Source organism: Streptococcus infantis, from assembly GCF_047464715.1.
Classification (GTDB): Bacteria; Bacillota; Bacilli; order Lactobacillales; family Streptococcaceae; genus Streptococcus; species Streptococcus infantis_S.
Window position 1 is genome coordinate 1 of the sequence record NZ_JASHBJ010000004.1, and the last position, 56,011, is coordinate 56,011.

The 56,011-nt window shown below is 39.6% G+C and carries 71 protein-coding genes and 1 pseudogene (1 of these 72 cut by a window edge); 11 read left to right on the forward strand and 61 right to left on the reverse strand.

All coding sequences use genetic code 11. The features are described from left to right. Nucleotides 1-30 precede the first annotated feature (30 nt). Both QM419_RS06960 and pbp2a read right to left on the reverse strand, forming a co-directional pair. Nucleotides 31-510, reverse strand: a complete 480-nt coding sequence (locus QM419_RS06960; protein ID WP_414278326.1) for a sigma-70 family RNA polymerase sigma factor — start codon at nt 508-510, stop codon at nt 31-33. A 181-nt stretch (nt 511-691) separates the two neighbouring features. Continuing rightward, nucleotides 692-2,917 (reverse strand): penicillin-binding protein PBP2A, encoded by a 2,226-nt coding sequence (pbp2a, locus tag QM419_RS06965; protein ID WP_414278327.1) that lies wholly within the window; start codon nt 2,915-2,917, stop codon nt 692-694. Nucleotides 2,918-3,005: 88 nt separating this feature from the next. Between pbp2a and QM419_RS06970 the strand changes: the two genes are divergently transcribed. Further along, nucleotides 3,006-3,884 (forward strand): RluA family pseudouridine synthase, encoded by an 879-nt coding sequence (locus QM419_RS06970; RefSeq protein WP_414278328.1) that lies wholly within the window; start codon nt 3,006-3,008, stop codon nt 3,882-3,884. 72 nt (nt 3,885-3,956) lie between these two features. On the opposite strand, the gene gap is transcribed toward QM419_RS06970, so the two are convergent. The 52 genes from gap to mnmA all read right to left on the reverse strand — a co-directional run bounded on the left by gap (nt 3,957) and on the right by mnmA (nt 41,735). Continuing rightward, nucleotides 3,957-4,967, reverse strand: coding sequence for a type I glyceraldehyde-3-phosphate dehydrogenase (gap, locus tag QM419_RS06975; protein ID WP_006154814.1), 1,011 nt, complete (start codon nt 4,965-4,967; stop codon nt 3,957-3,959). A gap of 286 nt (nt 4,968-5,253) precedes the next feature. Further along, nucleotides 5,254-7,905, reverse strand: a complete 2,652-nt coding sequence (gene adhE, locus QM419_RS06980; protein ID WP_414278329.1) for a bifunctional acetaldehyde-CoA/alcohol dehydrogenase — start codon at nt 7,903-7,905, stop codon at nt 5,254-5,256. A 289-nt stretch (nt 7,906-8,194) separates the two neighbouring features. After that, nucleotides 8,195-8,608, reverse strand: a complete 414-nt coding sequence (locus QM419_RS06985; protein ID WP_414254601.1) for a hypothetical protein — start codon at nt 8,606-8,608, stop codon at nt 8,195-8,197. Further along, nucleotides 8,601-9,038 (reverse strand): low molecular weight protein-tyrosine-phosphatase, encoded by a 438-nt coding sequence (locus QM419_RS06990; RefSeq protein ID WP_414278330.1) that lies wholly within the window; start codon nt 9,036-9,038, stop codon nt 8,601-8,603. The genes QM419_RS06985 and QM419_RS06990 overlap by 8 nt, the downstream gene beginning before the upstream one ends. 49 nt (nt 9,039-9,087) lie before the next feature. Beyond that, nucleotides 9,088-9,408 (reverse strand): preprotein translocase subunit YajC, encoded by a 321-nt coding sequence (gene yajC / locus QM419_RS06995; protein ID WP_414259923.1) that lies wholly within the window; start codon nt 9,406-9,408, stop codon nt 9,088-9,090. A gap of 117 nt (nt 9,409-9,525) precedes the next feature. Continuing rightward, complete coding sequence (gene tkt, locus QM419_RS07000; protein ID WP_414278331.1) at nt 9,526-11,502, reverse strand: transketolase; 1,977 nt, start codon at nt 11,500-11,502, stop codon at nt 9,526-9,528. 118 nt (nt 11,503-11,620) lie between these two features. Further along, complete coding sequence (locus QM419_RS07005; RefSeq protein ID WP_414278332.1) at nt 11,621-12,241, reverse strand: ribonuclease P; 621 nt, start codon at nt 12,239-12,241, stop codon at nt 11,621-11,623. Between the two features lie 51 nt (nt 12,242-12,292). Further along, the gene (gene jag / locus QM419_RS07010; RefSeq protein ID WP_414278333.1) at nt 12,293-13,249 is read right to left on the reverse strand and encodes an RNA-binding cell elongation regulator Jag/EloR; all 957 of its coding nucleotides are present in this window, start codon (nt 13,247-13,249) and stop codon (nt 12,293-12,295) included. Between the two features lie 14 nt (nt 13,250-13,263). Beyond that, nucleotides 13,264-14,079, reverse strand: a complete 816-nt coding sequence (locus tag QM419_RS07015) for a YidC/Oxa1 family membrane protein insertase (protein WP_004251132.1) — start codon at nt 14,077-14,079, stop codon at nt 13,264-13,266. Next, nucleotides 14,054-14,425, reverse strand: coding sequence for a ribonuclease P protein component (rnpA, locus tag QM419_RS07020; protein WP_178895568.1), 372 nt, complete (start codon nt 14,423-14,425; stop codon nt 14,054-14,056). Before rnpA ends, QM419_RS07015 begins: the two co-directional genes overlap by 26 nt. Nucleotides 14,426-14,735: 310 nt before the next feature. Then, a complete protein-coding gene (locus tag QM419_RS07025; RefSeq protein WP_414278334.1) occupies nt 14,736-16,073 on the reverse strand; it encodes a PFL family protein in 1,338 nt (445 codons plus the stop codon). A 9-nt stretch (nt 16,074-16,082) separates the two neighbouring features. Beyond that, nucleotides 16,083-16,349 carry an ACT domain-containing protein gene (locus QM419_RS07030; RefSeq protein ID WP_024054117.1) on the reverse strand — a complete coding sequence of 89 codons (267 nt, stop codon included), beginning with the start codon at nt 16,347-16,349 and terminating at the stop codon, nt 16,083-16,085. A gap of 263 nt (nt 16,350-16,612) precedes the next feature. Beyond that, complete coding sequence (gene rplQ, locus QM419_RS07035; protein WP_004251124.1) at nt 16,613-16,999, reverse strand: 50S ribosomal protein L17; 387 nt, start codon at nt 16,997-16,999, stop codon at nt 16,613-16,615. Nucleotides 17,000-17,010: 11 nt separating this feature from the next. Then, nucleotides 17,011-17,946 carry a DNA-directed RNA polymerase subunit alpha gene (locus QM419_RS07040; protein WP_004251121.1) on the reverse strand — a complete coding sequence of 312 codons (936 nt, stop codon included), beginning with the start codon at nt 17,944-17,946 and terminating at the stop codon, nt 17,011-17,013. A gap of 43 nt (nt 17,947-17,989) precedes the next feature. Beyond that, entirely contained in the window at nt 17,990-18,373 is a 384-nt protein-coding gene (rpsK, locus tag QM419_RS07045; RefSeq protein ID WP_001118385.1) for a 30S ribosomal protein S11, read from the reverse strand. 17 nt (nt 18,374-18,390) lie between these two features. After that, nucleotides 18,391-18,756, reverse strand: a complete 366-nt coding sequence (gene rpsM / locus QM419_RS07050; protein WP_004251117.1) for a 30S ribosomal protein S13 — start codon at nt 18,754-18,756, stop codon at nt 18,391-18,393. A 17-nt stretch (nt 18,757-18,773) separates the two neighbouring features. Beyond that, the gene (gene rpmJ, locus QM419_RS07055; RefSeq protein ID WP_001808836.1) at nt 18,774-18,890 is read right to left on the reverse strand and encodes a 50S ribosomal protein L36; all 117 of its coding nucleotides are present in this window, start codon (nt 18,888-18,890) and stop codon (nt 18,774-18,776) included. A gap of 24 nt (nt 18,891-18,914) precedes the next feature. After that, nucleotides 18,915-19,133, reverse strand: coding sequence for a translation initiation factor IF-1 (infA, locus tag QM419_RS07060; RefSeq protein WP_001029883.1), 219 nt, complete (start codon nt 19,131-19,133; stop codon nt 18,915-18,917). 117 nt (nt 19,134-19,250) lie between these two features. Next, a complete protein-coding gene (locus tag QM419_RS07065) occupies nt 19,251-19,889 on the reverse strand; it encodes an adenylate kinase (RefSeq protein WP_004251114.1) in 639 nt (212 codons plus the stop codon). A gap of 155 nt (nt 19,890-20,044) precedes the next feature. Then, complete coding sequence (gene secY, locus QM419_RS07070; protein WP_214262802.1) at nt 20,045-21,355, reverse strand: preprotein translocase subunit SecY; 1,311 nt, start codon at nt 21,353-21,355, stop codon at nt 20,045-20,047. A 12-nt stretch (nt 21,356-21,367) separates the two neighbouring features. Continuing rightward, on the reverse strand, nt 21,368-21,808 hold the full coding sequence (rplO, locus tag QM419_RS07075; RefSeq protein WP_195183501.1) for a 50S ribosomal protein L15: 441 nt from the start codon (nt 21,806-21,808) through the stop codon (nt 21,368-21,370). A 143-nt stretch (nt 21,809-21,951) separates the two neighbouring features. After that, nucleotides 21,952-22,134 carry a 50S ribosomal protein L30 gene (rpmD, locus tag QM419_RS07080; RefSeq protein WP_000057241.1) on the reverse strand — a complete coding sequence of 61 codons (183 nt, stop codon included), beginning with the start codon at nt 22,132-22,134 and terminating at the stop codon, nt 21,952-21,954. A gap of 13 nt (nt 22,135-22,147) precedes the next feature. Next, nucleotides 22,148-22,642 (reverse strand): 30S ribosomal protein S5, encoded by a 495-nt coding sequence (gene rpsE / locus QM419_RS07085; protein WP_004251100.1) that lies wholly within the window; start codon nt 22,640-22,642, stop codon nt 22,148-22,150. Nucleotides 22,643-22,659: 17 nt separating this feature from the next. Further along, nucleotides 22,660-23,016: a 50S ribosomal protein L18 gene (gene rplR / locus QM419_RS07090; RefSeq protein WP_004251098.1), complete on the reverse strand. Its 357-nt coding sequence runs from the start codon at nt 23,014-23,016 to the stop codon at nt 22,660-22,662. 83 nt (nt 23,017-23,099) lie between these two features. After that, nucleotides 23,100-23,636, reverse strand: a complete 537-nt coding sequence (gene rplF / locus QM419_RS07095) for a 50S ribosomal protein L6 (RefSeq protein WP_045613177.1) — start codon at nt 23,634-23,636, stop codon at nt 23,100-23,102. Nucleotides 23,637-23,824: 188 nt separating this feature from the next. Next, on the reverse strand, nt 23,825-24,223 hold the full coding sequence (gene rpsH, locus QM419_RS07100; protein WP_004251095.1) for a 30S ribosomal protein S8: 399 nt from the start codon (nt 24,221-24,223) through the stop codon (nt 23,825-23,827). 212 nt (nt 24,224-24,435) lie between these two features. Continuing rightward, nucleotides 24,436-24,621, reverse strand: a complete 186-nt coding sequence (locus QM419_RS07105; protein ID WP_001085699.1) for a type Z 30S ribosomal protein S14 — start codon at nt 24,619-24,621, stop codon at nt 24,436-24,438. Nucleotides 24,622-24,638: 17 nt separating this feature from the next. Then, nucleotides 24,639-25,181 (reverse strand): 50S ribosomal protein L5, encoded by a 543-nt coding sequence (gene rplE / locus QM419_RS07110; RefSeq protein ID WP_000013542.1) that lies wholly within the window; start codon nt 25,179-25,181, stop codon nt 24,639-24,641. 23 nt (nt 25,182-25,204) lie between these two features. Next, nucleotides 25,205-25,510: a 50S ribosomal protein L24 gene (rplX, locus tag QM419_RS07115; protein ID WP_000497691.1), complete on the reverse strand. Its 306-nt coding sequence runs from the start codon at nt 25,508-25,510 to the stop codon at nt 25,205-25,207. A gap of 74 nt (nt 25,511-25,584) precedes the next feature. Continuing rightward, nucleotides 25,585-25,953 (reverse strand): 50S ribosomal protein L14, encoded by a 369-nt coding sequence (rplN, locus tag QM419_RS07120; protein WP_000616547.1) that lies wholly within the window; start codon nt 25,951-25,953, stop codon nt 25,585-25,587. Nucleotides 25,954-25,978: 25 nt separating this feature from the next. Beyond that, nucleotides 25,979-26,239 carry a 30S ribosomal protein S17 gene (rpsQ, locus tag QM419_RS07125; RefSeq protein WP_000440801.1) on the reverse strand — a complete coding sequence of 87 codons (261 nt, stop codon included), beginning with the start codon at nt 26,237-26,239 and terminating at the stop codon, nt 25,979-25,981. Between the two features lie 24 nt (nt 26,240-26,263). Then, nucleotides 26,264-26,470 (reverse strand): 50S ribosomal protein L29, encoded by a 207-nt coding sequence (gene rpmC, locus QM419_RS07130; protein WP_000772918.1) that lies wholly within the window; start codon nt 26,468-26,470, stop codon nt 26,264-26,266. Nucleotides 26,471-26,479: 9 nt separating this feature from the next. Then, entirely contained in the window at nt 26,480-26,893 is a 414-nt protein-coding gene (gene rplP, locus QM419_RS07135; protein ID WP_000960948.1) for a 50S ribosomal protein L16, read from the reverse strand. A 3-nt stretch (nt 26,894-26,896) separates the two neighbouring features. Further along, nucleotides 26,897-27,550 carry a 30S ribosomal protein S3 gene (gene rpsC, locus QM419_RS07140; RefSeq protein WP_000529936.1) on the reverse strand — a complete coding sequence of 218 codons (654 nt, stop codon included), beginning with the start codon at nt 27,548-27,550 and terminating at the stop codon, nt 26,897-26,899. A 12-nt stretch (nt 27,551-27,562) separates the two neighbouring features. Beyond that, nucleotides 27,563-27,907, reverse strand: a complete 345-nt coding sequence (gene rplV, locus QM419_RS07145) for a 50S ribosomal protein L22 (RefSeq protein ID WP_000818137.1) — start codon at nt 27,905-27,907, stop codon at nt 27,563-27,565. An 11-nt stretch (nt 27,908-27,918) separates the two neighbouring features. Next, nucleotides 27,919-28,200 (reverse strand): 30S ribosomal protein S19, encoded by a 282-nt coding sequence (gene rpsS, locus QM419_RS07150; RefSeq protein ID WP_000533766.1) that lies wholly within the window; start codon nt 28,198-28,200, stop codon nt 27,919-27,921. A 102-nt stretch (nt 28,201-28,302) separates the two neighbouring features. Beyond that, nucleotides 28,303-29,136 carry a 50S ribosomal protein L2 gene (gene rplB / locus QM419_RS07155; RefSeq protein WP_006144707.1) on the reverse strand — a complete coding sequence of 278 codons (834 nt, stop codon included), beginning with the start codon at nt 29,134-29,136 and terminating at the stop codon, nt 28,303-28,305. Nucleotides 29,137-29,153: 17 nt separating this feature from the next. Next, nucleotides 29,154-29,450, reverse strand: a complete 297-nt coding sequence (locus QM419_RS07160; protein ID WP_001055347.1) for a 50S ribosomal protein L23 — start codon at nt 29,448-29,450, stop codon at nt 29,154-29,156. Then, nucleotides 29,450-30,073 (reverse strand): 50S ribosomal protein L4, encoded by a 624-nt coding sequence (gene rplD / locus QM419_RS07165; RefSeq protein WP_000024549.1) that lies wholly within the window; start codon nt 30,071-30,073, stop codon nt 29,450-29,452. Before rplD ends, QM419_RS07160 begins: the two co-directional genes overlap by 1 nt. Nucleotides 30,074-30,097: 24 nt before the next feature. Then, nucleotides 30,098-30,724: a 50S ribosomal protein L3 gene (gene rplC / locus QM419_RS07170; RefSeq protein WP_004251088.1), complete on the reverse strand. Its 627-nt coding sequence runs from the start codon at nt 30,722-30,724 to the stop codon at nt 30,098-30,100. Nucleotides 30,725-30,806: 82 nt separating this feature from the next. After that, the gene (gene rpsJ / locus QM419_RS07175; RefSeq protein WP_003009585.1) at nt 30,807-31,115 is read right to left on the reverse strand and encodes a 30S ribosomal protein S10; all 309 of its coding nucleotides are present in this window, start codon (nt 31,113-31,115) and stop codon (nt 30,807-30,809) included. A 265-nt stretch (nt 31,116-31,380) separates the two neighbouring features. Then, entirely contained in the window at nt 31,381-32,013 is a 633-nt protein-coding gene (locus tag QM419_RS07180) for a uridine kinase family protein (RefSeq protein WP_414278335.1), read from the reverse strand. Next, on the reverse strand, nt 32,010-32,606 hold the full coding sequence (gene nrdG, locus QM419_RS07185) for an anaerobic ribonucleoside-triphosphate reductase activating protein (protein WP_414278336.1): 597 nt from the start codon (nt 32,604-32,606) through the stop codon (nt 32,010-32,012). The genes QM419_RS07180 and nrdG overlap by 4 nt, the downstream gene beginning before the upstream one ends. Nucleotides 32,607-32,611: 5 nt before the next feature. Next, nucleotides 32,612-33,112 carry a GNAT family N-acetyltransferase gene (locus tag QM419_RS07190; RefSeq protein ID WP_414278337.1) on the reverse strand — a complete coding sequence of 167 codons (501 nt, stop codon included), beginning with the start codon at nt 33,110-33,112 and terminating at the stop codon, nt 32,612-32,614. Nucleotides 33,113-33,149: 37 nt separating this feature from the next. After that, nucleotides 33,150-33,290 carry a hypothetical protein gene (locus tag QM419_RS07195; protein WP_000521611.1) on the reverse strand — a complete coding sequence of 47 codons (141 nt, stop codon included), beginning with the start codon at nt 33,288-33,290 and terminating at the stop codon, nt 33,150-33,152. 11 nt (nt 33,291-33,301) lie between these two features. Next, nucleotides 33,302-35,509, reverse strand: a complete 2,208-nt coding sequence (gene nrdD / locus QM419_RS07200) for an anaerobic ribonucleoside-triphosphate reductase (RefSeq protein ID WP_414278389.1) — start codon at nt 35,507-35,509, stop codon at nt 33,302-33,304. Nucleotides 35,510-35,634: 125 nt separating this feature from the next. Beyond that, nucleotides 35,635-37,188 carry a damage-inducible protein CinA gene (locus QM419_RS07205; RefSeq protein WP_414278338.1) on the reverse strand — a complete coding sequence of 518 codons (1,554 nt, stop codon included), beginning with the start codon at nt 37,186-37,188 and terminating at the stop codon, nt 35,635-35,637. 44 nt (nt 37,189-37,232) lie between these two features. Then, complete coding sequence (locus QM419_RS07210; protein ID WP_259274709.1) at nt 37,233-37,367, reverse strand: hypothetical protein; 135 nt, start codon at nt 37,365-37,367, stop codon at nt 37,233-37,235. 87 nt (nt 37,368-37,454) lie between these two features. Beyond that, a complete protein-coding gene (gene mnmG, locus QM419_RS07215) occupies nt 37,455-39,371 on the reverse strand; it encodes a tRNA uridine-5-carboxymethylaminomethyl(34) synthesis enzyme MnmG (protein WP_016466468.1) in 1,917 nt (638 codons plus the stop codon). A gap of 8 nt (nt 39,372-39,379) precedes the next feature. Next, the gene (locus QM419_RS07220; protein WP_254727286.1) at nt 39,380-39,835 is read right to left on the reverse strand and encodes an NUDIX hydrolase; all 456 of its coding nucleotides are present in this window, start codon (nt 39,833-39,835) and stop codon (nt 39,380-39,382) included. Between the two features lie 144 nt (nt 39,836-39,979). Beyond that, nucleotides 39,980-40,594 carry a MarC family protein gene (locus tag QM419_RS07225; protein ID WP_002894248.1) on the reverse strand — a complete coding sequence of 205 codons (615 nt, stop codon included), beginning with the start codon at nt 40,592-40,594 and terminating at the stop codon, nt 39,980-39,982. A gap of 19 nt (nt 40,595-40,613) precedes the next feature. Next, nucleotides 40,614-41,735, reverse strand: coding sequence for a tRNA 2-thiouridine(34) synthase MnmA (mnmA, locus tag QM419_RS07230; RefSeq protein WP_414272964.1), 1,122 nt, complete (start codon nt 41,733-41,735; stop codon nt 40,614-40,616). Between the two features lie 306 nt (nt 41,736-42,041). Here mnmA and QM419_RS07235 point away from each other — a divergent pair, with 306 nt between their 5' ends. Further along, entirely contained in the window at nt 42,042-42,869 is an 828-nt protein-coding gene (locus QM419_RS07235; protein WP_414278339.1) for a hypothetical protein, read from the forward strand. Between the two features lie 161 nt (nt 42,870-43,030). Here QM419_RS07235 and QM419_RS07240 read toward each other — a convergent pair whose 3' ends face one another. Further along, nucleotides 43,031-43,228, reverse strand: a complete 198-nt coding sequence (locus QM419_RS07240; protein ID WP_414278390.1) for a hypothetical protein — start codon at nt 43,226-43,228, stop codon at nt 43,031-43,033. On the opposite strand from QM419_RS07240, the gene QM419_RS07245 reads away from it, so the two are divergent. Beyond that, complete coding sequence (locus tag QM419_RS07245) at nt 43,211-43,483, forward strand: hypothetical protein (protein WP_414278340.1); 273 nt, start codon at nt 43,211-43,213, stop codon at nt 43,481-43,483. The two genes, QM419_RS07240 and QM419_RS07245, sit on opposite strands and share 18 nt — an antisense overlap. Before the next feature lie 21 nt (nt 43,484-43,504). Here the strand turns inward: QM419_RS07245 and QM419_RS07250 are convergent, their stop codons facing one another. After that, nucleotides 43,505-44,125 carry a LysM peptidoglycan-binding domain-containing protein gene (locus QM419_RS07250; protein ID WP_414278341.1) on the reverse strand — a complete coding sequence of 207 codons (621 nt, stop codon included), beginning with the start codon at nt 44,123-44,125 and terminating at the stop codon, nt 43,505-43,507. A 240-nt stretch (nt 44,126-44,365) separates the two neighbouring features. Between QM419_RS07250 and sdaAB the strand changes: the two genes are divergently transcribed. Genes sdaAB through QM419_RS07265 form a run of 3 tightly spaced genes read left to right on the forward strand, consistent with a single transcriptional unit; the run spans nt 44,366 to nt 46,573 of the window. Continuing rightward, on the forward strand, nt 44,366-45,037 hold the full coding sequence (gene sdaAB / locus QM419_RS07255) for an L-serine ammonia-lyase, iron-sulfur-dependent subunit beta (protein WP_414278342.1): 672 nt from the start codon (nt 44,366-44,368) through the stop codon (nt 45,035-45,037). Between the two features lie 8 nt (nt 45,038-45,045). Further along, on the forward strand, nt 45,046-45,918 hold the full coding sequence (sdaAA, locus tag QM419_RS07260) for an L-serine ammonia-lyase, iron-sulfur-dependent, subunit alpha (RefSeq protein WP_414278343.1): 873 nt from the start codon (nt 45,046-45,048) through the stop codon (nt 45,916-45,918). Nucleotides 45,919-45,940: 22 nt separating this feature from the next. Then, complete coding sequence (locus QM419_RS07265; protein ID WP_414278344.1) at nt 45,941-46,573, forward strand: HAD hydrolase-like protein; 633 nt, start codon at nt 45,941-45,943, stop codon at nt 46,571-46,573. A 69-nt stretch (nt 46,574-46,642) separates the two neighbouring features. Here QM419_RS07265 and QM419_RS07270 read toward each other — a convergent pair whose 3' ends face one another. The 5 genes from QM419_RS07270 to QM419_RS07290 form a co-directional block, all read right to left on the reverse strand. Beyond that, nucleotides 46,643-47,002 (reverse strand): DUF805 domain-containing protein, encoded by a 360-nt coding sequence (locus tag QM419_RS07270; protein ID WP_414278345.1) that lies wholly within the window; start codon nt 47,000-47,002, stop codon nt 46,643-46,645. Between the two features lie 73 nt (nt 47,003-47,075). Continuing rightward, complete coding sequence (locus QM419_RS07275; RefSeq protein ID WP_414278346.1) at nt 47,076-47,540, reverse strand: DUF805 domain-containing protein; 465 nt, start codon at nt 47,538-47,540, stop codon at nt 47,076-47,078. Nucleotides 47,541-47,707: 167 nt separating this feature from the next. Continuing rightward, on the reverse strand, nt 47,708-48,064 hold the full coding sequence (locus QM419_RS07280) for a DUF805 domain-containing protein (RefSeq protein ID WP_178895584.1): 357 nt from the start codon (nt 48,062-48,064) through the stop codon (nt 47,708-47,710). Nucleotides 48,065-48,220: 156 nt separating this feature from the next. Further along, on the reverse strand, nt 48,221-50,071 hold the full coding sequence (locus QM419_RS07285) for a polysaccharide biosynthesis protein (RefSeq protein ID WP_414278347.1): 1,851 nt from the start codon (nt 50,069-50,071) through the stop codon (nt 48,221-48,223). Between the two features lie 57 nt (nt 50,072-50,128). Next, nucleotides 50,129-51,163 carry a glycosyltransferase family 2 protein gene (locus QM419_RS07290; protein ID WP_414278348.1) on the reverse strand — a complete coding sequence of 345 codons (1,035 nt, stop codon included), beginning with the start codon at nt 51,161-51,163 and terminating at the stop codon, nt 50,129-50,131. Nucleotides 51,164-51,378: 215 nt separating this feature from the next. Between QM419_RS07290 and QM419_RS07295 the strand changes: the two genes are divergently transcribed. The 5 genes and pseudogenes from QM419_RS07295 to QM419_RS07315 all read left to right on the forward strand — a co-directional run. Continuing rightward, nucleotides 51,379-52,545, forward strand: a complete 1,167-nt coding sequence (locus tag QM419_RS07295) for a CynX/NimT family MFS transporter (RefSeq protein WP_414278349.1) — start codon at nt 51,379-51,381, stop codon at nt 52,543-52,545. Nucleotides 52,546-53,092: 547 nt separating this feature from the next. Next, nucleotides 53,093-54,583, forward strand: coding sequence for a gliding motility protein (locus QM419_RS07300; RefSeq protein WP_414278350.1), 1,491 nt, complete (start codon nt 53,093-53,095; stop codon nt 54,581-54,583). 41 nt (nt 54,584-54,624) lie between these two features. Next, on the forward strand, nt 54,625-55,050 hold the full coding sequence (locus QM419_RS07305) for a hypothetical protein (RefSeq protein ID WP_414278351.1): 426 nt from the start codon (nt 54,625-54,627) through the stop codon (nt 55,048-55,050). A 173-nt stretch (nt 55,051-55,223) separates the two neighbouring features. Then, nucleotides 55,224-55,550, forward strand: coding sequence for a PadR family transcriptional regulator (locus QM419_RS07310; RefSeq protein ID WP_049526196.1), 327 nt, complete (start codon nt 55,224-55,226; stop codon nt 55,548-55,550). Further along, a pseudogene (locus QM419_RS07315) lies at nt 55,537-56,011 on the forward strand (DUF1700 domain-containing protein) (its annotated part continues 110 nt past the right edge of the window); the annotation flags it as partial. The gene QM419_RS07310 and the pseudogene QM419_RS07315, both read left to right, overlap by 14 nt.

The window sequence follows — 56,011 nt, forward strand, 5'->3', positions numbered from 1 at the left end:
CCCCCTTGTCAAGATATTGGGTTTATTTTTTTATCTTTTTGGAGAAAAATCTCTTAGCACATGCTTTAGTTCTTTCAACATTGCTTTTCTTCCTTTGAATCGCTCATCAGCTAACAAGCGTTCAAACAACTCCAACCTTTCTTTTCCTAACCCTGCTCGATACTCTTTAAGCATTTCTTGTAATGCGTAAGACTCATCTATCAACAGCCCCCCTTCGCCTAATCGATGGCTAATTTCGCTCACTTCTTCATAAGCTTGTCGATCCAATCTTCTTTTATAACTTTCTTGTTTTCGAACTGCATCCAAAATTCGATTCCGAAATTTTGTTTTAAAGTAAATATAGAATTGTTTATCTTTTTTCTCTTCAAATTCTGGGTAACTTTCTAATAGTTCATGAAGGCAAATCATTCCTTCTTGATCCCAATCTTCTCTTTCCCATAGATGTAAATAGTATTCTTTTCGACACTTATGCACGATAGCTTTGACTTCTTCATAATTTTTTTCTAACATCTTTACCCTCCTTTTCTGCATTCAGTATACCAGAGATAGGTTTTATAAAAGCTGTTATTTTTTCTTTTGTCTGTAATCTTGCCTAAGCTTATTCCTCGGATGCCATTCCATATCTTTCAGGTGTTTTTTCTGTTACTTCAGGGAACAAAAAATGACAAGAATAGTTCTTGTCATTTAAAAATTATTGGAACAAATCTACTATTGTATCCCAAATTGTTTTTGCTTTTTCTTTAATTTTAGCATCTGAAATCGCTCGTTCTGCCTCATCAATAAGATTCTGAGCGCGACCTTGGATATCAGTTATTGAATCTCCGGATTGCGTGCCCCCATTATCACTTGATTGATTTGGAATATTTTGTGGAGCAATTCCGTTTAACTTATAGGCATTCTCTACTTTAAAGGTACTTCCCGGTGTATAAGGAAGGATTGTTTCAGCCATACTTCTAAAGATATGTGCTGCACCATTCGAAGTCGATCCTGCTAGATAATGGTTTTCATCGGTAGTCGGGAAACCAAGCCAGTGACTAATGACTACATCAGGTGTATACCCAACAACCCATTGGTCACTCGTATATTCTGGGTTAAAAGCAGTCTCTGTCGTTCCAGTTTTCCCAGCCATAACATAACCATCAGGTGAAGAACTTATTCCTGTACCATTTGTGAAGGTTCCTAGCATCATGCTAGTCATTTTATCCGCTACGGACTTGTCTATCACTCGTTTTTGAGAATTCTTATGCGTAGCAATGACTTGCCCACTTGCATTTTCAATGCGAGTAATAAAATGCGCTTCTGGCATCAAACCTTCGTTTGCAAATGCTGCATAAGCTTGTGCCATTTGTAGTGGACTAGTTTCCACTCCACCACCCAGGGCAACACCCAACACACGATCCACATTCGTTAAATCAAGTCCAAATCTTTCACCTGATTCAAAAGCCTTGTCGATGCCAAGTTGTTTAACTGTTGCTACGGCAGGGAGGTTTAGGGACTCAGCTAAAGCTTGGTACATTGGAACTTCAGGAGATGTTTTGATTCCTGCGTAGTTATCGACCTTGTAATCACCATACTCCATAGTATGATTATCCAACTCTTTATTTAGAGCCCAACCAGCTTCGACTGCTGGGGTATAGACAACTAAGGGCTTAATAGTTGAACCTGGACTTCTTTTTGATTGAGTTGCGTAGTTGAAATTTCGGAAGCCCGCTTTATCATCTCCTGCTACACGACCAACAACTCCTCGAACTCCTCCTGTTTTTGGTTCTAGAGCAACACTGCCAGACTCAGCATGAGTTCCATCTTCTGCTGTTGGAAACAGAGAAGTGTTTTCATAAATGACCTGCATGTTAGCTTGATAATTCTGATCTAGTTCCGTATATATACGATAGCCGTTGTTCACAATTTCTTCTTCAGTTAGATTGTACTTTTCAATTGCTTCATTAACAACTGCATCAAAATAGGATGGATATCGGTAGTCTGAAACTTTCCCTTCATAAGCATCTTGTAACTGAGATGCCATATCAACACCCAAAGCTTCCGCTTCTTTATTTTTATCAATATAACCAGCAGCTACCATGTTCTGCAAGACGGTGTCCCTGCGATTTGTAGAATCCTCAATAGAATTTAAAGGGTTGTACAATTCCGGCCCTTTAAGCATTCCTGCTAAGGTTGCCGCTTCATCGAGCGTCAGCTGAGAAGCTGAAACCCCAAAGTATTTTTTACTTGCATCTTCAACGCCCCAAACTCCATTACCGAAGTAGGCATTGTTCAAGTACATGGTTAGAATTTCCTTCTTGCTATATTTTTTGGTTAATTCCAAAGCTAAGAAGAATTCTTTCGCCTTCCTTTGAACAGTCTGGTCTTGAGATAGATAGGCATTCTTAGCCAACTGCTGAGTGATTGTAGAACCACCACCCGAGCGACCTGCTGTTAGGATTGCCAGGAAAAAGCGTCCATAGTTAATTCCACTATTTTTATAGAAACTTCTATCTTCTGTCGCAATAACAGCATTCTGCAAATCTTCACTAATATCCGAAAGTTCGACATAGGTCCCTTTTTGGCCTGATAGGGCACCTGCTTCTTTTTCTTCTCTGTCAAAAATCAGAGTACGTGTTTTTAAAGCATTCTGCAAATCTGTAACATTCGTCGATTTTGCTAGCGCAAATAGATAGACCCCAACAAAAAGGCTGGCACTTAGTCCTATAATCAGAAAGATCTTTGTCAAATGATAACGACGCCAGAATTTTCGAATAGGACCAACTGCCCCAGATTTCTTTCGTCCTGCTCTTGAACGTCGTAAGTTGCTCGACACATTTTCTTCTTGTTCGACTTCATTCATTTCTGTTTCTTCAATTTCAGATTCTTCTTTCTTAAATAAGGAAAGAAATTTTTCAAATAAGGTATCTAATTTCATGCGTATATTTTATCATCTTCCCCATAGGAAGACAAGAATTTTGCTAGTTTCCCTGTCCAAATAAACTAATTTTTGTTACAATATCTGTATGAAATTTACCTTTACTATCCCTGAGTCTCTACCTGAAATGACAGTTAAACTTTTCCTGGAAGAGCAACTGTTAATCCCTAGAAAAATACGTCATTTCTTGAGAGTTAAGAAACATATCCTTATCAACAAAAGAGAAGTTCATTGGCACCAAGCTATCAAAGCAGGAGACGAATGCCAATTAATTTTCGATGAGGAAGATTATCCTACAAAAGAAATTGCTTTTGGAAACCCCAAACTTGTAAAAGAAATCTATCAAGACCAACATTTAATTATCGTCAATAAACCCGAGGGCATGAAAACACATGGGAATCAGCCCGATGAGATTGCTCTTCTTAATCATGTCAGCGCCTATGTTGGTCAAACTTGCTATGTTGTCCATAGACTAGATATGGAAACAAGCGGTCTCGTATTGTTTGCTAAGAATCCATTCATTCTTCCTATCCTTAATCGCTTATTAGAAAAGAAAGAGATTTCCCGAGAATACTGGGCTCTGGTCGAGGGAAAAATAGGAACTAAAGAGCTTGTCTTCCGAGATAAAATTGGTCGCAATCGTCACGACCGTAGGAAACGGGTAGTGGATCAAAAAAATGGCCAATACGCTGAAACCCAAGTAACTCGTTTGAAACAATTTGCAACGAACAAAACTAGTCTTATTCGTTGCAAATTAAAAACGGGACGAACCCATCAGATCCGAGTTCACCTATCTCACCACGGACATCCAATTCTTGGAGACCCTCTCTACAACTCACATTCAAAAGTTAGCAGACTGATGCTGCACGCATTTAAACTATCCTTTATCCACCCTCTAACTTTAAACAAATTAAGCTTTACTGCACTTTCAGATACATTTGAAAGAGAATTAAAACAAAATGGATGATAAAATCATCCATTTTTCTTCACTAATACTAAAAAAGCAAGACCAATAGGTCTTGCTTTTTCGACTCAGAAATTATTTAGCAATTTTTGCGAAGTATTCAAGAGTACGAACAAGTTGTGCAGTATAAGACATTTCGTTGTCATACCATGAAACAACTTTAACCAATTGTTTACCGTCAACGTCAAGAACTTTAGTTTGAGTTGCGTCAAACAATGATCCGTAAGACATACCTACAACGTCTGAAGAAACGATTGGATCTTCAGTGTAACCGTATGATTCGTTAGCTACTGCTTTCATAGCTGCATTTACTTCATCAACAGTAACGTTCTTTTCGAGAACAACTACCAATTCAGTAACTGATCCAGTTGGAGTAGGAACGCGTTGTGCAGCTCCGTCCAATTTACCGTTCAATTCAGGGATAACCAAACCGATTGCTTTAGCAGCACCAGTTGAGTTAGGAACGATGTTAGCAGCACCAGCACGAGCACGACGAAGGTCACCTTTACGGTGTGGACCGTCAAGAATCATTTGGTCACCAGTGTAAGCGTGGATAGTAGTCATCAATCCTTCAACAACACCGAAGTTATCTTGAAGAGCTTTAGCCATTGGAGCCAAGCAGTTTGTAGTACATGAAGCACCTGAGATAACTGTTTCAGTACCATCAAGAATATCGTGGTTAGTGTTAAATACGACTGTTTTAACATCTGATCCACCAGGAGCAGTGATAACAACTTTCTTAGCACCACCAGCATGCAAGTGTTTTTCAGCAGCTGCTTTAGTAGCAAAGAAACCAGTTGCTTCAAGAACGATTTCTACACCGTCGTTAGCCCAGTCGATTTGTTCTGGATCGCGTTCAGCAGAAACTTTAACGAATTTACCGTTAACTTCGAATCCACCTTCTTTAACTTCCACAGTACCGTCGAAACGACCTTGAGTTGTGTCATATTTCAACAAGTGTGCAAGCATAACTGGATCTGTAAGGTCGTTGATGCGAGTAACTTCAACACCTTCTACGTTTTGGATACGACGGAAAGCAAGACGACCGATACGACCGAAACCGTTAATACCAACTTTAACTACCATTAGTGATTTCCTCCTTATGAAAATCATGAAAATTTTATTGTGAAAAGAGTAACTTGAATCACTACAAATCACCTTTCAACAAACCTATTATATAACTATTTTAGTTTTATTGCAAGTGCGGGCGTTGATTTTCACTTTAGTTTTATACTTTTCAATTCCTCTTATTTTACTAAGACACCTTAGTAAAAGCCTTCACTCTACCACATCATGATTCCTTATAAAATTTTGGTTTCATGAAAAATCAAAAAAGAGACAGGATAACTCCTGCCTCTAGGCTGATAATCTATTATTTACGACGTCCTGGACGTTCTGCATAACCATAGTAAGCATCTGCCATGATTTCTTCCATGTCAGCTACCATTGGCAAGCGTGGGTTTGCAGGTGAACATTGGTCTTCATATGCGAGCAAGGCAATTTCATGCAAGCTGTCTTTCCAAGCTTTTTCATCAATTCCTTGATCCTTGAAGTTCATCTTGATACCTACTGCAACACCAAGGTCGTAAACAGCTTTAGCGTATGCTTCAACTGCTTCTTCTGGAGTTGAGTGAGGCAAGCCAAGCATTCTAGCAATGTCTTGGAATTTCTCATCAGCTTTCCAGTAGTTGTATTTAGGCCATGTAGTAGTCTTAGATGGGCGAGTACCGTTGTAACGGATAACGTATGGAAGCAAGATTGCGTTTGTACGTCCGTGAACAGTGTGGTGAACCCCACCGATCTTGTGAGCCATTGAGTGGCTCATGCCAAGGAAGGCATTGGCGAAGGCCATACCAGCCATTGTAGAAGCATTATGCATTTTTTCACGAGCTTCTGGGTCAGCTGTTTTAACAGATTTTTCCAACCATTCAAAGACAAGTTTGATTGTTTGAAGGGCGATACCGTCTGTATAATCGTTGGCAAAGTTTGAAGTATATGCTTCAGTCGCGTGGGTCAAGACGTCCATACCAGTGTCTGCAGCGATGAAGTCAGGAACTGTTTCAACCAAAGCAGGGTCAACAATCGCAATAGTTGGTGTCAATGAGTAGTCAGCCAAAGGATATTTACGGTTGTTTTTCTTATCAGAGATAACGGCAAATGGTGTTACTTCTGAACCTGTACCTGAAGTTGTTGGAATCCCGATGTATTTCGCTTTCTTACCAAGAGATGGGAAGCGGAAGGCACGTTTACGGATATCCATGAATTTTTGAACCAAGTCACGGAAGTCGATTTGTGGTTGTTCGTAGAAGAGCCACATTACTTTAGCTGCATCCATTGGAGAACCACCACCAAGTGCGATGATTGTATCTGGTTCGAAAGCTTTCATCACTTCAGCACCACGTTCTACAGTTGTGATATCTGGATCTGGTTCAACATCTGAGAAGACTTGGACAGTTACACGGTTGCTACGTTTGTTCAATTGGTCAATAACACGTTGAACAAATCCAAGGCGCTCGATAGATTTATCTGTAACGATCAAAACGCGTTCGATATCTTCACATGTTTGAAGGTATTGGATAGAATTGCGTTCGAAGTAAATTTTTGAAGGAACTTTAAACCACTGCATATTATTTCTACGTTTCCCTACTTTCTTGATGTTTAGGAGGTTGATAGCACTCACGTTATCACCAACTGAGTTGTGTCCGTATGAACCACATCCAAGTGTCAATGATGGAATGAAGGCATTGTATACATCACCGATACCACCGAAAGTAGATGGAGAGTTCCAGATAATACGCATTGCTTTGATTTCTGTACCAAAGCGTTTAGCAAGAGCTTCATCTTTTGTATGGATAGCTGCTGAGTGACCAAGTCCGTTGAACTCAACCATTTGACGAGCTTTTTTAAGACCATCTTCAGTATCTTCAGCTTTAAGAACTGCAATAACTGGTGATAATTTTTCACGAGTTAATGGTTCTTTTGGTCCTACTTCCGCACATTCTGCAGCCAAGATATTTGTTCCTTCTGGAACAGAGAATCCAGCTTGTTCAGCAATCCATGCAGCTGGCTTACCAACGATGTTTGCGTTTAGTTTAGCACCAGCACAGTTTTTGCTGTTAGCTTTCACACCGAAACAGAATTCTTCAAGAAGAGCTTTTTCTTTCTTGTTTACAAAGTAAGTGTGATATGACTTGAATTCTTCTACAAATTCATCATAAACTTCTTTATCAATGATAACTGCTTGTTCTGACGCACAGACCATACCATTATCAAATGATTTAGACATAACGATATCATGAGCAGCTTGACGGAGGTCAGCAGATTTTTCTACATAAGCAGGAACATTCCCGGCACCTACCCCAAGTGCTGGCTTACCACATGAGTAAGCAGCTTTAACCATGGCATTACCACCAGTTGCGAGGATAGTCGCAACGCCTTCGTGGTTCATAAGTGCTCCAGTTGCTTCCATTGATGGTTCTGTAATCCATTGAACACAGTTTTCAGGAGCACCAGCTGCAATCGCTGCATCACGAACGATTTGTGCTGCGTGAGCTGATGATTCTTGAGCTGATGGGTGGAAAGCGAAAACGATTGGATTACGCGTTTTCAAAGCAATCAATGATTTGAAAATAGCTGTTGAAGTTGGGTTTGTTGTTGGAGTGACACCGCAGATTACACCTACGGGTTCTGCAATTTTAGTCAGACCTGTAATTGGGTCTTCTTCAATAACTCCAACTGTTTTAACGCCACGCATATTGTTTACTACGTGTTCACAGGCAAAAAGGTTTTTTGTTGCCTTGTCTTCGAATACCCCACGTCCAGTTTCTTCAACTGCATGTTGTGCAAGAATTCCGTGTGCATCAAGAGCAGCAACAGATGCTTTTGCTACGATGTAGTCAACTTGCTCTTGGTTCAACTTGCGCATTTCGTCAAGTGCAACCAAAGCTTTTTGTACTAATCCATCTACATGCTTTTCAGCAGCGAGTTGTTTTTGCTCAGGTGTCAAAGTTTTTTTATCAGCCATATTTTCCTCCATAGCCTTAAAGGTTTAAACCTTTGTTAAATTTTTCACAAGTATATTATAACTCTTTTTTTTTACTTTGTAAACAGTTTCATAGATATTTCACAAAGAATTTTCATATTTTTGTGATTTTTTTCTCAAATTCGCGTTATAATGCATTCTTTCCCCGAGGTTTGTGAAAATCTTATTATATTTTTTTATTTTCACAAACTTGTTTTTAATTTATTTTTCCACTCTTAAACCAAGGAAGCGTTTTCTTTATTTCTTGAGAAAAGACCTCCTTGTTAGGAGGTTATTGTGCCTGTTGGAAGAGTCCTTGTTTAAAGTCGCCTTCATAGACAACTTCTTGCTCGGTAGTTAGTTTCCCTTTGCCTTCAGCTTGGCCATTCACAAAATCACCTTCATAAACCCATCCATCCTTAGCTTGGTAGGTTCCTTTCCCATTAAATGCGCCATTTTTAAACTGTCCGGTGTAGGTATCTCCATTAGAGAAGGTCATTGTTCCTTGGCCGTTCATCTTCCCACGAACAATACTTCCGTCATATACTAGTGAATCGCCATCCAATTTTAAAACTCCTTGCTTAGGCATATTCCCCACAAATACAAATATAGCACAAAGAGCTATGACTACTACCGTTGCAATTTCCAAACGAGGACGCGTTATATAGACACTGTATTTATCATAGAATTTCTTTAAATTATCCATTTTTTGCCTCATTTTCTAAACGTGTTAGCCAAGCTTGGCAACCAGTTAAAACTCGATCATAAGTTTCATCAAAATCATCTGTATACCATGGATCAGGAACATCCTCAGAAGCAAATGCCTCTAGCTTATGTAGTTGATCTTGAGGACACATCCGAGTCAAATCTAGAAGATTGGACTCGTCCATTCCAATGACATAATCAAAATATTCAAAATCATCCTTAGAAATTTGCTGTGATGTTTTTGATGAATCGTAAGGAATCTCGTGAGCTTTAAAAATTTTCTGAGTTCCTTTATGAATCGGATTGCCATGCTCCCATGATGAAGTCGCTCGACTTTCAATCTCATAATCATCTGTCAATGATTTCATCACGAACTCTGCCATGGGACTACGACAGATATTCCCAAGACAAACAAAGACAATTTTTTTCATCATTTCCCCTCAGATTTTATAGAAAAACGGGAATGAATCCCATCCCGTTTTATTCTTCAATTGCGCTTCCGTCTTCGATTACTGCTCCTTCAGGAGTCACAGCTTCTTTAACTGGCAAGACTGTTCTAATAGCAGCTAGTTCAAAAGTAAGGTAGACACCATCTACATCAAGTACAATCGTTTTGTTTTCAGTATCAACTTCATCGACTGTACCGTAGAGACCACCGATAGTGATTACTTCGTAGCCTTTTTGAAGTTTATTAAGGCTCTCCATACGTTTTTCAGCTTGTTTTTTTTGAGAACGTTGCATGAAAAACATCAAGCCAAACATCAAAACAAGCATAATCAAGAATGTTAAATTTCCACCCATTATTTTTTACTCCTTTGTAATTCAGATAAAACTACTATATCAAATTTCACTTGTTTTTACAAGATTGCACCTTGATTTTAGGTCAATAAAAAACCAGAGCAAATGCTCTGATTTTTCTTACTTCAAGTTGTTTACAATTTCAACTAATTTTTCAACTGTAAATCCATACTCTGCTAAAACTTTTGGCGCTGGGGCAGACGCTCCAAAGGTATCAATACCGAGAACCGCTCCATCAAGACCAACGTATTTGTACCAGTTTTGAGTTGCTCCCATTTCGACTGCTACACGGCGACGAACTGCATTTGGTAAGATTTCTTCTTTGTAGTCTGCATCTTGTGCGTCAAAAACATCTGTAGATGGCATGCTGACTACGCGAACTTTTCCACCTTGGCTTGCCAATTCCTTAGCAGCTGCTACTGCTAAGTTCACTTCTGAACCAGTCGCAATCAAGATAGTGTCAAAGTCTGCTGCATTTTCATATACAACGTAAGCACCTTTCGCAACCTTTTCAAAGTCTGTTCCTTCCTCAACAGTCAAGTTTTGACGAGTCAAGACAAGGGCAGTTGGTGTTTTCTCACTCTTCACTGCAAGATACCAAGCGGCTTGAGTTTCACGCGCATCTGCTGGACGGAAAACATTAAGGTTTGGAATCGCGCGAAGTCCTGCCAAGTGCTCAATCGGTTCATGAGTTGGTCCATCTTCACCAACTGCAATTGAATCGTGAGTAAAGACATAGGTTACAGGAAGACCTTGTAGAGCTGACAAACGAACTGCCGCTTTAAGGTAGTCTGAGAATACGAAGAAAGTTCCACCGTAAACTCGAAGTCCACCGTGAAGAGCCATTCCGTTCAAAACGGTACCCATTGCAAATTCACGAACACCAAATTGGATATTACGGTTCAAGCGATTTGCATCGTCCTGAAGTCCGTCAGTTTTGATGTAAGTCATATTTGAATGAGCAAGGTCAGCTGATCCACCAAGGAAGGTTGGCAATTTAGCAGCCACTACATTTAAAGCATCTTGGCTTGAGTTACGAGTTGCTTGAGAGAAGCCATTTTCTAAAGCTGGGAAGTCTTCTGGAGTCAATTCAACTGGATCGCGTCCTTCGATGATGGCTTCCACTTCTTCAGCCAATTCTGGGTGAGCTTCTTTATAGTCTGCAACTAGTTTTGTCCATGCTTCATATGCTGATGCACCACGATCCGCAACATTTTGTTTGAAATCAGCATAAACTTCTGCTGGGATTTCAAATGGTTCATAGTTCCAACCAAGTGCTTGACGTGTTGCTGCAGTTTCATCCGTACCAAGAGGGGCACCGTGTACGGCATTAGTCCCTTGTTTGTTTGGCGAACCATAACCAATAACAGTTTTCACTTCAATCAAAGATGGTTTCCCTGAAGCCTTAGCTTCTTCAATAGCTGCTTGAATAGCTTCTAAGTCTGTCCCATCTTCAACCAAGGCTGTATGCCAACCGTAGGCATTGTAACGATCGCGAACACTCTCTGTGAATGAATCTTTTGTCTCACCATCCAAGTTGATATCATTTGAATCATAGAGAACAACCAATTTGTCAAGTTTCTGCAAACCTGCATAAGAAGCAGCTTCACTTGATACACCTTCCATCAAGTCACCATCTCCACAGATAACATATGTATAGTGATCAAAGATGTTATAACTTTCGCGGTTGTACTTAGCCGCAAGGAAACGTTCTGCTTGTGCAAAACCTGTCGCAGTCGCAATCCCTTGTCCTAGAGGACCTGTTGTTGCATCAACCCCTGCTGTATGACCAAATTCTGGGTGACCTGGAGTTTTAGAACCCCATTGACGGAAGCTCTTCACTTCATCCATGCTTACATCTTCAAATCCAGAAAGGTGAAGAAGGGCATAGAGAAGCATTGATCCGTGACCCGCTGAAAGAATGAAACGGTCGCGGTTGATCCAGTTTGGTTGAGCTGGATTGATACGAAGTTGTTTTGTAAAGAGGCTATAAGCCATCGGAGCCGCTCCCATAACCACACCTGGATGACCTGAGTTGGCTTTATTAATGGCGTCAATACCTAGGAAACGAATTGAATTAACAGATAGATTTGACATAGAATTTCCTTTCTATTTGAGGTGATGATTGAACCCCACATTCTATTTTACTATTATATGAAAAAACAGATAGAATAGCAATAAAACAATTTACTATAAAATGGCTCAGCCGATTATACTAATCTCTAGTCACTTGATAGTAAGGTGATAGTTTTTCAAAACCTCTATCAAGTTTATCTAGAACCTTATCTATAGTATCTTCATCGGCTACTGGAATATCAACTTTTACTAAAACCTTACGAATCTCCTGATTGGATAATTGTTGTCTTAAAAGTTGTCTATTCTCCTCAGTAGCTTGTACTCTATAGCTTTCATCGTTTTTCTGAACCCAATAATAGATTCCATCAACCACTGGGACATCCAATATTTTAGCCTGCTTTGACAAGGTAGCCTCATCTTTCTTTCTCTCTATAAAGCTGACTTCTATAGAGATCCCCCAATTATTCTGATTTCCATACAAACGAAGAGCCATCATGGGCTCTGTTACATGCCCCTCTCTCTGTAAATAAACCCAGAAATGTGGTCGTAATCTCTGCGCTTGATTCATCCATTGACTGGTTGGGTGTAAATTCCAATCGGAATGCCTAGCTTGAAAACATTCCGCTAGGTAAGTAAATGTCTTTCGCGCTTCCTGCCCTTTTTGACGCAGGTCTAGCATTTTATCTTTTTCAGCTCCTGCTTTTTCAGGATTCCGGTACTGTTCCCCTTGATAAGCAAGATAGTCCTTGATTTCTTTCATTTTACTCCTTCTTCAGTTAGAAAAAAATCAGGTTTCCCTGATTTTTCATTTTTATTCTGTGTCAACTACAACGTAACGATTTGGTTCGTCACCTTCAGAGTAGCTAGTAACACCTTCCATTCGTGAGATGATACGATGGATAATTTTACGCTCGCTGCTTGACATTGGATCTGTCATCTGACTACGGCCTTCTTCCAAGACACGTGTAGCTAATTTTTGAGCATAACTTTGTAACACTTCTGCACGATGTTCAACATAATCATTCACGTTGATAGTAATGTAGAAAGTTTTTGAATAACGATTGTAGAGGTAATTTTGTGCCAAAAGTTGAAGGGATTTCAAAACCTTACCATGGTAACCAATGATACGGCCTGGCTCATTTGTATCAATTTGCATGTTGATAGAGCGACGGTTAGAAGTGCTAGAAATAGTTCCCTCAACATCCATATCATCGATGATTGCTTGAACATAATTGGTTACTTCTTCAACAACCTTTTCGGTGTCGTATGTTGGCTCGACTTTCAAACCAAGATTTTCTAAGTCGCTGCCTTTTTCAGACTCAACTTCATCTTGAGTTTCTTCAGGTTGCAATTCTTTTAAAACTTCAATATGGCCTGTTTCTTCTAAAATCGTGCTGGCTTCTTTATCATTCTTAAGAATTTCAGCCTTGACTTCTTCAGAAATTTCTTGGCCTTCTTCTTCAATTTTCTTGATAGCTGCAACTACATGTCCCAAATCAACTGTCGCTTCGCTGACTGTTTTAACTGGATCATTTTGATCATTAATTTCTTTCGGAACACCTTTGATCGCCTGCTGATTCGCTTTTACAACAGTTGTTTCACTAATTGCTTCGATATCAACTTGAGCTGGTTTTGTACCAAAAAGTCCAAAAAATCCTTTTTTCTCTCTCGAAACAACTTTGATATGAGCTTTCATTCTCGGAATATTTAATTCATTCAATCCATTTTGGATTGCTTCTTCAACTGTTGAACCTGTAAATAATACCATTATCAGATTTCTCCTTACTTTTTCTTTTTCTGTGCTTTCTTTAGAGCTTTTCTTTTCTTAACTTCTAAATCCTTCTTAGCTTGCACATCTGCTTCACGCTCTGCAATAATTTTGAAGGGATTGTTCAAAAGGTAAGTTTGCAATACTTGATAAGCATTTGACACCGCCCAGTAAAGAGCGACACCACTTGGAGCAGATATTGCAAAAAAGAAGATAATAACAGGCATCCCATACATCATACCTGTCATCGCACCATTTTTCTCAGGCAAGGCTTTGTTTGAAAGCCAGCTACTGAGGAAGGTGAATAGGGCAGCTAAAATAGGTAGTACGAAAGTGGTATCAGCTCCACCTAGATTGAACCATAAAAAGTGGCCTGTCTTCAAAAAATCTACGTTTGATAAAGCTTGGAAAAGAGCCAATAGAATTGGCATTTGAATTAAAAGCGGCCAGAAGGATGCGGATTGCTTAATGCCTAATTCTTTAAATAATTTACGTGTTTCCTGATCTAGCTTAGTACGACTTTCCATGTCGCGACCTGGATAACGTTCGCGCAATTCTTTGATAAGAGGTTGCGCCTCTTGCATTTTTCTGGAAGCCACCATTTGTGTTTGAAAGACTGGTAACAGTATTGTTCTAATCAAAACCGTGAAAAGAATAATCCCTAAACCAATGCTGACATCAAATGACAAAAATCGAATGGTTTCAGCAAAAAAATAAACAAGTTTACTCCAAAAGTCTGCCGAATCAGCAGACACTTCACTAGTTGCACAAGCAGTCATTACCAACAAGGACAAACCTAACAAACTAGTCAATTGTAATTTCTTCTTCACTCTTATTTCCTTCCTGGTAAATCTTTGCTAATCTCAAAACATGAAGTAAATTTTTTTCAATTTCTGCATATTCTAGTAGTTCAACGCCTTTTCGAGCAATCACAACAAAATCGACATTATCAACAATTTGATTGCTATTTTGAATGAGAACATGCCGGATTCTTCTCTTGATTTGGTTTCTTGTCACAGCATTTCCTAACTTCTTACTGACTGATAAACCTACTCGAAAATGTGTTTCATTGTTTTCTAATCGATAAATAACAAATTTTCGATTAGCTACACTTGCTCCCTTTTTAAATATGGCGTCGAAATCTTTCTCTTTTTTTACACGAAAGCTTTTTCTCAAAAATCATACTCCATCTAATAAAACTACTACTATTATACCATAAAATTTCAAAAAGCCAATCATGGCAAGGTTTTAGGCTGGTTTGGCTTCGAAAAAAGTAGCCATTCTTAAAAAATTTGACCAGAATCAATGATATTTTACTAGTTTTTTTGAGAATACAAAACAAAAGCCACTCTTACGAGCGACTTTTGTAGGAGATTATTATGAAAAAGTTTAGGATTTCTATTAAATAAAGTTAGGAGGTCTTTATTTAATGATTAGAGTATACACACTTATCCTTAAATTGAACTTAAATCATTTTATTCTTTTATTAATTTTTAAAACTATGAATTGGAGCTGGAATCTGTCCTCCACGAGCAATGAAATCAGCCGAAGAAGCTCCATTGACTTTCATAACTGGAGCAGTTCCCAAGAGACCGCCAAATTCAATCATGTCGCCTTCTTTACCCTTTGGAATAATACGGACAGCTGTGGTTTTCATATTAATAACACCAATTGCTGCCTCATCCGCAATCATAGCCGCAATCGTTTCTGCCGGGGTATCTTCTGGAATAGCAATCATATCCAACCCAACTGAACAGATAGCTGTCATGGCTTCTAATTTCTCAAGATTTAGGGAACCATTTTGCACTGCTGCTATCATACCCTCATCTTCTGAAACTGGGATGAAAGCACCTGACAGACCACCGACTTGGTTGCAAGCCATTACTCCGCCTTTTTTTACTTGGTCATTTAAAAGAGCTAAAGCGGCAGTCGTCCCATGAGTCCCAACTGTTTCGAGACCCATTTCTTCGAGAACCCGAGCTACAGAATCCCCCACTGCAGGAGTAGGCGCTAAACTCAAATCAACAATCCCAAAATCAACACCTAGTCTTTCACTAGCCATCTGGCCAACTAATTGACCAATCCGAGTAATCTTAAAGGCTGTCTTTTTAACAGTTTCAGCAACTACATCAAAGCTTTCCCCACGAACTTTTTCTAAAGCACGTTTGACTACACCAGGACCTGAAACACCTACATTGATAATAACATCAGCTTCACCAACACCATGAAAGGCTCCGGCCATAAAAGGATTGTCTTCAACTGCATTGGCAAATACAACTAATTTAGCAGCTCCCATATCAGAAAGACTAGCAGTTTCCTTGATAATTCGACCCATATCAGCTACAGCAGTCATGTTGATTCCTGACTTGGTTGAACCGATATTGACAGAAGAGCAAACTTTATCAGTTTCAGCTAAGGCACGCGGAATCGAGTTGATGAGTATTTCGTCTCCTTTTTGGTAGCCTTTCTGAACTAAGGCAGAAAAACCCCCAATAAAATCTACACCAATTTCTTTTGCTGCTCTATCTAAAGCTTTGGCTAATGGTACATAGTCCGTTGCATCTGTAGCAGCACCAATTAGAGAAATCGGTGTTACTGATACACGTTTATTGACAATAGGTATACCTAACTCAGCAGCAATTTCATCACCGACAGCCACTAAATTTGCCGCCTTGGTCGTAACTTTTTCATATATTTTATCTGCAGCCTTATCAATATCTGGATCAATACAATCAAGAAGAGAAATTCCCATAGTAATGGTACGAATATCAAAATTCTGCTCTTCAATCATTGCAATAGTCTCGGTAACTTGTCTAATATCCATAAGCACCTCCTAGATATTGTACATAGCATCGAAAATAGCCGCGCTCTGAATATTGATTTTGACATTCAAAGTCTGTCCAAAAGCTTCAAACTCATTTCTTAGTTGAGTAAAATCTTGTTTTTCATCACTGGATACTACAGCCATCATGGTAAAGAACTCATCCAAGACAGTTTGTGAAATATCATCAATATTTAATCCTAATTCAGCAATCTTAGTCGCAACACCTGCAACAATACCACCCTTATCTTTTCCAACCACAGTTATAATAGCTTTCATATCGGTCCTCCATCTTTGAAATCATAGAAAAATAACCATATCTAAATTTTTCTTTTTTCTCAGTATAGCACATTTATTTCAAAAAAACTAAAAAACGCCTGCTTACGAAATTGTTCTTAAAAGAAAAACAATTTCGTAAACAAGCGTCTACCCTACCATCTTATGATGAGTGTTCCCGCTAGGACAAAAGTCCTAGCGGTAGACCAGAGCTAGACTAAGAGCACAGGGCTCCATCATCATAACACTCAACAAAATTGATGATTTTATACTAATTCGATGATCGCCATTGGCGCTGCATCACCACGACGTGGTTCAGTTTTAAGGATACGAGTGTATCCACCGTTACGGTCTGCGTAACGAGGTGCGATTTCTGAGAACAATTTTTGAAGTGCTGTAGTAGAAGTGTACTTATCAGTTGCTTCATCATAGTTTTCAGATGCGATTTCATTACGTACGAAAGCAGCAGCTTGACGACGTGCATGCAAATCACCACGTTTACCTAGAGTAATCATTTTTTCAACAGTTTTACGGATTTCTTTAGCACGAGCTTCAGTTGTCACGATTGATTCGTTGATCAAAAGGTCAGTTGTCAAATCGCGAAGCATTGCTTTACGTTGTGAGCTAGTGCGTCCTAGTTTACGGTAAGCCATGTATTCCTCCTTTATTTATCTTTTAATCCAAGACCCAAATCAATGAGTTTGAGTTTCACTTCTTCCAAACTCTTGCGTCCAAGATTTCTTACTTTCATCATCTCTGCTTCAGATTTTTCTGTCAAATCATGCACAGTATTGATACCAGCACGTTTCAAACAGTTATATGAGCGTACAGACAAGTCAAGTTCCTCAATCGTACGTTCCAAAATACGGTCGTCCGATTCAGTATCAGCTTCTTTCATCACTTCTGCAGATTTTGCAATCTCTGTAAGATTTGTAAACAAATCAAGATGTTCTGTCAAAATACGTGCTGAAAGCCCTAAAGCATCTTCTGGAATAATAGTTCCATTTGTCAAGATTTCAAGGGTTAATTTGTCGAAACCATCATTGCTTCCTACACGAGCAGGTTCAACTTGATAGTTAACTTTTGTAACTGGTGTATAAATAGAATCTACAGCAAGTGTTCCAACTGGGGCATTATCTTTTTTATTTTCATCTGCAGGTACATAGCCACGACCAGTGTTTACAGTCATAGTTGCTTTGAATGAAGCACCTTCTCCGATTGTGAAAAGATAATGATCTGGATTTACGATTTCAATATCACTATCAGTTAAAATATCTCCGGCTGTCACTTCAGCAGGACCTTCAACATCAAGTTCAATAGTCTTTTCGTCTTTTACATATGATTTAACTGCAATACCTTTAATGTTCAGAATGATTTGCATCACGTCTTCGCGAACACCAGGAATTGTATCAAATTCATGTAATACTCCATCGATATCGATAGATGTAACAGCTGCTCCTGGAAGAGAAGCAAGAAGTACACGACGAAGAGAGTTACCAAGTGTTGTACCGTATCCACGTTCTAGTGGTTCGATTACAAACTTGCCATAATCTTTATTTTCATCAATTTTTGTTATATTTGGTTTTTCAAACTCGATCATTTAGTTACTCCCTCTTAAACGAAAAGCAGTGTAAAGGTAATGATTATACACGGCGACGTTTTGGAGGACGAGCACCATTGTGTGGCACTGGAGTCACATCACGAATTGCTGTTACTTCAAGACCAGCGGCAGCAAGAGCACGAATAGCTGACTCACGACCAGAACCTGGACCTTTTACAGTAACTTCAACTGATTTAAGACCGTGTTCTTGTGCAGATTTAGCAGCAGCTTCTGAAGCCATTTGAGCAGCAAATGGTGTAGATTTACGAGAACCTTTGAAACCAAGAGCACCAGCTGATGACCAAGCGATTGCATTACCATGCACATCAGTAATCATAACAATAGTGTTATTAAATGTAGCGTGAATATGAGCAATACCAGATTCGATATTCTTTTTCACACGACGTTTACGTGTTGGTTTAGCCAAGACTTTTACCTCCTATATTATTTTTTCTTACCAGCAATCGCAACAGCTTTACCTTTACGAGTGCGAGCGTTGTTTTTAGTGTTTTGTCCACGGACAGGAAGTCCACGACGGTGACGGATACCACGGTATGAACCGATTTCCATCAAACGTTTGATGTTCAAGTTCACTTCACGACGAAGGTCACCTTCAACTTTAATTGCATCCACTTCACGACGGATAGCATCTTCTTGATCTGATGTAAGGTCACGAACACGAATATCTTCTGAAACTCCAGCAGCTGCCAAAATCTTTTGAGATGTTGCAAGTCCGATACCATAGACATAAGTCAATGAGATAACTACGCGTTTGTCATTTGGAATATCAACTCCAGCAATACGAGCCATGTTTTCTCCTTTCTATCTTATCCTTGACGTTGTTTGTGTTTTGGATTTGCTGGGCAAATTACCATAACACGACCATTACGACGAATTACTTTACAGTATTCGCAAATTGGTTTGACCGATGGTCTTACTTTCATTTCTTATCCCTCCAAGTTTTTCGATTATTTAAAGCGGTAAGTGATACGTCCACGTGTCAAGTCATATGGACTCATTTCAACAGTAACACGATCTCCCGCTAAAATACGAATATAGTTTTTACGAATTTTACCAGAAACTGTTGCTAAAATCTGATGTCCATTTTCAAGTTCAACCGTAAACATTGCATTCGGCATCGTATCGACTACTTTGCCTTCAACTTCAATCACATCGTCTTTTGCCACGCAAAAGTACCTCCCTAAATTTCGATTTGATGCCTCTAGACACAGAGACAACAATTATAAGTCAGACTAACTCAGTATAACATTTGTCAAGACATTTTGCAAGCCTGAAAAACGCTTTTATTTCAAATTTGTCAATACCTTTTCGATATCTTTAAAGACATCATTGATATCTTGGTTGCCTTCGATATCATGTACTAGACCTTTAGCACGATAGTGAGCAATGATTGGTTCACCTTGAGCAATATTGACATCCAAACGACGTTTTACTGTCTCAGGTTTATCATCTTCACGTTGGTAGTAATCTTCCTCTTTGTAATCAACTGGTGGGTTGAATACTTTATGGAAAGTTTCGCCAGTTTCACGATGAATGATACGACCACTCAAACGTTCAAGTAGGCAAGATGGATCTACTTCGATGTTGATAACACCTTCAAGTTTAATTCCAAGTTCAGCCAATGTTTTATCTAAGGCATGAGCTTGCTCAATTGTACGTGGGTATCCATCCAACAAGAAACCAGTTTCTTTAATATCATCTTGAGAAAGACGTTCTTTAACAATTCCATTTGTAACTTCATCTGGAACCAATTCGCCTTTATCAATATAAGACTTAGCTAATACGCCCATTTCAGTTTGGTTAGCCATTGCTGCACGGAACATGTCACCTGTTGAGATGTGGGCAACGTGAAACTGTTCAACAATTTTCGCTGCTTGTGTCCCTTTACCTGCACCAGGTAAACCCATAATCAAAAGATTCATGATTCAAACTCCTTTTTTGTATTTAAATAGAAGCAAAAATTCATTTCAACTCCTATTTAAAAACAAAATAGAAGAGAGGAGATAAAAATCTGACAATGTCTTTGATTTTTACACTCCACTCTCTGAGCAATAGTGAATTTTATTTTCTATTACAATTATTCTGTTGTATCTAAGAAACCAACATACTTACGTTTCAATAGATAACCTTCCAATTGTTTAATTCCTTCAATACCTGTAGAGATAATGATGAGCAAACTTGTTCCCCCAAAAGCAACAACTTCTGAAAGACCAAATAAATCTTTAGCTACGATAGGTAGGATAGAAATCACACCTAGGAAGATTGATCCGACTGTTGCGAGACGACGAAGAAGTTTTGACATATATTCTTCTGTCCCTTTACCAGGACGGACACCATGGATATAAGCTCCACTCTTTTGTAAATTTTCTGCTGCTTTCTCTGGATTGATCTGTACAAATGTATAGAAGAATGTAAAGAGAATAATCAACAGAGCATACAAAGCAACACCTGTTGGGGTTGAAGTAGATACCAACTCTTGAGCTGTTTTTACCCATTCCCAATTAAGACCAGACGCACTTACGAATTGTAAAATTGCTGCCGGTGCTGCTGTAATAGAGCTAGCAAAGATAACCGGGATAACCCCAGCAGGGTTAATCTTCAATGGAAGATAGGAGCTTGACGGCGCACCTTGAGCTACCTTTGTATACTGAATTGGAATCTTGTATTTAGCTTGTTCAACGTAAGTTGTAAAGTAAACAATTAACAAAACAGCAATGATTAAGATGGCAACGAAAATGAGAGACGATGTCAAACGACTGCTTGGTACATTGACAAAGTAATCTACATAGATGCCCTTAATCATATCAGGAATTGAAGCAACAATCCCTGCAAAGATAATCATTGAAACACCATTTCCGTATCCCTTATCTGTGATTTGCTCTCCCAACCAGGTTACAATCATGCTTCCCGCGGTTAAAATTCCACCAATTACAAGGAATACTTGTGGTGTAAGTGGTACAGTCAAAAGTTTAGCTCCAGACAGAGCGTTAAAACCAGCAGTAATCCCGACTGATTGAACAAATGCAAGCACAAGGGCAATGTATCGAGTCGCTTGATTTAACTTTCTACGACCTACTTCCCCTTGTTTGCCCCACTCTACAAATTTTGGCAATAAATCCATTTGCAAGAGTTGGACGACGATTGAGGCTGTGATGTAGGGACTAACACCAAGTGCAAAAACTGAGAAGTTTTTCATGGCATTCCCTGACACCAAGCTCAACATATTCAAGAAGGATAGTCCACTCAAAGCGTTCAAGCTATTTGCATTTACCCACGGTACAGTAATACTAGTACCGATACGAAAAACAAATACGATAAAAATTGTAAATAAAATCTTTGATCGAACCTGCTTAACTTTGAGTGCTTCTCTCAATAATTTAAAAAACATAGGTCACCTCACTTAGATGACTTCAACTGAACCACCTTTAGCAGTGATAGCTTCTTCAGCTGATTTAGAGAATTTAGCAGCTTTAACAGTCAACTTCTTAGTCAACTCACCGTTACCAAGAATCTTGATACCTGATTTTTCAGCTTTAACAATTCCTGCTTCGATAAGAACAACTGGAGTTACTTCTGCACCATCTTCAAAGATGTTCAATTGGTCAAGGTTAACAATCGCATACTCTTTAGCGTTGATGTTAGTAAATCCACGTTTTGGAAGACGACGGAACAATGGAGTTTGTCCACCTTCAAAACCAAGGCGTACTCCGCCACCACTACGAGCTTTTTGACCTTTTTGACCACGGCCAGATGTTTTACCGTTACCTGATGAAGTACCACGACCAACACGGTTACGAGTTTTACGAGAACCTTCTGCAGGTTTCAATTCATGAAGTTTCATTATATTTTCTCCTCTTTTGTAAAATGCTAGCGCCGATAAGAGAGAAAAGGTTGTCTCTCCTATCAACTCGCCTATACTGAGTCATCTAAGATGACTATATCTAGTTTTAGGGGATGGTCTTATGCACATCCCCTAAACAATCATTAGTTTACTTCTTCAACTGTTACCAAGTGAGATACTGCAGTGATCATACCACGGATAGCAGCGTTATCTTCTTTAATAACAGAGCTGTTCAATTTGCCAAGTCCAAGTGCTACAACAGTTTTACGTTGTGATGGAATGCGTCCGATTGGAGACTTAGTCAAAGTAATTTTAATTTGAGCCATTTTATCCCCTTTCTTATGCCAAATCAGAAACTGAAATACCACGAAGGGCAGCAACTTCTTCAGCGCGTTTCAATTGTTTCAAACCTTCAACAGTTGCGCGAACAATGTTGATTGGAGTGTTAGAACCAAGTGATTTAGATGTAATATCTGCCACACCTGCCAATTCCACAACGGCACGAACTGCACCACCTGCGGCAACTCCAGAACCTTCTACAGCAGGTTTCAACAATACTTTAGCTCCACCGAATTCTGAAAGAACTTCATGTGGAATTGTTGTTCCAACCATAGGAACTTCGATCAAGTTTTTCTTAGCATCTTCTACTGCTTTGCGGATTGCTTCTGGAACTTCTTGAGCTTTACCAGTACCAAATCCTACACGACCATTGCGGTCACCAACTACTACAAGAGCTGCGAAACGAAGACGACGTCCACCTTTAACAACTTTTGTAACACGGTTAACAGCAACTACGCGTTCTTCAAGTTCTACTGCATTGTCTTTAAATGCCATTTTCTAGTGTCCTCCTATTAGAATTTCAATCCGTTTTCACGAGCTGCATCAGCCAAAGCTTTCACACGTCCGTGATATAGATATCCACCGCGGTCGAACACCACTTCTGAAATACCTTTAGCACTTGCACGTTCTGCAACGAGTTTACCGACAGCAACGGCTTGTTCAGTTTTAGTTCCTTTTGAAACTTCTTTGTCAAGAGTTGAAGCACTTGCGAGCGTTACACCCGCTACGTCATCAATCACTTGAGCGTAGATGCCTGTATTAGAACGGAATACGTTCAAACGTGGGCGATCAGCAGTTCCAGAGAGTTTTCCGCGTACGCGACGGTGGCGTTTTTGGCGGAGTTTGTTTTTATCTGGTTTAGAAATCACAGTTTTCACCTCTTTAATTTTAAATCGTGTGCTATGCACAAAGTTGGTAATGAGGTTGGTGGTTGATAATCAACCACTCAACATTATTTACCAGTTTTACCTTCTTTAAGACGAACATATTCGCCAACGTAACGGATACCTTTACCTTTGTATGGTTCTGGTGAACGAAGGCTACGTACGTAAGCAGCTGTTTGACCAACTACTTCTTTTGAAATTCCGCTAACAACGATTGTTGTTGGGTTTGGAAGTTCAAAAGTAATTCCTTCTGGAGCTTCAACTTCGTCTGGATGTGATTTACCAACAGCCAAAACAAGTTTGTTTCCTTGAAGTTGTGCACGGTAACCAACCCCACGCATTTCAAGTTCTTTCTTGAATCCTTCTGAAACACCAATAACCATGTTGTTCAAAAGTGCACGAGTAGTTCCGTGGATAGTTTTCATTTCTTTTGAATCGTTTGGACGGTGAAGAGTTACTTCAGTACCTTCCACACGGATTTCAATATCTTTTGAGAACTCACGAGTAAGTTCTCCTTTAGGTCCTTTTACAGTTACAACGTTGTCATTGTTAGTGAGTTCAACACCAGCAGGCAACACGATAACTTTATTACCAATACGTGACATGTTTTTATTCTCCTGTTAAATTGTCAGGCCTTTTCAGGCCAGTTTTCACGGGGTTTAAATCTTTTTGATTTAAAAGTTAATGTTTAGGTCTCAATTTCTAAGTGAATCGAGGCATTGTCTCGCAGACATAACTTTGGGTTAGACAAGAGACAATAACGAAGAGTCACAACGAAATTGGGAGCTAAATATTACCAAACGTAAGCGATAACTTCCCCACCAACATTCTTTTGGCGAGCTTCTTTATCAGTAAGCAAACCTTCAGAAGTTGAAAGGATAGCAATTCCAAGACCGTTAAGTACTTTTGGAAGATCTTCACGTTTTTTGTAGACACGAAGTCCTGGTTTAGAAACACGTTTCAAGTTAGTGATAACTCGTTCACCGTTTGCTCCGTATTTAAGGAATACACGGATGATGCCTTGTTTGTCATCTTCGATGATTTCTACGTTCTTAACAAAACCTTCGCGTTTAAGGATTTCAGCAATCCCTTTTTTGATGTTTGATGCAGGTACTTCAAGTACTTCGTGTTTTGCTTGGTTAGCGTTACGAATACGAGTTAGGAAGTCTGCGATTGGGTCAGTCATAACCATTTTATTTTTCTCCTCTTACTAGTAGTTTGCAAGTTGCACTTGCTAGTTAATGATTGAGCTAGGCTCAGAAAGTTTTGATACATACAAATGAGCATTTCTCATTTGAACACGAGCTACAACCTGGGCAAAAAAGATAGATTTGTTTTGGAGCATCGCTCCTGCACCAATTCTCCTATTTTTACTGGGGTTGTTACGCTCTTTGTATCATGCTATTACCAAGATGCTTTTGTTACACCAGGGATTTGACCTTTATATGCCAATTCACGGAAGCAAACACGGCAAAGTTTAAACTTGCGGTAAACTGAGTGTGGACGTCCACAACGTTCACAGCGAGTGTATGCTTGAGTAGAGAACTTCGCTGGGCGTTTGTTCTTAGCAATCATAGATTTTTTAGCCATTAGTTATACCTCCTATATTATTTTGCAAAAGGCATTCCAAGGCCTGTAAGCAATGCACGTGACTCTTCGTCAGTGTTAGCAGTAGTTACGATAACGATGTCAAGACCACGAGTTTTGTCAACGTCATCAAAGTTAATTTCTGGGAAAATCAATTGTTCTTTCACACCAAGTGTGTAGTTTCCGCGTCCATCAAATGATTTTGTTGGAACACCGTGGAAGTCACGCACACGTGGAAGTGATACTGAAACCAATTTATCCAAGAATTCGTACATACGTTCACCACGAAGGGTAACTTTTGCACCGATCGCTACACCTTCACGAAGACGGAAGCCGGCGATTGATTTTTTAGCTTTAGTGATAAGTGGTTTTTGACCTGAGATAAGCGCCAATTCTTCAGCAGCTTTTTCAAGGCTTTTAGCGTTTGATACAGCTTCACCAACACCCATGTTCAAAACGATTTTATCTACTTTAGGCACAGCCATCACTGATGAGTAGTTGAATTGTTCTGTCAAAGCAGGAACTACTTCATTAAGATATTTTTCTTTTAAACGATTTGCCATTATACTTCTCCTTTCCTTCGTGATTAATCAAGCACTTCGCCTGATTTTTTGTTGTAGCGAACTTTTTTACCGTCTACAAATTTGTAACCAACACGACCAGCTACACCATTTTTGTCCAAAACTTGAACGTTTGATACGTGGATAGCTGCTTCCTTCTCGATGATACCACCTTGAGGAAGTTCGTTAGTTGGACGTTGGTGTTTCTTAACGATATTGACACCTTCAACGATAACTTTGTTTACTTTTGGAAGGGCAGTAAGGACAACAGCTTCTGTTCCCTTATCTTTACCAGCGATTACGCGAACTTTGTCGCCTTTTTTTACAAACATTTTTTTCTCCTTTTATTCTTACGCCCAATGGGCACCCTGGCTAGGCCAGGGGACTGTGTTTGTTTTTTTATTGATTAAAGTACTTCTGGAGCAAGTGACACGATCTTCATGAAGCCACCTTCACGCAATTCACGTGCAACTGGGCCAAAGATACGTGTTCCGCGAGGAGTTTTGTCATCACGGATGATAACTGCTGCGTTTTCGTCAAATTTGATGTATGAACCATCAGCACGACGAGCACCTGATTTAGTACGAACGATAACTGCTTTAACAACGTCACCTTTTTTAACCGCACCACCAGGAGTAGCTTGTTTTACAGATGCCACAATAACATCACCGATGTTCGCAAATTTACGTTTAGAACCACCAAGAACTTTGATAGTCAAGATTTCGCGTGCACCGCTGTTGTCTGCGACTTTCAAACGAGTTTCTGTTTGAATCATTTCAGTTTTCTCCTTTCAGGCTTGATTAGATGATAACCGCTTCTTCAACAACTTCTACAAGACGGAAACGTTTTGTAGCTGAAAGCGGGCGAGTTTCCATGATACGTACGATATCGCCTTCTTTGGCAACATTGTTTTCATCATGTGCTTTGTATTTTTTAGAGTAGTTAATACGTTTACCATAGACTGGGTGGTTACGTTTTGTTTCAACTACAACTGTGATTGTCTTGTCCATTTTGTCAGATACAACACGTCCAACAAGAACTTTACGATTATTGCGTTCCATTGAAATTTCTCCTTCCCTAGTCTATTATTTCGCTTCAGATTGAACTGTTTTGATACGAGCGATTTGTTTTTTAACTTCTTTCAAGCGAGCTGTTTGTTCTAATTGACCAGTAGCAGCTTGGAAGCGAAGTTCAAACAATTCTTTTTTCAATTCGTTTTCGCGCTTCGCGAGTTCTTCTTGAGAAAGACCACGAAGTTCTTTAACAAATTCTTTTACTTCATTAAGTTTCATGCCTTCTCCTTATTCTGCTTCACGTTTTACGAATTTACATTTAACTGGCAATTTGTGGCTTGCAAGACGAAGCGCTTCGCGAGCGATCTCTTCAGATACACCAGCAACTTCAAACATTACTTTACCACGTTTAACTGGTGCTACCCAACCTTCAGGTGCCCCTTTACCAGATCCCATACGAACCCCGATAGCTTTAGCTGTGTATGATTTGTGTGGGAAGATTTTAATCCAAACTTTACCACCACGTTTCATGTAACGAGTCATGGCGATACGAGCAGCTTCGATTTGGCGGTTAGTGATCCAGTGGCTAGTTGTAGCTTGAAGACCGTATTCACCGAATGCCACTTCTTTTCCACCTTTAGCTTCACCGCGCATTTTACCACGGAATTCACGACGGTGTTTAACACGTTTAGGTACTAACATTGGTTATTTACCTCCTTTAGTGTTTTTACGAGCTGGAAGAACTTCACCACGGTAGATCCATACTTTAACACCAAGTTTACCGTATGTAGTATCTGCTTCTTCCCAAGCGTAATCGATATCAGCGCGAAGTGTGTGAAGTGGAACTGTTCCTTCAGAGTATCCTTCAGCACGGGCGATATCTGCACCGTTCAAACGACCTGATACTTGAGTTTTGATTCCTTTAGCTCCAGCACGCATAGCACGTTGGATTGCTTGTTTTTGTGCACGACGGAAAGCAACACGTTGCTCCAATTGACGAGCAATTCCTTCACCAACAAGGTGAGCATCCAAATCAGGTTGTTTGATTTCGATGATGTTGATGTGTACTTGTTTCCCAGTCAATTTGTTAAGTTTTGCACGGAGTGCATCAACGTTAGCACCACCTTTACCGATAACCATACCTGGTTTAGCAGTGTGAAGTGAAACGTTAACTTTGTTTACTGCGCGTTCGATTTCAATAGTTGAAACTGCTGCGTCAGCAAGTTCTTTTTGAACGAATTTACGGATTGCAAGATCTTCATGAAGGTAATCCGCGTATTCTTTTTCAGCATACCATTTGGCATCCCAATCACGGATGATGCCGACACGCATACCAATTGGATGTACTTTTTGACCCACGATTTTACCTCCTTATTTTTCTGCAACAGCTACTGTGATGTGAGCTGTACGTTTGTTGATTGGTGAAGCTGAACCTTTCGCACGTGGACGGAAACGTTTCATAGTTGGTCCTTCGTTTGCGAATGCTTCAGATACTACCAAGTTAGCTTTATCCAAACCAAAGTTGTTTTCAGCGTTAGCTACAGCTGAGTTCAACACTTTCAAGATGATTTCAGCAGCTTTGTTTGGAGTGAATGTCAAAATTGCGATTGCATCGGCTACGCTTTTACCACGGATGTTGTCAAGAACAAGACGTGATTTACGAGGTGAAACACGTACTGTGCGAGCCATTGCTTTAGCTGAAGTAATTTCTGCCATTTATGTTCTCCTTATTTTCTACGTGTCTTCTTGTCGTCTGCGGCGTGACCTTTGTAAGTACGAGTTGGTGCAAATTCACCAAGTTTGTGACCTACCATGTCTTCTTGGATGTAAACAGGTACGTGTTTACGTCCATCATAAACTGCGATTGTGTAACCAATGAAACTTGGGAAGATCGTTGAACGACGTGACCAAGTTTTGATAACTTTTTTCTTTTCGTCGTTAGCTTGAGCTTCAACTTTTTTCATCAAATGCTCATCGACGAAAGGTCCTTTTTTAAGACTGCGTCCCATTTTAATATTTTCTCCTTTAAATATAGTACCACAGCGGCTTGCGCTCACGAGGAGCGCTACCGAGCTGGCGGATTATCTAGCACTTAAGCGACTAGTTTAAAATTATTTCTCGTTGCGACGACGAACGATAAGTTTGTCAGATTTCGCTTTTTTGTTACGAGTTTTAAGACCAAGAGCAGGTTTGCCCCATGGAGTAGATGGCGCTTTACGACCAACTGGTGCTTTACCTTCACCACCACCGTGTGGGTGATCGTTAGGGTTCATTACAGAACCACGAACTGTTGGGCGGATACCTTTCCAACGGCTACGTCCTGCTTTACCAAGGTTTACAAGTCCATGTTGTTCGTTTCCGACAACACCAACTGTTGCACGACAAGTTCCAAGAATCATACGAACTTCACCTGATTGAAGACGAACAAGAACGTATTTACCTTCTTGACCCAATACTTGAGCAGAAGCTCCAGCAGCACGTACCAATTCTCCACCACGACCTGGTTTCAATTCGATGTTGTGGATCAAAGTACCAACTGGGATGTTAGCAAGTGGAAGAGCGTTTCCGACTTTGATATCTGCTTCTGGACCTGAAACGATACGTTGACCAACTTCAAGACCTTTTGGAGCGATGATGTAAGCTTTCACACCGTCAGTGTAGTGTACAAGAGCGATGTTTGCAGAACGGTTTGGATCGTACTCGATAGTTTTAACAACTGCTTCAACATTGTCTTTGTTACGTTTGAAGTCAACCAAACGGTAAAAACGTTTGTGTCCACCACCTTGGTGACGAACAGTGATACGACCGTTGTTGTTACGACCAGCCTTGTTCTTCAAAGCAACAAGCAACGTTTTTTCTGGTGTGCTTGTTGTGATTTCAGCGAAATCCAAAGAAGTCATATTACGGCGACCGTTTGTTGTTGGTTTATAAACACGAATTCCCACGATATTTCCTCCTTAGATTATTCAGCTTCAGCTGCAAACAACTCGATTGCTTTTGAATCAGCTGTAAGAGTGATGATAGCTTTTTTAGTTTTGTTAGTAAAACCAGTGTAACGTCCAACGCGTTTAGCTTTTGGTTTTACGTTGATTGTGTTAACATTTGCAACTTTAACACCTTCGAAAGCAGCTTCAACAGCTTGCTTGATCAAAAGTTTGTGTGCGCGAGTGTCAACTTCAAATACATATTTCCCTGCTTCAAGTTGAGCCATTGAGCTTTCAGTGATTACAGGTTTTTTGATAACATCATACAAATTCATTATGCAAGAACCTCCTCGATTTTAGAGATAGCTGCTTGAGTAACAAGAAGTTTGTCACTATTTGCGATGTCAAGAACACTTGCAGTTGTAGCAGTCGCAACTTTCACGTTTGGAAGGTTACGAGCTGAGAGAGCTGCGAATTCGTTTCCTTCTTCAAGAATAACAAGGACTTTAGAATCGATGCTCAAAGCTGCAAGAACTTTTGCAAATTCAGCAGTTTTTGGAGCTGTAAATTCAAGAGAATCAACGGCTACAAATTTGTTTTCAGCAACTTTTTCTGAGTAAACAGATTTAAGTGCAAGGCGACGAACTTTTTGAGGAAGTTTGTACGCATAGCTACGTGGAGTTGGTCCGAAGACGATTCCACCACCACGCCATTGTGGAGAGCGGATAGAACCTTGACGAGCACGTCCAGTTCCTTTTTGACGCCATGGTTTGCGTCCGCCACCTGAAACAGCTGAGCGGTTTTTAACTGCGTGAGTTCCTTGACGAAGGCTAGCACGTTGGCTGATGATCACATCAAACACAACAGATTGGTTTGGTTCGATACCAAAGATTGCATCGTTAAGAACAACTTCGCCCGCTTGTTTACCAGTTTGGTCGAATAATGTTACATTTGCCATTTTGACTGTATTCCCCTTTCCTTATTATTTACCAGCTTTAACTGCTGACTTGATAGTGATAAGAGATTTCTTAGCACCTGGTACGTTACCTTTGATAAGGATAACGTTCTTTTCTGGAACAACTTGTACAACTTCAAGGTTTTGAATTGTTACGCGGTCTCCACCCATACGTCCTGCAAGGTTTTTACCTTTGAATACGCGGTTAGGTGCAACAGGTCCCATAGAACCTGGACGACGGTGGTAACGAGAACCGTGAGCCATAGGTCCACGTGATTGTCCGTGGCGTTTGATAACACCTTGGAAACCTTTACCTTTAGATGTACCAGTTACATCAACAATGTCTCCAGCTGCGAAAGTTTCAACTGTGATTTCAGCACCAACTTCCAAGCCTTCAACGTTTTTGAATTCACGAATGAAGCGCTTAGGAGCCGTGTTAGCTTTTGCTACATGTCCTTTAGCAGGTTTGTTGCTCAATACTTCGCGTTTGTCATCGAAACCAACTTGGATAGCGTTGTAACCATCTGTTTCAACAGTTTTAACTTGAAGAACAACGTTTGGAGTTGCTTCGATAACTGTTACAGGGATCAATTCGCCAGCTTCAGTGAAGATTTGAGTCATTCCCACTTTTTTCCCTAAGATTCCTTTTGTCATGAGAAAATAGTTCCTTTTCTATATTTTTTATTCAAAAAGTTTTTAACGAGCGTTTTTTATGCTCAAGGTATCAAGCTTTAAATTAAAGTTTGATTTCTACGTTTACACCACTTGGAAGATCCAATTTCATCAAAGCGTCAACTGTTTTTTGAGTTGGGTTGATGATATCGATCAAACGTTTGTGTGTACGCATTTCGAATTGTTCGCGAGAATCTTTATATTTGTGAGTCGCACGAATGATTGTGTAGAGGCTACGCTCAGTTGGAAGTGGGATTGGACCCGCAACTTGTGCACCTGTACGAGTAGCTGATTCTACGATTTTTGCAGCCGCTGTGTCAAGCGTACGGTGTTCGTAAGCTTTCAAACGGATACGGATTTTTTTGTTTGCCATCTTTTTCTCCTTTTCGTCTATTTAAGATAATAGGCTAGCTCCACAAGAAAACCGACGCGCGTTGCGTGGCAATGCAACCGAGCGTGTCGCAACCTCTTGCATCAAAGCTAAGGCTGTAATTTACAGCACCATAATAGAATAACACAAAGCCCCTGCGATTGCAAGGGATTTGACAGGATTTTTTAAATTTTTTAGATGAAACTGTTTTCTTATTGCCCCTTATCTCAAAAAAGCATAAATGAAGAGCAAATTTTTATTTTTTCTTCTATATAGTATTCATAATATTCGTTTCGATCTGAAATTTATCATTCGATTGATTTATCAAGATATCTGTTTTTGACTCGGTTTCTTTATAATATTGCAGATACTGTTCTCGTCTCATTTGCTGACTAGCCAATATAAAGGATGCATCGCCATTTCTCACAGCCGTATCTCGAGCTAGACGCCTCTTTAATTCTGTCTCTTCATCCGTGTAGAAACATACAGTTTTGTCAAAGAGTTCCTTTGGTAGAAATCCCACAGACATCCCTTCGACTATCAGAATTGATTTTGCTCCCGATAAGACCTCACTAGCCTTCCAAGGTTCTTCGATTGTCAAGACATCCATACCCGCTTGCAGAGCAAGAATATCTCTTTGTAAACTTGCCAGCTCATGCGCTACTGGTAAACATGCTGTCACTTTTTGGTCTGGTGTCTCTTTAGGCACTACCAAATATCGTCCTGAAGTAATATAGGGATCTGTTTCTAGTAAATTTGCCTTTTCAGCATCCAATGCTTGGTACAATTCTTGAGCAAAAGTTGATTTTCCTGAAGCGCCGTGGCCGTAGATACCCAGTGTTCTTACTTTTCCAGTTTCTATCTCTGAGACCAGTTGTTCTATTAGGTCTTTTTTCTTCATTCTCTCTTCACCTGTTCATAGCTTTCTTTTCCATCGTTAAGCTTGTCCCAAATCACCACTTGCCCACTTTTGAGGGATTTTTGTACATCGATAATTCGTTGATTGGAAGAACCACGGAATTGAAGCATGAGATTACGTTTGCTTTTATCATACCGTCCATCAACCAAGATATCAATCATTGACAAGAGCTCCAGTTTATCAGGTGTCTCCAACATCATCTCTTCCCAGGTGTAGCCAGTCCAAGACCAGATGTCTTTCTCTGGCAATTCCTTACGAATGCGTTTTACGAGAGGTAAGAGAATTCCTGTATTTAGGAAGGGTTCTCCTCCTAATAAAGTCAAACCTTGAACATAAGGCTGAGCCAAGTCTGCCATGATTTGTTCTTCTAATTCTAGCGTATAAGGAATCCCGGCATTAAATGACCAGGTCGCTACATTGTAGCAACCTTCACAGTGAAACATACATCCTGCTACATAAAGCGAATTGCGTACTCCTTCCCCATCGACAAAGTTAAAAGCTTTGTAGTCAATGATACGCCCCTGACTAAGCTCTTCACTCTTCCACTCGCCTGGTTTTGGTGTATTCCATGTCATGCTTTCTACTCCAACTCTATCCAGTAGCGCTCCGTTCCATTTCGAGCATCCTCCAACTTCCCACCATTAGCTAAGATAACAGCTCGGCTGGCTGGATTTTCTGTGCTACAAGTCACAAGCGCTCGCTTGATATTCTTTTCCTTGGCAATTTGTAGACCTTGTCGGAGGGATTCTTTGGCGTAGCCTTTGCCCCTTTCAGAGGGACGGATGGAGTAGCCAATATGGCCAGCATAATTCAGCAATCCCTCATTTAGTCTCAGCCGTAGATTCAAAAAACCTAAAGCATGGCCTGATTCATCAAACAATACGAACTGAATTGATGGAACGCGATTTTCAGGCAAGTTTATTCCCATTTCTTTATTAAGGTTAGTTTCTAGCCAATTCTCATAATCAAAGTTCTCAGCATCCCAAAACCCACCATCGTGGGCTGATTGAGTCTGTTCAAACTCTGCCATCATCTCTAAAACTGTTTCTTTATCTGCCAATGTTGGTCTGCGTAATTCCATGTATTCCTCCCGCTATGAGAAAAGTGAGAGGGGACTCTCACTTTTTCTTGTTCTTATTCAAAAATTGTTCTCTAAGGCTGGCTACTCGATCTTTTTTATTGACTCCACCCTTTGAATGCTTTTCGTGGAATCGTTGAACCAAGGCCTTACCCTTATCGTCTAACTGATATTTTCCCATGCTATCTCTTTCTAATTCTTTACTTCATGTCCTGCCGTTTTAATAGTCGAGCCATTCATGTGTTTGACACGCGCAGCAATTTCCTTGTGACGACCATTAACCATCGGACGTGCTTGAGGATTCCCTAAATAACCACAAGTTCGTTTAACAACATCTACTGTTTTAGGATCATTATTACCACAGTTAGGACAAGCAAATCCTCTCTCAGTTGGTTCAAAATCTCCTTCAAAATCACACTTGTAACAGCGGTCGATCGGAGTATTAGTTCCTAGATAACCTACACGGTCATATGCATAGTCCCACACAGCTTCCAAGGCCTTTGGATTTTGTTGGAGAACTGGGTACTCACAGTAGTGGATAAAGCCACCAGATGCACCCGCTTCTGGGTAGACTTTCTCAAAGTCCAATTTTTCAAAAGGTGTTGGATTTTTGCGGACATCATAATGGAAGGAATTTGTGTAGTACTCTTTATCTGTGATGTCTGGAATAGAGCCAAACTTCTCTGTATCCAAGCGGCAGAAGCGGTCTGTCAGACTTTCAGATGGTGTTGAATAAATAGAGAAGTGATACCCATATTGGTCTGACCACTCTTCCACTCGATGTTTCATATCTCGAATAATATCCAGTGTGAATTCCTTGGCTTCTGGATTGGTTTCCCAATTGTTGCCAAAGAATACTGTCGCTACTTCGTACAAGCCAATATAACCCAGAGAAATAGTTGCACGACGGTTCTTAAAGAGTTCGTCAACACTTTCTTCCTTACCAAGGCGGCGTCCAAAAGCTCCGTATTGATAAAGGATAGGCGCATTAGCTGGAGTTGCTTCCTTGGTCCTTTCCACACGGTAAACCAAGGCATCTTCCGCGATATTCATACGCTCATTGAAGATTTCCCAGAACTTATTCATGTCTCCTTCGGACTCAAGAGCGATACGAGGAAGATTGACCGTCACTACACCTAGGTTCATCCGACCAGAATTGACTTCTACTCCATTTTCATCCTTCCATCCTTGAAGGAAAGAACGACAGCCCATCGGAACCTTGAAAGAACCTGTCAACTCGACAATCTTATCATAAGATAAAACATCTGGATACATGCGCTTGGTTGCACACTCGAGAGCCAATTGTTTAATGTCGTAGTTAGGAGAGCCTTCCTCTAAGTTAAGACCTCTTTTAAGAGTAAAGATAAGTTTCGGGAAGATGGCTGTACGGTGTTCTGAACCAAGCCCCTTGATACGAATGCTCAGGATTGCCTTTTGAATTTCGCGTTCAAAACGACTAGTTCCTAGACCAAAACCAAGGGAAGTAAATGGCGTTTGCCCGTTTGAGGTAAAGAGGGTGTTAATCTCGTACTCTAAAGATTGCATGGCATCATAGATGTCTTTTTGAGTTTTCTTCCAAGCATATTCTTCGCGTTTATCAGGTAGGACCCATTCCTCTGCATCTTTGAGGTGTTTTTGGTAATTTTTCTCTGCATAAGGAGCCAAGACTTCATCGATACGGTCAGCTGAACAGCCCCCGTACTGGCTAGAAGCAACGTTTGCGATGATTTGCGAAATCTGCGCTGTCGCAGTTTGGATAGACTTAGGACTCTCTACCTCAGCATTCCCAATCTTAAAACCATTTTCCAACATGCCCTTGAAATCAATCAGACAGCAGTTGGTCATCGGGGTGTAGGGGCTGTAGTCCAAATCGTGATAGTGGATATCCCCTTTTTGATGGGCATTAGCCACATGTTTAGGAAGCATTTGAAGTCCGATGGATTTTCCAACAATCCCTGCAGTCAAATCACGCTGGGTATTAAAAACATCGCTATCCTTATTGGCATTTTCATTGACAACTGCCTGATCTTTACTGAGAAGTTTATGAATACTAAAGTTGATATCTGTCGCTTTTGAGCGCTCAAAATCCCTTTGAGTCCGATAGGTGATATACTCCTCAGCCAAGGCGTATTCTTTTGCTTCCAACAACTCGTGTTCTACGATATTTTGGATTTCATAGATTTTTACACCTTGTGGGAAACGGCTATGAATCTCTTCGACGATACGTTCAACTAGAGTACTAAGTCGTTTTTCAACCAAAGGGGTTACATCCATAACCTTTTCAGCAGCCTTATGAAGCGCTTTGTCAATCTTGTCTACATCAAAAATTACACGTCTGCCGTCACGCTTTTCGACGAATAAAGTCGGATCAGGGACAGCCTTCTCTTCCAATACAATCATATCCATACCCTTTTCTTAAATATAATATTGATTCTAAAAAGTATTATATCACTAAAAAAATAAAAATCAATATCTTGTGTCAAAAAATAAAATTTTTTTAAAATTACACAAGATATTGATAGTTTTTATTTTAATTTATAGAGTTTAAAATCTTTGAATTCACTTTGAACCGCTTGATAATTTTCAGCTAAAAGCTGCTCAACTTCTGTCCAAAGAGTTGTTTTTGTATTTACTACAATCATCTTTGGTTGATTATCTCGTAGATCATTTACAAGCTTAGTACGATTTGCATCAAGTCCTGTATGCAATCTAGGCGATAGCAACTGACTAGCTGACAAGCGTTCGCTAGCTTTATAGCTACTTGTCAGATTATCCCAAACATAGATACGATCTGTAGCTTGAGTTTCCCCTTTGACCTTAGATTCAATGCTTGTACGTTCTTGATATTGTTCCGCATGGAGCAAATATCGTGATACTACAGGTGCTAAAAATAGGTAAGCCAGAGCTAAAATTGGCAGATAGGCATTTCCTTTTAGAAAAGCTCCCCATACCGAAGTTTCTTCTCTAGATCGTCTACGGCGATTCGCTCCTTCTGGCTTCTCTGTTGAAATTCGTGTCAGCAAAAGAAGCGACAAGAAAGGAAGGAACTCAACCATACGACTACCATTGATAAGATCTGTAGAAAAAATTTCTAAAACTAATACCAAAATGACAGCTATTGCAGCAGAGATTGATAAGACCGATTGCTTCAATGGTTTATATTTGAAGAGACCTGTCAATGCCAATGTCAATACTCCGAGACCTATCGACAACAATCCATAGAAGAGGATATTGTCGAATAATCCTGAGTTAGACGTAAAGTTTAAACTATCTAATGGATAGAGGATTTGACTAATGGCATTTCCGAAACTGCCTTTATAAGCTGTATAATATCCGATTGGATAAAAGAAGATTGAAAAACCAAGGCCCGCTGCAAAAAATTGATAAACACCATGAGCTAAATTATTGCGACCAACATTAAAAGCTGTTACAGCAAAAAACAAGACAAAGGCGTATAAAGTTGTGACCAAAGGTGCAAAGAAAAATGCTAGAGCTAAGCTAGCTCCAATACGGATAAATCCTTTGTCAAGGCTTGGTTCTGCCAAATAAGATGTTACTAAACTTAAGGCATAAAACAAGAATGGGAGTGCAAGAATAGTTGCATAGCCTCCACCAAAACTAAGAGCACTAGCCAGGACATAAAAGACTGTCAATACTTGTTGCGATTGCTTATCTTGTCCAGTCAGATTGAAAGCAGAACGGAAAAGAAAGAATCCGGCACCTACTAAGGCTAACCAATTAAAGACGGCAAACAAAATACTGCCCTTGGTTAAATACTGTAAAAAGTAATAGAGGAGGCCACTAGTCCCAAAATAATCTGCGTAGATATCCCCACTCTGATGCATAGCCCATCCAATATAAAAATCCTGAGACTGCTCCGGACTTATTAACCCTAAGAAGAAGGGTAGAATTACGGACACAAGGACCACTAGAGTACTCAAAATGAGGATATTAAAAAATGGTAAGCGGGCAGGCTGACGAGCTTCAACCTCGAGTTGCTCCTCATTTTCTACTGGAGCATCCTGACTTCCCATCCAAGTTGGAGTTGGTTCGTCTTCTAATCTGCCATATACGTTCATTCGCTCTCTCCTATATTTTAATTTGTTCTAGTATATCAAAAAGTCTAGTTCTTGTCAGCCTGCTGAGGACATTTGTTCAGCTTTTTACAGAGATTAGCGAAGTATTCAATCTCATAAAAACGATGATAAGACGCTTTTTTATAGGCTTCTAAAAAAATTTTTTCTTCTACTGTCAGCATAGTCATTTCTCCTTTTCTCTTAATTCGAAAAATGAAGAAAAAACTAAAAAAGCTGAAGCCCTCAATAGAGAATTCAGCTTTTTATTTTTAGTCAGCTTTTTTTTCTAAGTTTTTAGAAATACTTCGATTTTTACCTTCTAAGTACACCATAAGAATGGAAATATCTGCTGGGTTTACACCTGAAATACGGCTAGCTTGGCCGATAGTTTCCGGATTGATGAGTTTGAACTTCTGGCGAGCTTCTGTCGCAATGGAATCAATGTCATCCCAGTCGATGTTAGCTGGAATGCGTTTTTCTTCCATGCGTTTCATCTTGGCAACCTGATCCATGGCTTTTGAGATATAGCCTTCGTACTTGATTTCTGTTTCAATCAATTCGATAATCTTGTCATCCAATTCTTCAGCAGCAGGTCCAATGAAGGCTACCACATCTTGGTAAGAGACTTCTGGGCGACGGAGGAATTCCTTGGCTGTCACCGCATCCGTCAAGGGCTTGAATCCCATCGCTTCAACCTTAGCGTTGGTTTCCTTGACTGGCTTGAGTTTGATGCTATCTAAACGCTTCATTTCATTTTCAAATTGATTTTTCTTGATTTCAAAACGAGCCCAGCGTTCATCGTCCACGAGACCAATCTCGCGCCCCATCTCAGTTAAACGCATATCGGCATTGTCATGACGAAGAATGAGGCGGTATTCGGCACGACTGGTCAAGAGACGGTAAGGTTCAATGGTACCCTTGGTCACCAAGTCGTCAATCATCACCCCGATATAACCGTCACTTCGTTTCAAAATCAACTCAGGCTTACCTTGGATTTTCAGAGCCGCATTGATACCAGCAATAATCCCTTGACCAGCAGCTTCTTCGTAACCTGACGTTCCATTTGTCTGACCAGCTGTGAAGAGCCCCGAAATTTTCTTGGTTTCCAGAGTTGCACGCAATTGGTGAGGCAAGACCATATCATACTCGATAGCATAACCCGTTCGCATCATCTCTGCATTTTCCAAACCTTTGATGGAATGTACCAAGTCACGTTGCACATCCTCAGGAAGACTGGTTGAAAGCCCTTGAACATATACTTCTTCTGTATTGCGTCCTTCTGGCTCAAGGAAAAGTTGGTGACGTTCCTTGTCCGCAAAACGTACAATTTTGTCCTCAATCGACGGACAGTAACGAGGTCCCACTCCCTTAACCACACCTGTAAACATAGGCGCACGGTGGAGATTGTTTTGGATAATTTCATGACTGGTACCATTGGTATAAGTCAACCAACATGGTACTTGGTCCTTTACATAATCCTCATCACGTGAAGTATAAGAAAAGTGATTTGGTGTTTCATCTCCTGGCTGGATTTCTGTCACATCATAGTTGATAGAGGAAGCCTTGACACGTGGAGGTGTTCCTGTCTTGAAACGACCGATCTCGAGGCCCAATTCCTTGAGATTGTCAGCTAGGTTAATCGAAGCTAAGCTGTGGTTAGGACCTGACGAGTACTTGAGGTCTCCGATGATGATTTCCCCACGGAGGGCTGTCCCTGTAGTCACAATAACAGCCTTTGCAGCATACTCTTGATGGGTCGCTGTACGAACACCGACAACCTTGCCATCTTCCACCAAAATCTCATCAATCATAGTTTGACGAAGAGTGAGATTCTCTTGATTTTCAACCGTTTTGCGCATTTCCTTAGAGTAAAGCTCCTTGTCAGCCTGCGCACGAAGGGCACGAACAGCAGGTCCTTTCCCAGTGTTGAGCATCTTCATCTGGATGTAAGTCTTGTCAATAGTTTTTGCCATTTCGCCACCAAGAGCATCGACTTCACGCACAACAATCCCCTTGGCAGAACCACCAATAGACGGATTACATGGCATGAAGGCCAGCATTTCAATGTTGATAGTCGCAAGCAAAACCTTGCAACCCATACGGCTCGCAGCTAGGGAAGCTTCGACCCCCGCATGTCCCGCACCGATTACAATAATATCGTATTCTTCTGTAAAATTATAAGTCATTTTCTCTCCTATTCCTCAAGATGAATGTGTCTTAGTCGGCCGTCCCAATCTGGTAGGGCTGTTTTTAAAAAGGCTGGAACCAGCTGAATATCCACAAGCTTGTCCAAGTCAATCCACTCACAGGGCTGCGTTTTTTCGTCCTCCTGCATGGTCAATGGGGCATCCTCAAGTAATTCCACTAAATAATGAAACTCGATGTTGTGATAATAGACGCCGTCTTCTTCAAAACGATTTTCAACCACGAAAGCTAGTTGTCCAGCTTGAGCTTTGACACCCAGTTCTTCCCTCACCTCACGGACTACCGCATCTTCCGTTCTTTCGTTGACTTGAATAGCACCGCCGATGGTGTAATACTGGTCCTTATCTTTGGTGACTAGGAGCTTATGATTTTGGAGAATCAAGGCTGTTGCCCGAACACCAAAAACAGTGTTTCCCACCTTTGTCCGAAAGTCTTGTTGAGTCATTTTTGCCCTTTCCTTTAAACGACACAAAAACAGTCAAAACTCGTAAGAAGTGCAGAACAAAAAGCCTGCAATATCCATGAGCTTTGACCATCATGACTATTGTTAAAGTTATTTTATCAAATCAAATCGTTTTGTCAATGCAAATCACTGTTTGAGCAAGGTCTGCACACTGACGATAATCATCTGTATTCCTATCGAGAATAGTAAAAGTCCCATCATTTTCGTTATAATTTTCATCAAATTTTCTCCCAAGAAGCCTGCAATTTGTTTTGCACTTCTTAACAGGAGATAAGTGATGACACATAGTAGAGCAAAAGCAACTACGGTTATCAGTTGATTCTGCAAACCTCCATTAGCCAGACTTAAAGCAGTTGTAATTGTACCTGGTCCCGCAAAAAGTGGCATTGCAAGAGGAGAAATAGCAATAGACATTGGATCTGAATTTACTGCTTGCTGCTCCATTCCTTTATAGCTGGGTGAATGATTACCATTAATCATATGATAACCGATAACGGCCACTAATATTCCACCAGCAATTCTGAAAGAAACAATTGTAATTCCAAATACTTTAAAAATGAAATCTCCTGAAAAGATAAAAACAGTTACAATAACAAAGGCAATTAAAAGACTCCTAAAAGCAATTTTTCGTGAAATTTTTTGACTATCATCTGCTACTAAAGCCATGTAAGCAGGAAGATTTGAAATTGGGTTCATTATAGCGAAAAATGCCATAAATGCATAAAAAAATTGAGAACTCATCATTTTTACTTAACTCCAGTTAGACATACTGACAAACCGTGCCATCACGGTAGGCATTGTCAATTAAACCGCCACCTAAACACTCTTCGCCATCATAAAAGACAACTGCCTGTCCTGGTGTAATGGCGCGCTGTGGCTCCGCAAAGATGACCTCTGCCTGATCCCCTTTGACATGTACAGTCACCTTCGAGTCTGGTTGACGATAGCGGAACTTAGCAGTACATTCAAGCGTAAATTCCTCTGGCATGTCACGGGTAAAGTGGACTTGACTAGCTTGTAAACTTGTTGACATGAGCGAATCATGGTAGAAGCCTTGGCCTACATAGAGAATATTTTGGCTCAAATCTTTTCCGACAACAAACCAAGGAGCATTGTCACCGCCGTGTTGACCACCGATACCAAGTCCTCCACGCTGACCAATCGTATAATACATAAGGCCTGCATGCTCACCCATATCGCGACCATCTACAGTCATCATACGACCAGGTTGGGCTGGTAGGTAGTTGCTGAGAAATTCTTTAAAGTTCTTTTCTCCGATAAAGCAAATTCCTGTTGAATCTTTCTTCTTAGCAGTCGCAAGGCCTGCTTCTTCTGCTAGTTTGCGAACTTCAGGCTTTTCCAAATGTCCCAGTGGGAACATGGTTTTTTGTAATTGTTCTTGTGAAAGTTGGCTGAGAAAATAGGTCTGGTCTTTGCCATTGTCCACGCCACGAAGCATGTGAACAATGCCATCCTCATCACGCGCCACACGGGCATAGTGACCAGTCGCCACATAGTCTGCCCCCAAGGTCATGGCATAGTCCAAAAAAGCCTTAAACTTGATTTCCTTGTTGCACATAACATCTGGATTTGGCGTGCGTCCTGCACGGTATTCCGCTAGGAAATACTCAAAAACGCGGTCCCAGTACTCTTTTTCAAAGTTTACAGAGTAGTAGGGAATGCCAATCTGGTCTGCCACTGCAGCCACGTCCTTGTAATCTTCGGTCGCCGTACAGACGCCGTTTTCATCTGTGTCATCCCAGTTCTTCATGAAGATACCGATCACATCGTAGCCCTGCTCTTTAAGCAAAAGAGCCGTCACCGACGAATCAACACCACCACTCATCCCCACGACAACACGTGTTTTAGAGTTATCACTCATGGTAGTTCTCCCATCTATTCGTTTATTCACGATTGAAGGTCGTGTTTGCTATCACGATTGAAGGTCGTTTGAGCAGTTTTCATTATAACATGCTTGGTTAGAGAAGACAAGAAAGAGGCTGACAATCTATCACCCTCTTCTGTAAATACATGAAGATAAGAATACAAAAGAAATCAATTCATACCTAAATTTCTATTCTCTTTATAAACTTATTTTTTAAAATCAACTAAAAATGATATACTGTAATAAGGAGGAATGCGCACATGATTCCATACATACACCATCATCCATGTGCGTAGGACTAATGTGAATAACTACAAAGATATTCTAAAATCAAAAAATACTATTTTTATTATTACACTTATTGCAGGTATTGGACTTTTGACAGGCTTGGTCATTCATCAAGAAAAAATCCAAGCAGAGAGAGGAAACATTGCTTTTGTCAACCATCAAAAGAATCATCAAGATGTTGAACAAGTAAAAAATGCTATTAAAAACTTCGATATCGATTCTGAAACCATTATAGAGGATTGGAAAAAAATCCAAGAATTGAAACCAACTACTGATGAAGGCAAAAAGACACTAGCAAACTTTCTTACTGCTACAGCCGATAAAGTCACAAATCACTATAGTGAAAAAGCTTTGAAATTAGATATAAAGGATTCTGATAGCCAGTTTCAAGATAAACAAGCACTTGAAACAGCCATCACTTCCTTGCAAAAAATAATAGACATCATTAAAAACATTAATTCTGCCAGCGACCAAACTGCTCTTGAAGAAAAGATAAAACCAATTCAAGAACTAATCTCTAAATTCCAAAAACAAGTTGAAATCTTGACCAAAAAAGAAGAAGAAAAAACTACCCAAACAGAAACGACTACTAGAGATGCCGGACTAGAAGCCAGCCGTTCAGAAGATAGTAGCTATATTCAAAGTTATCCAGAAACAAATGGAAGCATATCTAATTCTCAAGCACCTGCAACGGACCAATACTCAACTGATAGTGCTAGCAGTGGAGGAGATAATGGTGCTAATACAGGAGGTCAAACAGAGGCTAATACCAATAGTAATCATGCTGAAGATAGCAATACAAATAGTCATCAACCTACTAATTCAGGTGTAGAAAATCCATAAACTTGTCAGAGCCTTAATAAATCTGCTACCACTAATGTTTACATCAAATAAAAATAATAGTACATAAAAAGAGCCATTCCAGGCTCTTTTTTAGGGCTCTATGATATTTGTAGTGGGTAAATTCCCTATAGATATTATGGAGCCAATTATTGATTAAAACTTTAGTCATCTTCGTCTCTATAAAAATATTTTCTATACACTCTTGATAATACCAAAATTAATGCCAATATCATACCAAGAGCCATAATAATAGAATTTATTAGATTTATTTTAGTATGTCCAATCACTAGTCCAACAATTGGACTAGTAGACATGCTTAGATATAATAAAAATGACAAAATATGATGTTGCTTTTGAATCTCTCAACTCTTTATCTTTACAATGGTGATAAGTTGCTTTGCAAACAGCTTTGCTACACTCTCTTGGAGGAAGCAAAAATAAGCAAACAGTATGACACACTTGCTTTTTCCTATATTCGTATAGGCATTTGTACTAATGATGCTCAGTTGATACAAAATGGACTCTCCTTAGCTAAGCTAGTAGAAGATGAACACTTACTAACAGAACTAGAGCGAGAAGTTGATATCTTTGTAAACAAAAAAGAAAGTCATTGAGACTTCCTTTTCTATATCTTCTTAATACCAACCGTTGTTAAGCCAGAAGTTCTTAGCAGCTGTCCATGAACCGTAACGTCCTGCAACATAAGCATCTGCTACACGTTCTTGGTTTTCAGCTGAGTAGTCACCGTTCAAGTAAGAATCTGTCAATTGGTAACGACCGATGTAACGTCCGTTTGTAGCTGTGTAGCTACCGCCTGATTCTTTTTGAGCGATCCATTCTTTCGCTTCTGCTTCAGATCCGCTTACAGTTGCAGCTGGAGCTGAGTAGCTTTCTGTCGCTGCAGGTGCTGGAGCTTCGTAAGTAGCTTCATATGTAGTTTCTTCTACAACAGTTTCAGCAACTGCTGGAGTTTCTTCAACTTCTGCTACAGGAGCTTCTGTTGTTGTAGTTTCAGCAACTGGAGCCGCCCCATCAATAACCAATACTTGGTCAATAAAGATAAGGTCAACATTTTTAATGTTGTTCAATTTAGCTAATTTTTCAACTGTTGTGTTGTGAGTTTCAGCAATTTCTGAAAGAGTGTCTCCAGGTTTAACTGTGTAAGTTTTTGTTTCTTGTGCAAAAGTTAGTGATGGTGCAAGGAAAGCAAGTACAACTGCAAATCCTGCAAGTTTAGATTTAATGTTTAATTTCATTTAAAAAAGTTCTCCTTTTTTCTTATACTACCATGATACCTTTCTAATGTTACTATTTGTTAACGAATTTGTGTAGAAATGTTACAGAACTGTGATTTATTTACCTGAAAAAAGCGTTTTTTGTTACAAAACCCTTAGTATTAAAGGTTTTTGCTATTTTTATATATTTCAGAATGTAAATAAGCACTTACATCCAATCTTTGATATAATAGAAGTAAGAATCTTTTTAAGGGGAAACAGATGCAATCACTTCGTTTTCAATCTGTCTTTGATATCATTGGACCAGTCATGATTGGGCCATCTAGTAGTCACACGGCAGGAGCTGTTCGTATCGGTAAAATCGTTTCATCTATCTTTGATGATACTCCAACTGAAGTTGAATTCCAGCTTTTTAACTCTTTTGCAAAAACCTATCGTGGACACGGGACAGACCTTGCCCTTGTAGCTGGGATCTTAGGAATGGATACCGATGACCCTGAAATTCCAAATAGTTTAGAAATTGCTCATAAGCGTGGCATTAAAATCGTATGGGCCATCCAAAAGGACAGTAATGCTCCCCACCCAAATACTACGAAAATCACTGTTAAGAACGATCGTAAGACTATCAGCGTAACAGGAATTTCAATCGGCGGTGGAAATATCCAGGTGACAGAACTCAATGGTTTTGCGGTATCCCTCAACATGAATACACCTACTATTATCATCGTTCATCAAGATGTTCCAGGTATGATTGCTCATGTGACAGAGGCCCTATCACGCTTTGACATTAACATCGCTCAAATGAATGTGACCCGAGAAAAGGCCGGGGAGAAAGCCATTATGATTATCGAAGTTGATAGTCGCAACTGTGAAGAATCTATCGAAGAAATTCGTAAAATTCCTCATTTGCACAATGTCAATTTCTTTCAATAGGAGAAAATATGTTTTACTCTATCAAAGAACTAGTCGAACAAGCCGAACTTGACTTCCAAGGAAATGTTGCTGAGCTCATGATTAGGACTGAGTTTGAGCTAACTGGTCGTGAGCGAGAAGAAGTTCTCCTTCTCATGGAACGTAACCTCGAAGTCATGAAAGCTTCCGTCGAGCTTGGTCTCAGCGAAAAGAAATCTCGTAGCGGTCTGACTGGTGGTGATGCAGCTAAGCTCGACCACTACATCAAAAGAGGAAAGACCTTATCAGACTTCACTGTCTTGTCTGCCGCCCGTAACGCCATTGCCGTTAATGAGCACAATGCCAAAATGGGCCTTGTGTGTGCGACACCAACCGCAGGTAGCGCAGGCTGTCTTCCTGCAGTTCTCACATCTGCTATTCAAAAGTTAGATTTAACGCATGAACAACAACTAGATTTTCTCTTTGCTGCTGGTGCTTTTGGGCTCGTCATTGCTAACAACGCTTCTATCTCGGGAGCTGAAGGAGGCTGTCAAGCCGAAGTTGGATCTGCCTCTGCCATGAGCGCTGCTGCCCTAACTCTAGCTGCAGGTGGAACTCCTTATCAAGCGAGTCAGGCTATCGCCTTCGTTATCAAAAACATGCTCGGTCTTATCTGTGACCCCGTTGCAGGTTTGGTTGAAGTCCCTTGTGTCAAGCGTAATGCTATGGGAGCAAGCTTCGCCTTCATCGCAGCTGATATGGCTTTAGCTGGTATCGAATCAAAAATTCCAGTTGATGAAGTCATTGATGCCATGTACCAAGTGGGCTCTAGTCTTCCAACTGCCTTTCGTGAAACTGCCGAGGGTGGGCTCGCTGCCACACCGACAGGTCGTCGCCTTCAAAAAGAAATCTTCGGCGAATAATTTCAAATTACTAGGAGAATCAATGTCATCTCTATCAGCCATCTTTTTTGATCTAGATGGAACCCTTGTAGATAGCTCAATTGGTATTCACAATGGGTTCACCTATACTTTTGAACAACTGGGAGTCCCTAGTCCAGATGCAAAAACCATCCGTGGCTTTATGGGACCACCATTGGAAACTAGTTTCGCTAGTTGCCTCCCAGCAGATCAAATCGAGACAGCTATCCAACTTTATCGTTCCTATTATAAGGAAAAGGGAGTTTACGAAGCCCAGCTCTTTCCACAAATCAAGGAGTTGCTCACTGAACTAGCTCAACAATATCCTCTCTATATCACGACCACAAAAAATACCCCGACAGCAGTCCATATGACAAGCAACTTTGAAATTGATCATTTCTTTGATGGCATCTATGGTTCAAGCCCTCAAGCAGTGCACAAGGCAGATGTCATTCGTCAAGCTTTGGCAACTCATAACCTGGCTCCAGAAAAAGTGGTCCTTATCGGCGACACTAAGTTTGATATGATCGGTGCCCAAGAAACTGGTATTAAAAAACTAGCGGTTACTTGGGGATTTGGCGACGAAAAGGAGCTCATGACCTATCAACCTGAATGGGTTGCTCATCAACCAAGAGATATTTTACGTCAACTACAATAGAAGATTTTAAAAAACACTCCAATTTTATTGGAGTGTTTTTAACTTGTGATTACTTCGGTCCGTCATTTATTAGCCAGACACTTCCTTAGTTGGCATTGCAAACAGGGCTAAAAGAATAAAGCCTCCCATTGGAGCGAAAGCGAGAAAAATGAAGGCCCAATGAAAGCCAGCGTCGCGTAAACGACGAACTCTTAGAGCGATACTCGGTATGAATATCACTAAATAAAAAATGATATAAAAACTCAGAAGTCCAATACTTGCGACAGGGTCTGCTACTTCTTCTTCAGTGAAAACAGCCTGAAAATAGGTAATGTAAAGAGGAATGGATAAGATACTGTTCATTAACCAAACCCACCAAAAATCTGGACGTGTTGAACGCCCTGAAAAATCTGCAAATCCTTTAAAAAATTTTTTATAAGCGTTAATCATAGGATACTCCGTATTAGATCTTAAACAAGGAAAAGTACTACCAAACAAGACTCAATCGTAAAACAAGAATCTCTTAGTTCTTATCTGATTCTTCGAATGGTGTCACCTCGATGACTTCTTCGACATTAACTGCCTGAGGTTCACTGTAGTTTACCACTTCAATCTCTTTTGTTGGCATAGCGAGTAGAATCAACAAAGCAAGACCCCCCATTGGGACGAAGCGAAGGAAAATAAATGCCCAGTGAAAACCAGCATCACGCAAACGACGAACCGACAAAGCTAGTGTTGGCACTAAGATTGCTAGGAAGAAAACTAAATAAATAATAACAACTAAGCCAAACACCATAAAAGTCGCTTCGCTCACTGAGTCGTCTATCGAATCCATCACGGTACTAAGTAATACAGTGTAGAAATAGATGATCCAGAAAGGAATAGAAAGGATGAAGTTTCCTAACCAAACCCACCAGAAATCTGGACGCGTCGAACGCCCAGTGAACTCTGCATAATTCTTAAAAAAATTTTTATACGCGTTAATCATAGGATACTCCCATTTTTTATTTTACTAGTAGATACTGTACAGTTATAGAACACTCCCAAATCTAGTAAAAGACCTGGGAGTGTTAGCAAATTGTTCAATAATATTCAAGAAGTCCTATGCAAGATTGAAACTTCTTAGTCCTTGTAGCATTCTTCAGATAGTTAATCTTATAGTGTTTCCTTTGTTGGCATAGCGAAAAGTACTAGAAGAACAATACTACCTAGTGGAACGAATAAAATAAAGATCAATGCCCAGTGGAAACCAGCATCACGAAGGCGACGGACCATCAAAGCAAGTGACGGCAATAAAAGTGCTAGGCCAAAAATAAAATAGATAATAGCGATAAAGCCCAAAGATATAAGAGCACCCTCGTTTCGCGAATTAGCCAGAGCATTTCCATATGTTAAGAAGAAAGGAATATAAAGAATAATATTTCCAAGCCAAACCCACCAATAGTCGGAACGTGTTGAACGACCTGCAAAATCTACATATCCTTTAAAAAAATTCTTATAAGCGTTAATCATAAGTTACTCCCTAATTTTTTATTTACTATAGTTTACCATATCTGTCCAATAATAACAAGTTTGTTCAAAAAACTCTGAAAGTCTCTCGAAATCTAGAAAAAAAGATATTATCTGTTCCTTCTATAAAAGAAGTCGCGGATAATATCTCATCTATATTTAGTCAACATGTGTTGTTTCGTTAGCAAAGCTAATAATAGCTCTCTTCAACTCAGAACCCTGCATAGTACGGAATTCTTCAATCTTCTGATTGATTATTTCAAGAGGCATCACATTTACCTTACCAACAAAGATTTTGTCCATTACTTGATTGTCAACTAATTCAGTTGATACAAGTAACTCTTCGTATAGTTTTTCACCTGGGCGAATACCTACTTCTACGATTGGAATTTCATTTTCAGTATGGCCACTGAGTAGAACCATTTTCTTAGCCAAGTCGTAAATGCGTACTGGTTTACCCATATCAAGGATAAAGACTTCTCCATCCTTGGCATAAGCTCCTGCATGAATCACCAAACGACTAGCTTCTGGAATAGTCATAAAGTAACGAGTCATCCGGAAGTCCGTCACCGTTACAGGCCCACCTTCAGCAATCTGACGTTCAAAAACAGGAATCACACTACCACGACTACCGAGTACGTTACCGAAACGCACCGCACAATAGGTTGATTGGCTACGTTGGTTAAAACCTGTAACAATCAACTCAGCCACACGTTTAGTTGCTCCCATTACGTTTGGTGGATTAACGGCCTTATCTGTCGAAATCATGACCATTTTTGGAACTCGAGCAGCGTCAACTGCCTTAGCAACATTATAAGTTCCAAGGATGTTATTCTTGAAGGCTTCTTTTGGATTACGCTCCATCATCGGAACATGTTTATGGGCTGCAGCATGGTAAACAATAGCTGGTTCGTACTGCTCAAAAACTTGAAGCAAACGATCGTAATCTTGAATATCAGCAATGACAGGAACAAAATCAATTTCCTGGAACTTGCGAATCAATTCATGGTAAATAAGATAAATAGAGTTTTCTCCATGACCGAGCAGAATGACACGTTCAGGATTGAAACGACTAACCTGACGACAGATTTCTGAACCGATTGATCCTCCGGCACCGGTCACCAAGATGGTTTTGCCAGTGATTTCAGAACCCAGACGTGATTCATCAAGCTGAATCTCCTTACGTCCTAAAAGGTCTGTGATATCAATCTTCTGGAAACTACCTGCTTGAGGTTGGATGCCTTGCACAACTGACTCAATCATCGGCATCTTATAGCATTTTACACCGATATGGTTACACATTTGCAGGATTCGCTCATATTCAGATGGATCTAGTGACGGAATCGCAACGATAACTTTTTCAACTCTATAGCGTTTAGCCAATTCTGGTAGATCATCATAAGAACCCAAAACTGGGATTTTACCAAGCTTTTGTCCTTTTTTCTTTTCATCATTATCCAAAATCCCAACCAGTTCAAGGTCACTAGTAGGATGTTGGTAGCTGTCCATAAAGAGCGCACCACCATCGCCTGCACCAATCAAGAAGGTACGACGGTGTTCTCCTTCGCCATTTCCCTTTCTACGTCTTGAGTAAATCAACTGCCAAGTGATACGAGGAAGTAGAATCAAGAAAGTTGTTAATAGGATAAAGAGTACGATAAAGCGGACAGAAAAGAGTGGCAAGAAAGCATAGCAGATCACATAAGAGAAGATACTACTGATAGTCACTCCGAAGAAAATCTTCATAAAATCTGTGATTTTGCTATATCTACTAATACTAGCATTCAGCCCCCAAAATCCAATCATAAGCTGGTAGAAAAGGAAGGTTAGGCCTGTGTAAATGACATAGTCTACCGGGGCTGGATTAATCAAGCCATAAAATAGAATATAGGAAACAATAATTGATAAGACCATACTGGCAATATCAAAAAATCCCCAAAAAATTTGTTTCTGTTGTTTATTTAATACTTCAACCAGATCAATTACGTAATCTGTTATTTTTTTATTCATGTGAATGGTATCCTCCTACACAGAGAAAATGTTTAATTGAGCATGAGATAAGGAGTCTTAATCTAAATACTGAATTTCAGATTTATAACTTTTTCTCCATTTAAAACCTTTAATCAACCCAACTATTGTGCCTATGCCGTAGGCAAAATGGATTGAAAACAGCATAACTGGCATTAAGAGCAATGCTACATTTTTATGTTTCAATAAGGTAAGTATAGTCAATGATATAACAAAAAGGCTATAAATCGCTAATAGAAACATTAAAAAGAATGGAGAAAAAGGTATTAGTATAGTACTTACAATAATACTTAACACAAAAGCAAAGGGAACATAATGAAAAATAGATAGACATCTTGGTTTAACATGAGTTGTCAATCCAATCCATAGACCATTTGAATACTTTTGGTGGAGCATCTTTTTAAATGTTGGTCGAATATATTGATAAGATAAAACGTTGGGACTAAATCTAATTTTATATCCGTGATTTCTGATACGATAATGAAGTTCATTGTCTTCTGTTCTTCCAAGCTGTTCATCGACTAGACCAGCTTTCTCAAAAACTTCTCGACGGTACATACCATGAAAAATTGAAGAAACATATCTGTCTTGAAAGCTATTTCGATAATCTGCGATGCTACTTCCAAACATATTTTCTTCAACGATATGTAAAGCTTCTGACCATTTCCCTTCGCCTTCAACAATCGTCGGTCTAGGGCCACCACAGATATATTCTCCCTGATTGATTAGCTCAACATTATTCCTCACAAAATTCTCTGTGACTTTGGAGTGCGCATCAATCTTCAAAATAAGGTCTCCATTAGAGTTCTTAATCCCTAAATTAAAACCACTTGCTTGATTCTTTTTAGGGTTATCATACAATCTAATCGACCTAAATTCGGTATCCTCAGAGATAAATCGCTGAATAATATCGATTGTCTTATCAGTAGACATTGCATTAATAAATAGAATTTCAATATTTTCTTTATTGTATGTCTGTCTTTTTAAATCTTCAATTAAGCCTGGTAAATATTTTTCTTCATTATAAGCACTAATCACAATAGAGACGATTAAATTATCGATTTGTTGAATCACTTACAGTCTCCTAAATATTTTCTTTCACTATTTTATCACAATTTTTCAGACTTTCCTATTTTTATTTGAATACAAGAAAAAAACTAGTAAATCTATCCTTCTTTTTTACCCATGATTTCGATCAGCTAGTTAGCGGATTCCCTCATCCTATCTTGACATCTATTGGAAAAAGCCTTAAAATAAGCTGTTATCAAAATCAGCTTATTGAGGTTCACATGAAAAAACGATCACTCTTTTTTATTCTAGGAATTATCTTAATTGGAGCGGTCTTAAGAGCTCCTTTTACGGCCTTACCGACTATTTTAGGAGATATTGCCCAAGGTTTAGGAGTGGAAGTTAGTTCACTTGGTGTTTTGACCAGTCTCCCTCTCTTAATGTTTGCCCTTTTCTCCTCTTTTGCGACCCGTTTGGCTCAAAAAATTGGACTTGAGCACCTTTTCACCTATAGTCTTATCGTCTTGACCATAGGTTCAGTGATTCGTATCTTTAATCTTCCCCTGCTCTATCTGGGGACTCTACTAATCGGAGCGAGTATTGCGATCTTTAACGTGCTCCTTCCTAGCCTGATTCAGGCAAACTACCCGCAAAAAATCAGTTTTCTGACAACACTTTATGTGACTTCTATGGGGATTGCAACAGCTCTTGCTTCCTATCTATCTGTACCCATCAGCCAAGCAAGTTCTTGGAAAGGCTTGATTCTCTGTTTATCTTTGGTCTGCCTACTAACTTTGGTGGTCTGGTTACCTAACTATAGTCACAATCATTTTCTAAAAGGAAATGAGAAAAAACAAAAGAAAGAGAATATCTTAAAAAACAAGCAAGTCTGGGCCATCATGATCTTTTGTGGTCTCCAATCCTTACTCTTCTACACTAGTATGACTTGGTTACCTACCATGGCAATCAGTGCTGGCTTATCTCACACAGATGCCGGTCTTTTAGCTTCTATCTTTTCTCTGACTAGTATCCCCTTCTCCATGACCATTCCAAGTCTAACGACTCGTTTGTCCAATCGTCACCGTCAAATCATGTTAACAATCGTCTCTCTGGCTGGAATGCTTGGAATTGCTATGCTTTTATACCCGAGCAACAGTTTCCTCTACTGGTTGGTGGCCCATCTCTTAATTGGTACTGCCTGTAGCGCACTTTTCCCCTATCTCATGGTTTGCTTCTCTATCAAAACAAGCTCACCTGAAAAGACGGCTCAATTGTCTGGACTTGCCCAGACCGGTGGCTACATTTTGGCAGCCATCGGCCCAGCCCTCTTTGGTTACAGTTTTAACTTTTTCCAATCTTGGGTCCCAGCCGTACTGGCTCTTCTAATTATTGATATCATTATCATTATTTCAGTCTTTATAGTGGACCGAGCGGATAAAATCCTTTAAAAGGTTGAAATTCAACTCAACGAGAAATACTTTTCAAGCCAGACGGATGTCTGGCTTTTTCTTTTAAAAATGTTTGATAAGACTCTTCACAAGACTTCCCTGAATCCTAAACATGCTATAATATACCTATGATGGAAACAACTATACAATTTATCTCTCAAAGAAGTCGAAACTCTCTCAATTGAAGGGGATTGTTTTGCCCCTAAAAACATCCATGTAGATTCCTCTAACTTTTTAAATGATATACCATAGTTACGCTATTTCAACTTTTTTACTGGTATCCAAAAAAGTAAGGACGCAACTTCAATCATTAATCTGATAAAGCTAGAATATCTAACAATCAAACCTTCCAAGGAGGTTAAACTTTTGCATCATAAAATCCTTCAATTACCAAATTGAAGGATGGCTCAGTCATTGAGAAACCAGAAATCTATCTAAAATAAAATCTTAAAGAACTTTACTTGTTTTAACTCGATTACAAACAAGTATTTGTTTAAAAGTCTAAAAAGACTATTGAAAATGTAGTAACATTTAAGGAGAAATTTATATGCTAGCAAAAGCAGGGGACGTATATTGTGTTTATAATTTCCATCTTAAAAAATACATAGCTTGTCAAATAACCAAGATTGAAGAGGGGGAGAAAAAGCCTCAGGCTGTCCTGCTGTCATTAGACTGGTCAGGAGAAGAACCTCTTAGAGAAGAAGAACTATCTTTCTTAAAGCCACTGTACATTGATTTTATGTACTGGGAAAGAGACTTACATCTGAGTAATGTTGATATTCATGTACCGTCAAATTATATTTTTATTGGTAATACAACACCATTAACAACCGAAAGCACAAACACATATGCTATGTTTTGGGGGAATGGTTATGATGTTTATAGGCAACTGAAATGGCAAGAAATATCAAAAGAAAAAAGAGATTTATTTAAGAAAGCAGATAAAAGCAAGGAAAAGGTTTCATTTGCAGGGAATGACTACCGTATTTCTAAACACAATATCAATGACGAGTGGGCTCCTTTTGAAGACGCATTAGAATTAAAAGTCTTTCCTTGCTTATCTAAGTTAGCATTAACTAAATGGCACAAAAATATATATGAGTATTTGCAGTCGACTCCTTTTATTACAGAACTAGTTCTTGAAAAGCATGGACAAACAAAACTGGATTTTTCTAAGACATCCATACACCGACTTTCCATTGATTTGACAGGTGTAGAGGAACTTAGATTGAATGATGATTTGGAGGAGCTACTCTTATTAGGAGACATGAGCGACAATTGTCAGATACTTGTAAAGGATCATGGAGCCAGCTTACGATTACAACTTGATCGTTCTCTGCCTAAGGTGCTGGGATTAAAGGATTTGGGAGCCATCCATTGTTCTAACATCCTTGAAATAGACTTTGCACAAATCTTGAATAACTATCCAAATCTTAGGGAATTGAGATTATGGGGGAAACCTGGTAATATTCTTAATTTCCATAAATTGTCAGAGTTAAAAGAGTTAATCAATTTTTCAACCGTTGATTTGTTTGGCTTTACTGCAGAGGATATCCCCAAACCAGAAGATTTACCTCAATTAAGCATGTTTTGGATGAGTAGCTTACCAGAAGATGCCGCTAAAGTAGCCAAAAAATATTATAAAAAACAACAGGACAAGGGACTGAATCTTTGGATAACAAAACCTAGAAAATCTGAATGGCTAGCTCAAAACCTAGACAATCCATTTCGCTCATGGGATGGACAAGAAAATATTTCAAACGCAAAAAAAGCAGCCTCTCTATATAGAAAGACTAGAGCAAGCCTTATAAAGCTTCTAGAAAACCCCAATGAGAACACTATGACAAACGTAGAAGTTCTCATAAGAGAATATACTCAAGGTTTCAATAAAATGGACAAACGTAACTGTTTTATTGAAACAATCGAGAGAGAGGATATCTATAGTGCCCTAGTTGAGATCTTAGATTTACTACCTGAAGATTTAGGGATGGACAAAGAAAAATTTATAGAAATCTTTGATGAGCTAAAAGATTTTTAAATGAGAAGCCTTTCTAGTTCATTCTTGAAACGGAGATTATCATGACTAACTTTATACAAACTATCACAGTAGAAAATCGGCAGGTCGACAAAGAAAATTACTTTACAATTGGCTACTCTCCTGAGATAGAAAAATCTTTACTGTGTGTTTATATTTCTTGGATTGCTGGTTATGAACGCTATTACCAGTTAGATGATGGAGATTTGGCTCTCTTTGAAAGCAAACGAGAAGCATTTCTCAAAAAATATGAAAAAGAAATCAAGGCTTATCGGACTGAAAGATTGATTGTTTCTGGGGCTCCGAGGGATTACAATTTCAGATCTTTGCCTGAGAATATCCTAAAAAACTTGGATAGCTATCCTCCATTTAACGGATATGTCTATCAAAACGGCATCCTCTGTGCTAGAATCAAGATTGAAGACAAGTATTTTTATCTTCCGCCCATTTATGATGAGGATTACAGATAAGCATTGCCTCAAAGTAATGCAAAACAGCCTCTAATCTTCTAGTTTTTGCTGGAAGATTTTTTATATGTAAAATTTTTATACATATTACTTGACAGCGTTTCCATTTAGATGTATGATGTATGTGTAGAATAATTATATATAAAATTTTTACATACTAAAAAAGGAGGTGCCCCATGTATTTTCCAACATCATCGGCCTTGATTGAATTTCTCATCTTGGCCATTCTAGAACAAGGGGATTCCTATGGTTATGAAATTAGCCAAACCATTAAACTCATCGCCAAAATCAAGGAATCTACTCTCTACCCCATCTTGAAAAAACTGGAGACCAACCGCTATCTGACTACATACTCTCGCGAATACCAAGGTCGGATGCGCAAATACTACTCCTTGACAGAAATTGGAGAGGAGCAACTATTTGTCCTTCGAGAAGAATGGACACTCTACACTGACACTATCAACGGCATCATAGAAGGGAGCATTCGCCATGACAAGAACTGAATATTTGAATCAGCTTGAAGCCTATCTGATGAAGCTTCCTCAAGCTGATCGCATCGAAGCCATGGATTACTTCAAAGAACTCTTTGATGATGCTGGTCCAGAAGGTGAGGAGGACCTTATCGCTAGTCTGGGAAGTCCAAAAGAAGCTGCCCATGATGTCCTGACTACACTTCTTGATAAGAAAATAAACGAAGAAAATTCCAATAAGAACAACCGTCAGGTTTTACAAATCGCAATCATCGCACTTCTGGCTGCACCTATCGGGATTCCAGTCGGGATTGGTCTTCTCATGGCTATCATCGGGATTTTTATCGCTGCTGTCAGCGTACTTATGGCCTTCTTTGCTGTATCAGTGGCTGGACTAATCCTAGGAGGCGTTCTCCTATTTGAAAGCTTCTACGTTCTGGCTGAATCGACATCTGCTTTTGTGCTGATTTTTGGAGGAGGTTTATTAGCGATTG

Coding starts and splice junctions, on each gene's coding strand:
- QM419_RS06960 (WP_414278326.1), bottom strand. CDS start 510: ATGTTAGAAAAAAATTATGAAGAAGTCAAAGCTATCGTGCATAAGTGT.
- pbp2a (WP_414278327.1), bottom strand. CDS start 2,917: ATGAAATTAGATACCTTATTTGAAAAATTTCTTTCCTTATTTAAGAAA.
- QM419_RS06970 (WP_414278328.1), top strand. CDS start 3,006: ATGAAATTTACCTTTACTATCCCTGAGTCTCTACCTGAAATGACAGTT.
- gap (WP_006154814.1), bottom strand. CDS start 4,967: ATGGTAGTTAAAGTTGGTATTAACGGTTTCGGTCGTATCGGTCGTCTT.
- adhE (WP_414278329.1), bottom strand. CDS start 7,905: ATGGCTGATAAAAAAACTTTGACACCTGAGCAAAAACAACTCGCTGCT.
- QM419_RS06985 (WP_414254601.1), bottom strand. CDS start 8,608: ATGGATAATTTAAAGAAATTCTATGATAAATACAGTGTCTATATAACG.
- QM419_RS06990 (WP_414278330.1), bottom strand. CDS start 9,038: ATGAAAAAAATTGTCTTTGTTTGTCTTGGGAATATCTGTCGTAGTCCC.
- yajC (WP_414259923.1), bottom strand. CDS start 9,408: ATGGGTGGAAATTTAACATTCTTGATTATGCTTGTTTTGATGTTTGGC.
- tkt (WP_414278331.1), bottom strand. CDS start 11,502: ATGTCAAATCTATCTGTTAATTCAATTCGTTTCCTAGGTATTGACGCC.
- QM419_RS07005 (WP_414278332.1), bottom strand. CDS start 12,241: ATGAAAGAAATCAAGGACTATCTTGCTTATCAAGGGGAACAGTACCGG.
- jag (WP_414278333.1), bottom strand. CDS start 13,249: ATGGTATTATTTACAGGTTCAACAGTTGAAGAAGCAATCCAAAATGGA.
- QM419_RS07025 (WP_414278334.1), bottom strand. CDS start 16,073: ATGGATATTAGACAAGTTACCGAGACTATTGCAATGATTGAAGAGCAG.
- QM419_RS07030 (WP_024054117.1), bottom strand. CDS start 16,349: ATGAAAGCTATTATAACTGTGGTTGGAAAAGATAAGGGTGGTATTGTT.
- rplQ (WP_004251124.1), bottom strand. CDS start 16,999: ATGGCTTACCGTAAACTAGGACGCACTAGCTCACAACGTAAAGCAATG.
- QM419_RS07040 (WP_004251121.1), bottom strand. CDS start 17,946: ATGATCGAGTTTGAAAAACCAAATATAACAAAAATTGATGAAAATAAA.
- rpsM (WP_004251117.1), bottom strand. CDS start 18,756: ATGGCTCGTATTGCTGGAGTTGATATTCCAAATGACAAACGCGTAGTT.
- rpmJ (WP_001808836.1), bottom strand. CDS start 18,890: ATGAAAGTAAGACCATCGGTCAAACCAATTTGCGAATACTGTAAAGTA.
- QM419_RS07065 (WP_004251114.1), bottom strand. CDS start 19,889: ATGAATCTTTTGATTATGGGTTTACCTGGTGCAGGTAAAGGGACACAA.
- secY (WP_214262802.1), bottom strand. CDS start 21,355: ATGTTTTTTAAATTATTGAGAGAAGCACTCAAAGTTAAGCAGGTTCGA.
- rplO (WP_195183501.1), bottom strand. CDS start 21,808: ATGAAACTTCATGAATTGAAACCTGCAGAAGGTTCTCGTAAAACTCGT.
- rpmD (WP_000057241.1), bottom strand. CDS start 22,134: ATGGCTCAAATTAAAATTACTTTGACTAAGTCTCCAATCGGACGCATT.
- rpsE (WP_004251100.1), bottom strand. CDS start 22,642: ATGGCATTTAAAGACAATGCAGTAGAACTTGAAGAACGCGTAGTTGCT.
- rplF (WP_045613177.1), bottom strand. CDS start 23,636: ATGTCACGTATTGGTAATAAAGTTATCGTGTTGCCTGCTGGTGTTGAA.
- rpsH (WP_004251095.1), bottom strand. CDS start 24,223: ATGGTTATGACTGACCCAATCGCAGACTTCCTAACTCGTATTCGTAAC.
- QM419_RS07105 (WP_001085699.1), bottom strand. CDS start 24,621: ATGGCTAAAAAATCTATGATTGCTAAGAACAAACGCCCAGCGAAGTTC.
- rplE (WP_000013542.1), bottom strand. CDS start 25,181: ATGGCAAATCGTTTAAAAGAAAAATATCTTAATGAAGTAGTTCCTGCT.
- rplX (WP_000497691.1), bottom strand. CDS start 25,510: ATGTTTGTAAAAAAAGGCGACAAAGTTCGCGTAATCGCTGGTAAAGAT.
- rplN (WP_000616547.1), bottom strand. CDS start 25,953: ATGATTCAAACAGAAACTCGTTTGAAAGTCGCAGACAACAGCGGTGCA.
- rpsQ (WP_000440801.1), bottom strand. CDS start 26,239: ATGGAACGCAATAATCGTAAAGTTCTTGTTGGACGTGTTGTATCTGAC.
- rpmC (WP_000772918.1), bottom strand. CDS start 26,470: ATGAAACTTAATGAAGTAAAAGAATTTGTTAAAGAACTTCGTGGTCTT.
- rplP (WP_000960948.1), bottom strand. CDS start 26,893: ATGTTAGTACCTAAACGTGTTAAACACCGTCGTGAATTCCGTGGTAAA.
- rplV (WP_000818137.1), bottom strand. CDS start 27,907: ATGGCAGAAATTACTTCAGCTAAAGCAATGGCTCGCACAGTACGTGTT.
- rpsS (WP_000533766.1), bottom strand. CDS start 28,200: ATGGGACGCAGTCTTAAAAAAGGACCTTTCGTCGATGAGCATTTGATG.
- QM419_RS07160 (WP_001055347.1), bottom strand. CDS start 29,450: ATGAATTTGTATGATGTTATCAAAAAACCTGTAATCACTGAAAGCTCA.
- rplD (WP_000024549.1), bottom strand. CDS start 30,073: ATGGCAAATGTAACATTATTCGACCAAACTGGTAAACAAGCGGGCGAA.
- rplC (WP_004251088.1), bottom strand. CDS start 30,724: ATGACAAAAGGAATCTTAGGGAAAAAAGTGGGAATGACTCAAATCTTC.
- rpsJ (WP_003009585.1), bottom strand. CDS start 31,115: ATGGCAAACAAAAAAATCCGTATCCGTTTGAAAGCTTACGAACACCGT.
- QM419_RS07180 (WP_414278335.1), bottom strand. CDS start 32,013: ATGAAGAAAAAAGACCTAATAGAACAACTGGTCTCAGAGATAGAAACT.
- nrdG (WP_414278336.1), bottom strand. CDS start 32,606: ATGACATGGAATACACCAAAACCAGGCGAGTGGAAGAGTGAAGAGCTT.
- QM419_RS07190 (WP_414278337.1), bottom strand. CDS start 33,112: ATGGAATTACGCAGACCAACATTGGCAGATAAAGAAACAGTTTTAGAG.
- QM419_RS07195 (WP_000521611.1), bottom strand. CDS start 33,290: ATGGGAAAATATCAGTTAGACGATAAGGGTAAGGCCTTGGTTCAACGA.
- nrdD (WP_414278389.1), bottom strand. CDS start 35,509: ATGATTGTATTGGAAGAGAAGGCTGTCCCTGATCCGACTTTATTCGTC.
- QM419_RS07205 (WP_414278338.1), bottom strand. CDS start 37,188: ATGAACGTATATGGCAGATTAGAAGACGAACCAACTCCAACTTGGATG.
- QM419_RS07210 (WP_259274709.1), bottom strand. CDS start 37,367: ATGCTGACAGTAGAAGAAAAAATTTTTTTAGAAGCCTATAAAAAAGCG.
- mnmG (WP_016466468.1), bottom strand. CDS start 39,371: ATGACTTATAATTTTACAGAAGAATACGATATTATTGTAATCGGTGCG.
- QM419_RS07220 (WP_254727286.1), bottom strand. CDS start 39,835: ATGACTCAACAAGACTTTCGGACAAAGGTGGGAAACACTGTTTTTGGT.
- QM419_RS07225 (WP_002894248.1), bottom strand. CDS start 40,594: ATGAGTTCTCAATTTTTTTATGCATTTATGGCATTTTTCGCTATAATG.
- mnmA (WP_414272964.1), bottom strand. CDS start 41,735: ATGAGTGATAACTCTAAAACACGTGTTGTCGTGGGGATGAGTGGTGGT.
- QM419_RS07245 (WP_414278340.1), top strand. CDS start 43,211: ATGATGTTGCTTTTGAATCTCTCAACTCTTTATCTTTACAATGGTGAT.
- QM419_RS07250 (WP_414278341.1), bottom strand. CDS start 44,125: ATGAAATTAAACATTAAATCTAAACTTGCAGGATTTGCAGTTGTACTT.
- sdaAB (WP_414278342.1), top strand. CDS start 44,366: ATGCAATCACTTCGTTTTCAATCTGTCTTTGATATCATTGGACCAGTC.
- sdaAA (WP_414278343.1), top strand. CDS start 45,046: ATGTTTTACTCTATCAAAGAACTAGTCGAACAAGCCGAACTTGACTTC.
- QM419_RS07265 (WP_414278344.1), top strand. CDS start 45,941: ATGTCATCTCTATCAGCCATCTTTTTTGATCTAGATGGAACCCTTGTA.
- QM419_RS07270 (WP_414278345.1), bottom strand. CDS start 47,002: ATGATTAACGCTTATAAAAAATTTTTTAAAGGATTTGCAGATTTTTCA.
- QM419_RS07275 (WP_414278346.1), bottom strand. CDS start 47,540: ATGATTAACGCGTATAAAAATTTTTTTAAGAATTATGCAGAGTTCACT.
- QM419_RS07280 (WP_178895584.1), bottom strand. CDS start 48,064: ATGATTAACGCTTATAAGAATTTTTTTAAAGGATATGTAGATTTTGCA.
- QM419_RS07285 (WP_414278347.1), bottom strand. CDS start 50,071: ATGAATAAAAAAATAACAGATTACGTAATTGATCTGGTTGAAGTATTA.
- QM419_RS07295 (WP_414278349.1), top strand. CDS start 51,379: ATGAAAAAACGATCACTCTTTTTTATTCTAGGAATTATCTTAATTGGA.
- QM419_RS07300 (WP_414278350.1), top strand. CDS start 53,093: ATGCTAGCAAAAGCAGGGGACGTATATTGTGTTTATAATTTCCATCTT.
- QM419_RS07305 (WP_414278351.1), top strand. CDS start 54,625: ATGACTAACTTTATACAAACTATCACAGTAGAAAATCGGCAGGTCGAC.
- QM419_RS07310 (WP_049526196.1), top strand. CDS start 55,224: ATGTATTTTCCAACATCATCGGCCTTGATTGAATTTCTCATCTTGGCC.